Annotated in this window: 55 protein-coding genes and 2 pseudogenes; 47 read left to right on the forward strand and 10 right to left on the reverse strand. The window is 32.9% G+C overall.

Annotated features, from left to right (window positions below; genetic code table 11):
* The first annotated feature begins 272 nt into the window (after nucleotides 1–272).
* The gene (locus COC46_RS18455; RefSeq protein WP_098811381.1) at nucleotides 273–467 is read left to right on the forward strand and encodes a hypothetical protein; all 195 of its coding nucleotides are present in this window, start codon (nucleotides 273–275) and stop codon (nucleotides 465–467) included.
* 87 nt (nucleotides 468–554) lie between these two features.
* Nucleotides 555–1,121, forward strand: a complete 567-nt coding sequence (locus tag COC46_RS18460; protein ID WP_255294968.1) for a transposase — start codon at nucleotides 555–557, stop codon at nucleotides 1,119–1,121.
* Nucleotides 1,122–1,146: 25 nt separating this feature from the next.
* Here the strand turns inward: COC46_RS18460 and COC46_RS22365 are convergent, their stop codons facing one another.
* Nucleotides 1,147–1,323 carry a hypothetical protein gene (locus COC46_RS22365; RefSeq protein ID WP_167555277.1) on the reverse strand — a complete coding sequence of 59 codons (177 nt, stop codon included), beginning with the start codon at nucleotides 1,321–1,323 and terminating at the stop codon, nucleotides 1,147–1,149.
* A 483-nt stretch (nucleotides 1,324–1,806) separates the two neighbouring features.
* Nucleotides 1,807–2,412 (reverse strand): hypothetical protein, encoded by a 606-nt coding sequence (locus tag COC46_RS18465; protein ID WP_098811382.1) that lies wholly within the window; start codon nucleotides 2,410–2,412, stop codon nucleotides 1,807–1,809.
* 638 nt (nucleotides 2,413–3,050) lie between these two features.
* On the opposite strand from COC46_RS18465, the pseudogene COC46_RS21990 reads away from it, so the two are divergent.
* Nucleotides 3,051–3,236: pseudogene (locus tag COC46_RS21990) on the forward strand (DUF3916 domain-containing protein); the annotation flags it as partial.
* Nucleotides 3,237–3,453: 217 nt separating this feature from the next.
* Here the strand turns inward: COC46_RS21990 and COC46_RS18475 are convergent.
* Nucleotides 3,454–3,972: a cysteine hydrolase family protein gene (locus tag COC46_RS18475; protein WP_098811384.1), complete on the reverse strand. Its 519-nt coding sequence runs from the start codon at nucleotides 3,970–3,972 to the stop codon at nucleotides 3,454–3,456.
* Nucleotides 3,973–4,214: 242 nt separating this feature from the next.
* Between COC46_RS18475 and COC46_RS18480 the strand changes: the two genes are divergently transcribed.
* Nucleotides 4,215–4,583 carry a DUF4180 domain-containing protein gene (locus COC46_RS18480; protein WP_098811385.1) on the forward strand — a complete coding sequence of 123 codons (369 nt, stop codon included), beginning with the start codon at nucleotides 4,215–4,217 and terminating at the stop codon, nucleotides 4,581–4,583.
* A 37-nt stretch (nucleotides 4,584–4,620) separates the two neighbouring features.
* Here COC46_RS18480 and COC46_RS18485 read toward each other — a convergent pair whose 3' ends face one another.
* Together COC46_RS18485 and COC46_RS18495 are read right to left on the reverse strand one after the other, a co-directional pair.
* Nucleotides 4,621–5,157, reverse strand: coding sequence for a helicase (locus tag COC46_RS18485; protein WP_176545218.1), 537 nt, complete (start codon nucleotides 5,155–5,157; stop codon nucleotides 4,621–4,623).
* Nucleotides 5,158–5,708: 551 nt separating this feature from the next.
* Nucleotides 5,709–5,891: a hypothetical protein gene (locus COC46_RS18495; protein ID WP_098811387.1), complete on the reverse strand. Its 183-nt coding sequence runs from the start codon at nucleotides 5,889–5,891 to the stop codon at nucleotides 5,709–5,711.
* A gap of 450 nt (nucleotides 5,892–6,341) precedes the next feature.
* Here COC46_RS18495 and COC46_RS21995 point away from each other — a divergent pair, with 450 nt between their 5' ends.
* The 3 genes from COC46_RS21995 to megL all read left to right on the forward strand — a co-directional run bounded on the left by COC46_RS21995 (nucleotide 6,342) and on the right by megL (nucleotide 8,874).
* Nucleotides 6,342–6,482, forward strand: a complete 141-nt coding sequence (locus COC46_RS21995; RefSeq protein WP_141550939.1) for an anti-repressor SinI family protein — start codon at nucleotides 6,342–6,344, stop codon at nucleotides 6,480–6,482.
* An 835-nt stretch (nucleotides 6,483–7,317) separates the two neighbouring features.
* A complete protein-coding gene (locus COC46_RS22875; protein ID WP_255294969.1) occupies nucleotides 7,318–7,449 on the forward strand; it encodes a hypothetical protein in 132 nt (43 codons plus the stop codon).
* A 228-nt stretch (nucleotides 7,450–7,677) separates the two neighbouring features.
* Nucleotides 7,678–8,874, forward strand: coding sequence for a methionine gamma-lyase (gene megL, locus COC46_RS18500; protein WP_098811388.1), 1,197 nt, complete (start codon nucleotides 7,678–7,680; stop codon nucleotides 8,872–8,874).
* Between the two features lie 709 nt (nucleotides 8,875–9,583).
* Here the strand turns inward: megL and COC46_RS18505 are convergent.
* Nucleotides 9,584–10,372 carry an HAD family hydrolase gene (locus COC46_RS18505; RefSeq protein ID WP_098811389.1) on the reverse strand — a complete coding sequence of 263 codons (789 nt, stop codon included), beginning with the start codon at nucleotides 10,370–10,372 and terminating at the stop codon, nucleotides 9,584–9,586.
* Nucleotides 10,373–10,590: 218 nt separating this feature from the next.
* Here COC46_RS18505 and COC46_RS18510 point away from each other — a divergent pair, with 218 nt between their 5' ends.
* The 4 genes from COC46_RS18510 to COC46_RS18530 all read left to right on the forward strand — a co-directional run bounded on the left by COC46_RS18510 (nucleotide 10,591) and on the right by COC46_RS18530 (nucleotide 13,366).
* Nucleotides 10,591–11,163 (forward strand): DUF1643 domain-containing protein, encoded by a 573-nt coding sequence (locus COC46_RS18510; RefSeq protein ID WP_098811390.1) that lies wholly within the window; start codon nucleotides 10,591–10,593, stop codon nucleotides 11,161–11,163.
* A 290-nt stretch (nucleotides 11,164–11,453) separates the two neighbouring features.
* Nucleotides 11,454–12,641, forward strand: a complete 1,188-nt coding sequence (locus tag COC46_RS18520; protein ID WP_098811392.1) for a helix-turn-helix domain-containing protein — start codon at nucleotides 11,454–11,456, stop codon at nucleotides 12,639–12,641.
* 150 nt (nucleotides 12,642–12,791) lie between these two features.
* Nucleotides 12,792–13,079, forward strand: coding sequence for a DUF4359 domain-containing protein (locus COC46_RS18525; RefSeq protein ID WP_098811393.1), 288 nt, complete (start codon nucleotides 12,792–12,794; stop codon nucleotides 13,077–13,079).
* 74 nt (nucleotides 13,080–13,153) lie between these two features.
* Nucleotides 13,154–13,366, forward strand: coding sequence for a hypothetical protein (locus tag COC46_RS18530; protein WP_098811394.1), 213 nt, complete (start codon nucleotides 13,154–13,156; stop codon nucleotides 13,364–13,366).
* A gap of 7 nt (nucleotides 13,367–13,373) precedes the next feature.
* Here the strand turns inward: COC46_RS18530 and COC46_RS18535 are convergent, their stop codons facing one another.
* Nucleotides 13,374–14,318: a hypothetical protein gene (locus COC46_RS18535; protein ID WP_098811395.1), complete on the reverse strand. Its 945-nt coding sequence runs from the start codon at nucleotides 14,316–14,318 to the stop codon at nucleotides 13,374–13,376.
* 188 nt (nucleotides 14,319–14,506) lie between these two features.
* On the reverse strand, nucleotides 14,507–15,421 hold the full coding sequence (locus COC46_RS18540; protein WP_255294970.1) for an alpha/beta hydrolase: 915 nt from the start codon (nucleotides 15,419–15,421) through the stop codon (nucleotides 14,507–14,509).
* Between the two features lie 192 nt (nucleotides 15,422–15,613).
* Between COC46_RS18540 and nagZ the strand changes: the two genes are divergently transcribed.
* The 7 genes and pseudogenes from nagZ to COC46_RS18575 all read left to right on the forward strand — a co-directional run bounded on the left by nagZ (nucleotide 15,614) and on the right by COC46_RS18575 (nucleotide 20,292).
* Entirely contained in the window at nucleotides 15,614–17,248 is a 1,635-nt protein-coding gene (gene nagZ / locus COC46_RS18545; protein ID WP_141550940.1) for a beta-N-acetylhexosaminidase, read from the forward strand.
* An 88-nt stretch (nucleotides 17,249–17,336) separates the two neighbouring features.
* Nucleotides 17,337–17,579, forward strand: coding sequence for a hypothetical protein (locus COC46_RS18550; protein ID WP_098811397.1), 243 nt, complete (start codon nucleotides 17,337–17,339; stop codon nucleotides 17,577–17,579).
* Nucleotides 17,580–17,648: 69 nt separating this feature from the next.
* Entirely contained in the window at nucleotides 17,649–17,831 is a 183-nt protein-coding gene (locus COC46_RS18555) for a hypothetical protein (protein WP_098811398.1), read from the forward strand.
* A 210-nt stretch (nucleotides 17,832–18,041) separates the two neighbouring features.
* Nucleotides 18,042–18,668, forward strand: coding sequence for a sporulation-specific diadenylate cyclase CdaS (cdaS, locus tag COC46_RS18560; RefSeq protein ID WP_098811399.1), 627 nt, complete (start codon nucleotides 18,042–18,044; stop codon nucleotides 18,666–18,668).
* Between the two features lie 268 nt (nucleotides 18,669–18,936).
* A complete protein-coding gene (locus tag COC46_RS18565) occupies nucleotides 18,937–19,365 on the forward strand; it encodes a DUF4395 domain-containing protein (protein WP_098811400.1) in 429 nt (142 codons plus the stop codon).
* Nucleotides 19,366–19,555: 190 nt separating this feature from the next.
* A pseudogene (locus COC46_RS18570) lies at nucleotides 19,556–19,840 on the forward strand (MerR family transcriptional regulator); the annotation flags it as partial.
* Nucleotides 19,837–20,292 (forward strand): SRPBCC family protein, encoded by a 456-nt coding sequence (locus COC46_RS18575; protein ID WP_098811401.1) that lies wholly within the window; start codon nucleotides 19,837–19,839, stop codon nucleotides 20,290–20,292. The pseudogene COC46_RS18570 and the gene COC46_RS18575, both read left to right, overlap by 4 nt.
* A gap of 40 nt (nucleotides 20,293–20,332) precedes the next feature.
* On the opposite strand, the gene COC46_RS18580 is transcribed toward COC46_RS18575, so the two are convergent.
* Nucleotides 20,333–21,370, reverse strand: a complete 1,038-nt coding sequence (locus tag COC46_RS18580) for an LLM class flavin-dependent oxidoreductase (protein ID WP_098811402.1) — start codon at nucleotides 21,368–21,370, stop codon at nucleotides 20,333–20,335.
* A gap of 298 nt (nucleotides 21,371–21,668) precedes the next feature.
* Here COC46_RS18580 and COC46_RS18585 point away from each other — a divergent pair, with 298 nt between their 5' ends.
* From COC46_RS18585 to COC46_RS18640, 12 genes are all read left to right on the forward strand, one after another.
* Nucleotides 21,669–21,872, forward strand: coding sequence for an alpha/beta-type small acid-soluble spore protein (locus COC46_RS18585; RefSeq protein ID WP_098811403.1), 204 nt, complete (start codon nucleotides 21,669–21,671; stop codon nucleotides 21,870–21,872).
* A gap of 161 nt (nucleotides 21,873–22,033) precedes the next feature.
* The gene (locus tag COC46_RS18590) at nucleotides 22,034–22,483 is read left to right on the forward strand and encodes an RrF2 family transcriptional regulator (protein ID WP_098811404.1); all 450 of its coding nucleotides are present in this window, start codon (nucleotides 22,034–22,036) and stop codon (nucleotides 22,481–22,483) included.
* Nucleotides 22,484–23,413: 930 nt separating this feature from the next.
* Complete coding sequence (locus COC46_RS18595; RefSeq protein ID WP_098811405.1) at nucleotides 23,414–23,773, forward strand: DoxX family protein; 360 nt, start codon at nucleotides 23,414–23,416, stop codon at nucleotides 23,771–23,773.
* Nucleotides 23,770–24,624, forward strand: a complete 855-nt coding sequence (locus COC46_RS18600) for a VOC family protein (protein ID WP_098811406.1) — start codon at nucleotides 23,770–23,772, stop codon at nucleotides 24,622–24,624. Before COC46_RS18595 ends, COC46_RS18600 begins: the two co-directional genes overlap by 4 nt.
* 164 nt (nucleotides 24,625–24,788) lie before the next feature.
* Nucleotides 24,789–25,616: an electron transfer flavoprotein subunit beta/FixA family protein gene (locus tag COC46_RS18605; protein ID WP_098811407.1), complete on the forward strand. Its 828-nt coding sequence runs from the start codon at nucleotides 24,789–24,791 to the stop codon at nucleotides 25,614–25,616.
* The gene (locus COC46_RS18610) at nucleotides 25,617–26,657 is read left to right on the forward strand and encodes an electron transfer flavoprotein subunit alpha/FixB family protein (RefSeq protein WP_098811408.1); all 1,041 of its coding nucleotides are present in this window, start codon (nucleotides 25,617–25,619) and stop codon (nucleotides 26,655–26,657) included.
* Nucleotides 26,641–27,936 carry an FAD-dependent oxidoreductase gene (locus COC46_RS18615; protein WP_098811409.1) on the forward strand — a complete coding sequence of 432 codons (1,296 nt, stop codon included), beginning with the start codon at nucleotides 26,641–26,643 and terminating at the stop codon, nucleotides 27,934–27,936. Before COC46_RS18610 ends, COC46_RS18615 begins: the two co-directional genes overlap by 17 nt.
* Complete coding sequence (locus COC46_RS18620) at nucleotides 27,937–28,233, forward strand: ferredoxin family protein (RefSeq protein WP_025568180.1); 297 nt, start codon at nucleotides 27,937–27,939, stop codon at nucleotides 28,231–28,233.
* 5 nt (nucleotides 28,234–28,238) lie between these two features.
* On the forward strand, nucleotides 28,239–28,418 hold the full coding sequence (locus tag COC46_RS18625) for a tudor domain-containing protein (protein ID WP_098811410.1): 180 nt from the start codon (nucleotides 28,239–28,241) through the stop codon (nucleotides 28,416–28,418).
* A 271-nt stretch (nucleotides 28,419–28,689) separates the two neighbouring features.
* Complete coding sequence (locus tag COC46_RS18630; protein ID WP_098811411.1) at nucleotides 28,690–29,544, forward strand: SAM hydrolase/SAM-dependent halogenase family protein; 855 nt, start codon at nucleotides 28,690–28,692, stop codon at nucleotides 29,542–29,544.
* Nucleotides 29,545–29,918: 374 nt separating this feature from the next.
* Nucleotides 29,919–30,632 (forward strand): WxL domain-containing protein, encoded by a 714-nt coding sequence (locus COC46_RS18635; RefSeq protein ID WP_098811412.1) that lies wholly within the window; start codon nucleotides 29,919–29,921, stop codon nucleotides 30,630–30,632.
* A gap of 170 nt (nucleotides 30,633–30,802) precedes the next feature.
* Complete coding sequence (locus COC46_RS18640) at nucleotides 30,803–31,270, forward strand: RDD family protein (protein WP_098811413.1); 468 nt, start codon at nucleotides 30,803–30,805, stop codon at nucleotides 31,268–31,270.
* Between the two features lie 461 nt (nucleotides 31,271–31,731).
* On the opposite strand, the gene COC46_RS18645 is transcribed toward COC46_RS18640, so the two are convergent.
* Complete coding sequence (locus tag COC46_RS18645; protein WP_098811414.1) at nucleotides 31,732–32,043, reverse strand: hypothetical protein; 312 nt, start codon at nucleotides 32,041–32,043, stop codon at nucleotides 31,732–31,734.
* Nucleotides 32,044–32,214: 171 nt separating this feature from the next.
* Between COC46_RS18645 and COC46_RS18650 the strand changes: the two genes are divergently transcribed.
* The 17 genes from COC46_RS18650 to COC46_RS18735 all read left to right on the forward strand — a co-directional run bounded on the left by COC46_RS18650 (nucleotide 32,215) and on the right by COC46_RS18735 (nucleotide 46,375).
* Nucleotides 32,215–32,826: a sterol desaturase family protein gene (locus COC46_RS18650; protein ID WP_098811415.1), complete on the forward strand. Its 612-nt coding sequence runs from the start codon at nucleotides 32,215–32,217 to the stop codon at nucleotides 32,824–32,826.
* 292 nt (nucleotides 32,827–33,118) lie between these two features.
* Nucleotides 33,119–34,333, forward strand: coding sequence for an SLC45 family MFS transporter (locus COC46_RS18655; RefSeq protein WP_098811416.1), 1,215 nt, complete (start codon nucleotides 33,119–33,121; stop codon nucleotides 34,331–34,333).
* A gap of 150 nt (nucleotides 34,334–34,483) precedes the next feature.
* A complete protein-coding gene (deoC, locus tag COC46_RS18660; protein WP_098811417.1) occupies nucleotides 34,484–35,155 on the forward strand; it encodes a deoxyribose-phosphate aldolase in 672 nt (223 codons plus the stop codon).
* A gap of 162 nt (nucleotides 35,156–35,317) precedes the next feature.
* Nucleotides 35,318–35,491 carry a 30S ribosomal protein S21 gene (gene rpsU / locus COC46_RS18665; RefSeq protein WP_003152957.1) on the forward strand — a complete coding sequence of 58 codons (174 nt, stop codon included), beginning with the start codon at nucleotides 35,318–35,320 and terminating at the stop codon, nucleotides 35,489–35,491.
* A 14-nt stretch (nucleotides 35,492–35,505) separates the two neighbouring features.
* Nucleotides 35,506–35,955 carry a GatB/YqeY domain-containing protein gene (locus COC46_RS18670; RefSeq protein ID WP_069034181.1) on the forward strand — a complete coding sequence of 150 codons (450 nt, stop codon included), beginning with the start codon at nucleotides 35,506–35,508 and terminating at the stop codon, nucleotides 35,953–35,955.
* Between the two features lie 834 nt (nucleotides 35,956–36,789).
* On the forward strand, nucleotides 36,790–37,038 hold the full coding sequence (gene yqfC / locus COC46_RS18675) for a sporulation protein YqfC (RefSeq protein WP_088011443.1): 249 nt from the start codon (nucleotides 36,790–36,792) through the stop codon (nucleotides 37,036–37,038).
* A gap of 48 nt (nucleotides 37,039–37,086) precedes the next feature.
* Nucleotides 37,087–38,274 carry a sporulation protein YqfD gene (gene yqfD / locus COC46_RS18680; RefSeq protein WP_098811418.1) on the forward strand — a complete coding sequence of 396 codons (1,188 nt, stop codon included), beginning with the start codon at nucleotides 37,087–37,089 and terminating at the stop codon, nucleotides 38,272–38,274.
* 3 nt (nucleotides 38,275–38,277) lie between these two features.
* Nucleotides 38,278–39,240 (forward strand): PhoH family protein, encoded by a 963-nt coding sequence (locus COC46_RS18685; protein WP_098811419.1) that lies wholly within the window; start codon nucleotides 38,278–38,280, stop codon nucleotides 39,238–39,240.
* Between the two features lie 75 nt (nucleotides 39,241–39,315).
* Nucleotides 39,316–41,418 carry an HD family phosphohydrolase gene (locus COC46_RS18690; RefSeq protein WP_098811420.1) on the forward strand — a complete coding sequence of 701 codons (2,103 nt, stop codon included), beginning with the start codon at nucleotides 39,316–39,318 and terminating at the stop codon, nucleotides 41,416–41,418.
* 9 nt (nucleotides 41,419–41,427) lie between these two features.
* A complete protein-coding gene (ybeY, locus tag COC46_RS18695) occupies nucleotides 41,428–41,904 on the forward strand; it encodes an rRNA maturation RNase YbeY (RefSeq protein ID WP_098811421.1) in 477 nt (158 codons plus the stop codon).
* A complete protein-coding gene (locus COC46_RS18700) occupies nucleotides 41,885–42,268 on the forward strand; it encodes a diacylglycerol kinase family protein (RefSeq protein WP_098811422.1) in 384 nt (127 codons plus the stop codon). Before ybeY ends, COC46_RS18700 begins: the two co-directional genes overlap by 20 nt.
* A gap of 24 nt (nucleotides 42,269–42,292) precedes the next feature.
* Complete coding sequence (locus tag COC46_RS18705; protein ID WP_098811423.1) at nucleotides 42,293–42,691, forward strand: cytidine deaminase; 399 nt, start codon at nucleotides 42,293–42,295, stop codon at nucleotides 42,689–42,691.
* Nucleotides 42,684–43,592, forward strand: coding sequence for a GTPase Era (gene era / locus COC46_RS18710; RefSeq protein WP_098811424.1), 909 nt, complete (start codon nucleotides 42,684–42,686; stop codon nucleotides 43,590–43,592). The genes COC46_RS18705 and era overlap by 8 nt, the downstream gene beginning before the upstream one ends.
* A 257-nt stretch (nucleotides 43,593–43,849) precedes the next feature.
* Nucleotides 43,850–43,993 carry a YqzL family protein gene (locus COC46_RS18720; RefSeq protein ID WP_098811426.1) on the forward strand — a complete coding sequence of 48 codons (144 nt, stop codon included), beginning with the start codon at nucleotides 43,850–43,852 and terminating at the stop codon, nucleotides 43,991–43,993.
* 27 nt (nucleotides 43,994–44,020) lie between these two features.
* On the forward strand, nucleotides 44,021–44,806 hold the full coding sequence (gene recO, locus COC46_RS18725; protein ID WP_098811427.1) for a DNA repair protein RecO: 786 nt from the start codon (nucleotides 44,021–44,023) through the stop codon (nucleotides 44,804–44,806).
* Between the two features lie 97 nt (nucleotides 44,807–44,903).
* Complete coding sequence (gene ccpN / locus COC46_RS18730; protein WP_098811428.1) at nucleotides 44,904–45,542, forward strand: transcriptional regulator CcpN; 639 nt, start codon at nucleotides 44,904–44,906, stop codon at nucleotides 45,540–45,542.
* 20 nt (nucleotides 45,543–45,562) lie between these two features.
* The gene (locus COC46_RS18735; protein ID WP_098811429.1) at nucleotides 45,563–46,375 is read left to right on the forward strand and encodes a pyruvate, water dikinase regulatory protein; all 813 of its coding nucleotides are present in this window, start codon (nucleotides 45,563–45,565) and stop codon (nucleotides 46,373–46,375) included.
* Nucleotides 46,376–46,538: the final 163 nt, after the last annotated feature.

Consider the following 46,538-nt stretch of genomic DNA (forward strand, 5'->3'; position numbering starts at 1 on the left):
AAATACTATATATAAGCATGTGATAGTTGAAGATCAAGAGCTGCTGATTGCGGCTTTTTTTATTAAAGTAAAACATGCTTTAGTTGAACAACATGATCGGCTGTATAGTCGATTTTTTTCGGAATGGCAGTATAGTTTAACAAGAGAAATGACTCTTTTATTAACCTTCAGTTTGTACAATCGCTCCTTCATTTCGAGCATATATTTGAATAGGAGTGAATGTAAATGAAAAAGCGAAAATGTAAATGCTCTTGTGAAAATGAGGTGGGAAAATGTCATTGTTTTTTAGTTTTATAGGTATATATCTAATGCCTATAATTTGTATAGTCTTTATCTTAAGTATTATTGGTATTGTTAAACTAGTGATTAAGGGGAAGGAAGTAAGAACTGAGTTAACTGTTATCGTTGTTATTACATTTACACTTATGGTCTATACTCCTATTTATTTACTAGTTAATAGTTTGTAAATTGGATACAAATTATTAGTTAAAGCTTGGATTTAAGATTAATTATTGAACTAACGCATGCGTGTGCGGCCGAGCCTAGATGGTACATTGAAGAAGAAAAAAGAAGAACTTAAATTGGCACTTCAAGGTCATATTCATTCACACCAACGCTTAATGTTAAAAACAATATTAACCCATATTGATTTCCTAACTGAGCAAATTGAAATGTTAGATCAGGAGGTAGCAGAGCGAACAAGCTCTTATCAAGAAGATATAGAGCGACTCGATTCAATTCCTGGAATCGCTAAAAGAGCGGCTGAACAAATCCTAGCTGAAATTGGTACGGATGTTGAAAAGCAATTCTCCTCCGCACCACGTCTATGTTCGTGGGCATCCTTAGTTCGTGGACATAATGAGAGTGTAGGTAAAAGGGAATCTAGCAAGTCTAAAAAGGGAAATAAATATTTAAAATCAGGATTAACTGAAGCAGCTCATTCGGTAAGAGGGTCCAAAAACTATCTAGGTGCGCTATATAGGAGGACAGCTGGACGAAAAGGAAAGAAAAAGGCTGTAATCGTAGTCGCTCATGCGATGTTGAGAATCGCATATTACCTTCTTACCCGAAAAGAAATGTATGTTGACCTAGATGGATTGTGTCCGGGTAGTTACGAGTAGAGGGCTATAAGATAAAAAAGCATCCTTACTGGATGCTCTTGATTTGTGTCACAATTTCGTTGTGTTCGGTGATTAATCTTTTCAACTGTTCTTCGAGATGAGGGTCGTGTTTCTTCGCTAAGATGATCTTGACGATGTCGATCGCTTCGCGCGTCTTCATTAATTCTTTTTGCAATTTTTCGACTGCATTCAATTTTCCCATGTTTTACCCACTTCTTTATTCAGTTTAGTGGATCTGGTCCATAACTGTCCGTTAAGCATACCAAATAAAACGGATAAATGCACACTTTAATAGTCATTAGTTATTAATTCGAAAAAAAAAGTATCGAACGATGGTTAGAATAACTGGAATGAAGATGATCCAGCCAATGGATCCGTTGATACCAGCTCTTACATTGGATTTATGCCTTACTAAAAAGCAAGACTATTCCAAGATATAGCTTGAAAACTTTATCAAACTATTAGCTGGTTTAGTTAAAAGTTGAGAGGTTTTTAAGATTGCTTAGGCTGACTGGTTTATCCTCAATCCATCTCTTCAAAGAAACAATAGTGGTACTTGGGTCATCCGTGAACTGAGTAACGAAAGAGAAGCCATTTCTTAAGCGGACACTCGATTGATCCGCGAGAAGGGGTTTAACAATGCTAAAACATCTTAGAACCAAACCCGTCATCTCATCACTCTTTTTTATATTTGTTTCAATTGTTTGAGCATGGTTATCCAGATTCTCAGACCTGTCAACCATAGTGTCAAAGCAGAGCCGAAACCGATAAAAGTAGACGTCGCAATTAGAGTTACATTGCTAACGGTGACATTCGTTGGTAATAAGAAAGTAATAACGCCTAAAATGCAGAGCACTCCACCTGTACCATAATAAAAATTTTCTCGAAACAATTTAGCTAAAGGAAAAAAATGAATACCGACAATAATAGCCATAATAGGGAAAAAGACTTCAAAATGGTTGATTATGTTACAAATCACACTTGTAATAAAAATCGCAAGACCTTCTAGACCGAAGATCAAACCAAATTTTCGATTTATTTTTTTCCAATGTTCACTCACTTTCGGTATAAAAGCATTGTTCATGTTACGAGCTTTACCAAAAAGCGATATGGCTCCGATGAGTAAGATTAATGTCACAACAACCGAAAGAACAAGTAACCATGGAGCTCCAAGTCCATGTGAACCAATAATACCAATGGAAGCCCAAAGCGCTCCAAAAAAAGTCATGAACATCACGCCGTTTGCAGCTCCAAAGACAGCAGTTTTCGGCAATTTTACTAAATCAGTCATAAGTAACCATGCTCCTAAAATCCAAATTTTTTATCTACTAATATATAATCACCCATTCTCCTTTTTAGTCTAGCTTATTTAACAAATGCTATGATAAGTGCGTCTGCAAGAGTGATTGCTGGACCTGGCTTAGCAGGATATTGAATCTCCTTATACAACTAACTGGCGCGATAGTTGAGGATCACGAGTCACGAAAATGGCTCGTTTATTATTGAACAAACTGGCAGGATAGTTAAACAAGAATTAGTAAAGTTTTTTAATTAAAATCCGAAAGATATAGTAAGTTTATTTCATATTAAATGACAATATCGAATTTCTTGTTAAGGGGAAAAAGGGGGAAACCATGAATAAATTAAAGACTATACTAGCAGTCGAATGGAAACGCATAGGAATTATTATACTATTTACTATAGTGTTAGTTTCAAAATGGTCAGAACATGATTACGATTTTTACTTTTGGTTGATTATAAGCTCGTTATTTATTTCTATATTTGTAGCAATTTTCAATACTATAGAAATATATAAAAGAACAGATCTGTAAGGATTTCTTATGCAACTAAACGCATGCTTTAGTAGAATAAAATATGATAAAACAAAACGAAATATAGAACCTAAGAAACTACGAATGGCAGGGAATTATGAGAGGAAAAAAGATTAGAGGACTAAAAAGAAAAACAAATAAGTTAATACACCGAATTAAAGAAAACACAACAACATTTCCAAGTGATTTCCATAATGGGTATTGGCACTTGCATTTACCTGTATCACAAACCTTTATATCTTCAAAAAAGACTCAAATAAGTATTAAACGTCTATGTATTCAACTTTGCAGTTACTCATGAAGGAGAGCTTTGGTTTATTGGGGAATTAGAATAAAATTATAACCATTCCTATTCAACAAACGAATGCTTTAGTTGAATAAGAAAAAGCAAAGACCACAATTTTTTGTGGTCTTATTTTTTAAATCAAAAATTAATAATTTACTCTAACTGAGTCTAATTATTAAATAAAAAAACCCCTATTTTAAACTATAAATCTACCTTAAAAATTGATTTCATCCGCTGTTTTTATATTAGCCATCCAGCGTAAAGTCTGATTATGATGATGAATGATTTGCTCCGCAGTAAGTCCTTCTGAATTCCAAGTACTATGTGCATCTGTTATTAAAGTAACTTCATACCCTTTGCCAAATGCACTCCGAGTTGTCGTATCTACACACATTTCTGTCTGTATACCTGCCATGACTAAATGACAGATATCGAGCTTGTTAAGTTCATCTAATAAATTTGTCTTAAAAAATGAATCAGGAGTTTCTTTATGAATAATGATATCTTTTTCAGAAGGGGCAATATCAGCCTGAATTTCCCAACCAGGAGTACCATACTCAAGTGGAGACCCTTCTTCAGAATGTTGAATATAAAAGATTGGAGTATTTGTAGCTCTAGCTTTAGTGATTAATTGATTGATATTATGTAATAATTTATCTCCGTTATATACTGGATTAGATTCCGAGAACATAAAAGCCTGAACATCAATTATTAAAAGAGCTGTTTTTTTCATTTTTTCTTCACTCCTTGGAAAATTCTGTTTACACCTTATAGAGAAAAATATATCATTATTAAAATTAGAGGAAAAGAACTATTTCAGAAAGTTTTTGTAAAGAACTATTTACATGGAAATTAAGTAATATTTGTAAAAGGACTCTCATATTATATTTATTTTAACTGTCTTATTCATCTAAACCGCCACTACTTTGTATTAAAATAGTAAAATATCTAAATTTTTAAAAAGGAGAAGTGTAAATGAACATAAAAACGACAGAAGCAAACGGACACGAGATAGCGATCGTTCTTGCAGATTCAGTCATACTGATTGATGAACAAAGTACTTTAGATATGATTATGACGATTACATATGACCATAACAGTAACCGTATAGCAATAAACAAAGAAGCAATTTCAGAAGATTTTTTCATTCTTAGTACTAAACTCGCAGGAGCAGTACTTCAAAAGTTCATTAACTACAATATTAAATTTGCGGTTATAGGTGACTTTTCGGGTTATACAAGTAAAGCACTAAAGGATTTCATCTATGAATGCAACAAGGGGGACAATATATTTTTTGTTTCATCAGAACAAGAGGCAATTGATAGATTGTCAAATGCAAAATAAGAATTAGAACGGGCCATTACGTTATCATTCTTCCTGCTCAATTTTTTTTGCAAAAAATAAAATGATCATCTCCGTTCCAAACATGGAGGTGATCCGCACGGTATCCACGAAGCCATAAAACGTCGTTAATTCGTCTAATGTAAAAACCCTTCGGAAAATCCTCTTCTTCGGATAGTATTTCAGATGCAATTGTAATAGAACCAGATGGAGCTTGATGTAGTTTTATAGGATTTTCTGAAACAACTTCTGGTTGGTCTAGATATGCTAGTCTAAGATAAGGTCCTAGTTCAATAGGACACAATTCCAAACCAAGTTCCGTCGCTTTTTTATAAATCTGAGGTGTAGTAGCTCCATCAAAAAAACCAAGATCGCCGACCGATAGTTCAACAGTTTCAAAACTATATTCTGAAGTAGAAGTAATAAATTTTTCATCATTTATTAGTTTCTCGCCATATTCATTCATCGAGATAGAGTATTGTTGTAATTTCTCAATCAGCTGAGATTTCGTAAGTCCGCCAACCCCTACTATTCTAGTAATGAATGGACAATTAGGGTATATTTTTTTATTTTCCATTTTTATTTGTGACTCCTTTTCCATTGAATTAAGATTATCAAATAAAAAAGTCCATATCATATACTCCTATGTTTAATATTGCCTCGGATATAAGTAAACTGTTATTCGTTCCTAATACTAATCAGCTCTTATGTATTGGATATGAGTTGCTTTGTTACACGGTCACAAGATGACTTCAATCCGAAATGTGCATTTTTGAACGAGAATCTTATTTTAACGACCTCCAATGATCAATGGGTGAGATTTTGGAAACTAGATAAAGATATAGAATTAGTAGGGGAGTACTATATACCTGGAAACTGCTATAGCTTTTCTTGGGATGGAAATGGCAAATTCGCCTTTGCAGACAGTAAAGGGAAAATTCATTTTGTAAGACACTTAAATGAGCTGCAAGAACAGTAGAAGCTTGTACGTTAAGAGAAAATTGGATTAAACGTATTTAAATGAAAAGAAACTTATTAACCCTCTCCTCCTATGGATTCAGGTTAATAAGTTTCTTTTAAATTATGTATAACCTTAATAGAATAAATCACGATATGTTAATTACTGATTTATAAAAGTGATTCTAATACTTTGATTCGTGCTTCGATAAAAACAATTTTTAGTGCCATTTCACTGCGGTGTTCCTTTTGCTCTTGGAAAATTCGTTCCACTACTTCTAATTCTTGTTTCAAAACATCTATGTGAGAACAATTAGAAATACGATTTTTAAAGATTTCGGATAATTCCTCCAACGGTCATCCCCCTTATAACAATTGAATTAAGACTAACATATTGAATGATCAAAAAGTTAATTATTAAATAGCCCACATTGCCCCATTTTAACCAATTTTATCCCATACACCCAATTTTGTCTATGGACGAAAAAACTATGAGGAAATACCTATAAAGCCATTTTAGAACTAAATTTCTTTTATTGAGGCATCATTTACGATCTATTTAATTTCAATAAAAGCGCCATTAGATAATAGGTTGAAAATATTCCGATTTTCTTACATTCCTATCCAGTAAAATAGTTGGATCGTGTTAAAGGTGTTTTATAAAGTTTGTAGAATTATTAATTAAAAGTTTATTAAAATGTATTTATAAAGTAAGGTAGTATTCAACAGAGTGGGTGTAGTTTTAATCTACTATTCAGGCATAGAAGGGTAAATAAATAGATCCTATTTTTGGAGGCAATAGCTATGCAAGCAAATATAGAAAAAAATACTGTGGAATTAAATTGGGTGGACTTGTTATTAGAATGTATTGAATTAGGAATTAGTCCTGAGGAAGTCAGGTCATTTCTAAATGGAAGTAGAATGAAAGACTTACGCCGCAACTAAGAGTAATGAGATGAAAAAACAACCATAATGACCGAATCTTTCTGGAATAGATGCTACAAAAAATAATGAACGATTTACCTACGACGAAAATTGTAATTTTAATTACATTTGATGATCAAGAATAAATTTATCAAGGAATTCGAGCAGGAGATATTGGATTTTTATTAAATGATGCGGAAGTCGAAGAAATGCTTGATGCTATTCGCTTTGTCTAAAAGTTTGTTGTGAAGACCGAACTCAAGTTGTCGTAACAGCACTTATGAATGGAATGGTGAAGAGAGAAAGGCCATTATATTAATATCCAATAAAAAGTAGATGGTATTTCTTTTTGAAATAACACCTACTTTATTGAACCGAAGTCTATATAGATGAAACTTTCGTAATGGCTTGTATTACTTTTAAAATCAATTCGGAAGAGAAAGTGGAAGGGGAGTCTAGGAGTAGAAGTCACGAATTGAAAGGTACTTATCGTTGTATCGAACTTAGAAATAGAAGGAAGAATTATACGGATGATTTTATATTCAGTAATAAACTGTTGTAGAAAATCTTCGTTACATAGACTCGGTATGAAATATGATCATAAATTACTACTAATTAAATACATATAATAGTAAATGGTTTTAGGAAAGGCTTTGTGCTAGACGATGAACTATTTTGTAACGAATTGTACAAGATTTTTTATAATAAAAAAGAGGAAAAAATAAAAATACCGCGAACTATTATTGATAATTCATTTTGTTGATCGAAAGTACTTCTTTTATTGAATATGTATTTTATCAAGAAAGTTAGTTAACAATACAAAAATTAAATAAAATTTACTAAAGAGGTGTAATCAATGAGCGTCCATGACCCAAACGAATTTGATGAATTGATAAAAACTGATACCGATTTAAATTTTATTAAGAAGTTTCCAGAAGTTGAAGAAGCAATTGGAATTGATGAAATTCTAAAGTGGCTTGAAGATTAATGAAATAAAATAAACTTTTAAGACAAGTACTTTCTACTAAGGTAGAGAGTACTTTATTTTATTTTCATTGTCTAGTCAGTCCGTTGTTCATTAAATTTTTTTAAAGGAATTGCACTTTTATATCTAGAAGTAGTTTAAGAGATATTTTGTAAGGGCTTTCATTTTTAAGTTTAAGCTTTAATGATCGTTTCATCTCTTTTAGATACTTTATTAAGGAGGCAGTTAGAAATGAAGATTAATCAGTTTGATACAAAATTAATTCACGAAGGGTACAAAACTAGTGAGTACCACGGGAGCTTAACCCCTCCATTATTTCATACGTCAACATACACATTTCCAACCGCTCAGCATGGAGAACAGTCTTTTGCAGGAGAGAGAGAGGATTTTATTTACTCTAGATTAGGAAATCCAACCGTTCAAATTTTAGAGGAACGAATGGCTGCATTGGAAGAAGGAGAAGCAGCATTAGCATTCGGGTCAGGAATGGCTGCGGTTTCTGCTACCATTTTCTCTTTAATTAGCACAGGAGACCATATCCTATGTTCGAAAGGTATATACGGATGTACATATGGCTTTTTAGAAATGCTAGAGAGCAAATTTGGAATTCAGCATAACTTTTGTGAAATGGATACAGAAGAAGAAATTCAAGACTTAATTCAAGAAAATACGAAAGTTATCTTTATTGAAACGCCAATAAATCCTACTATGAAAGTCATCGATATTGAAATGGTTGTCGAAGTTGCAAAGAAAAATAATATTATCGTGGTAGTTGATAATACATTTTGTTCACCTTATTTACAAAAGCCATTAACACTAGGCTGTGATATTGTACTACATAGTGCAACTAAATATATCAGTGGGCATGGTGATGTAGTTGCAGGAATCGTTGTTTGCAAAACAAAAGAGTTAGCCGAACGTATGGCTCCTATTCGAAAAGATATCGGAGCGATTATGTCTCCGTTTGATGCTTGGCTATTACTGAGAGGATTAAAAACATTAGCGGTACGAATGGACCGTCAATGTGAAAACGCTGAAAAGGTAGTTTCATTTTTACAAACTCATCCAATGGTAAAGGATGTATTTTACCCTGGTGATTCTAAAAATCCAAACCACTTTATTGCAGCTAAGCAAATGAAAAAAGGTGGAGGCGTCTTTGCCTTCACAATTCATGGAACGAAGCATGAAACACAGGAACTGATTAACCATTTAAATATGGTAAAAATAGCAGTAAGTTTAGGGGATACAGAAACATTAATCCAGCATCCGGCAACGATGACACATGCAGTCGTTCCAAAGGAATTGCAGCAAAAAATGGGTATTACTGAAAATATGCTACGAATGTCAGTTGGACTAGAAGCATGGGAAGATATCGTAGGTGACTTAAAGCAAGCTTTAGCTAATTCTATCACTAATAAGGTTTATTGATTGTGAAATAAAAAGTACTTTCTAATTTAATTTAGAGAGTACTTTTTTTATGATCTAGTAGATCAATGTTTCTAACAGGGGAAGATTTTTAAGAAAAGTATCATAATTAGGGGTATATCTAGGCAATTTCGTAATATTAATATAAAAAATTAAAGTGAAAATCTGAAATTACATCTAATTGATGTGTTGATCTTACTTTATTGGAAAGGAATAAAAATAAACGCATAAAAGAGCGCTGTTTTATAGTGAATAGCAGCTTGACATACCTATAGTGGTACAGGTATTTATCTAATTTAATTGCGATTTTCATACTTTTAATTGTGATTTTCAGAATTTAATTGCAGATTTGCCGTTTTTATTAGCGATTATGAGATTTTAATTGCACTTGCTTTATTAATTGCGATTCCCCAAAGAAATTTGAGGACTAATCATGTTTAATTGCGGTGGGCATGGGGGATTTAGCGATTATGAGATCTTAAATGCACTTGCTTTATTAATTGCGATTCTCCCAAGAAATTTGCGGGCTAATCACGTTTAATTGCATCGGCCAGGGGATATTAGCGATTATGGGATTTTAAAAGCACTTCCATTATTAATTGTGATATCCAAGGGTTAACCACACAACCTAGATATTAAATTCATAAATCGATTCCCAAATCAAAAAAATCCAGTAAATCTAAAATAGGACCACCAGATTTTTCAACACGAATCACTTATTCAAATCATCAATAATCGTAAAAAGCTCCTCTAAATGAGTAATTTCAAACGTAGGTATAACTTCATTTCGAACTTTGTCATGCCTATTAATCCATACGTTTTTCATACCAATTCGACTTGAGCCAAGTATATCCGTCATGAGATTATCTCCAACCATTAATACCTCATCTTTTGTAAGCTCCATTAATGATAAGGCATGATCAAAAATACTTGGATCAGGTTTTCCTTTTCCAAAGTCTCCAGATATTAATATTTGATCAAAATATTCTTTAATCTTTGGTGTAATTGAAAGTTTAGTATGTTGCAAATCAGGAGAACCGTTTGTAAGTAAGAGTAATTTATACTGTCCATTTAATCGATCAAGTACATCAAATGTTTCATCATATACAAAAGGGTTTGCTTTACGTTCTTTTGGGAATGTTTCAGCTAATAAATGACCAAATTCAGGGTCATCTATTCCAAGGGCTTTTAAACCAAGCGTCCATGCATTTTTTCGATAGGTAGGTGAGTTTGCTCTCATTTTTGGGAATTGATCATGATCTTCTAAAAAATTTCCCCATAGTCCTTCAAATGGATTAATACCAATTAATTTAGTGAATTCGTATGTATCATATGATTCATAAAGCTTTCTAGCTGAATCACGGACGTTTTTTTCAAAATGAACTGAATTAATGCCGTATTTTTCTGTAGCTAGTTTACATGTATTTGCAAATGCAACTTCAACACTTTTTTGATCCCATAGTAATGTATCGTCCAAATCAAAAATAATTCCTTTAATCATAAAATAGCCCCTTCCTAATATGTAATGTATAAATTATCCATAATCGTACATGGAAAATATGAATTAGTAAATAGGTAGTCTACTAAAATTTTAAATTTTTTAATAGTAACTTTGTAATGATTATCTATTTTAGATTAATAATATAGTACAAATGACGAGTCAACGGAATATAATACTTTGTTGATTTTGTTTTTATTAATGAAGAAAAGAGTGAGTATATGTCATTTGAGGATTTTGTAAACTGTCATTCAATGCAAATTAATTCGAAGGCGGTCTTTGATAAACAAAATAAATTAATGCGATATTCGCTTACGAGAACATGGGATGAATCAAAAAAGAAGGCTACTCTTGTATTACTTAATCCTTGCCGTGCAAATCATTTAAAGAGTGATTATCTATTGGCAAGATGTCTTAATTTTTTTATAGATTATAAGAAAGGTAGCTTTGGATCGCTTGAACTAGTAAATATTTTTGCATTAATGGAACCGGATTCAACAAAGCTAAAAGGAAAAGAATGCGAAGTTGGCCCACATAATGATGAAGCGATAAAATTAGCAATAAATAACGCAGATATTATTATTGTAGGTTGGGGTTCAAGTAAACGGTTTAAATGGAGAATAAAAGAAGTTCTAGAGCTGCTAGAACCTTATAAAGATAAATTATTTAATTTTTGTGACGATTCAAACAGGAAGGAAATATTGATTCACCCATGTATTTTAAAGGAACGACATTGGTTAGAAAAACTAAATTTTGAAGCTCTATATGATTGGGCTTCAAAAGATTATTCGTAATCATTCATACTCCTTATGACAACTCCTATTGGGTTGTTTTTTTTTTTTTTTTGCTTGAAAATACCAATACCAGAATTTTTTAAAAAATTGTTATAATAAATTGAGCATTCAGTTACATAAAAAACTTGATACGGTTTTTTAAATAAACTACTAAACTTACTAAAATAGCCTAATGTTCTTACATTCAATTATTACTTGAGTCCACTTTTCATCAATTCAAGTAGCGCTTGATTTTAACAATTTAACTTACAAGATACAATTAAATTAACTTTTAAGAAGAGGTGAAATAAATGTTTGATATGAAAAAAGTAGGCAGACAAATTGCACAATTAAGAAAAACAAACAAGATTACACAAATGAAGCTAGCTGATCAATTAGGTGTAAGTTTCCAAGCAATTAGTAACTGGGAACGTGGAGAAACGATGCCTGATATTTCTAAGTTACCTGAGCTTGCTCAGATCTTTCATGTAAGTATTGATGAAATTTTAGGAAACGAAAAGGGGATTAAGTTAATTAACAATTTAATCGAAAAAGACAATGATGATTCTGTAAATGAACTGGAAGTAGAAAAAGAAGAATTTTTACATGTGGCACCAATACTTAAAATCGATCAAGCGGATTTATTATTTAAAAATGTTGAGAATGAGCTTACCATTATAGATACATCAGATATTGCACCATTTATTAGTGAAGAAATAATCGATGAATGTGCGAAGAAAGAGTTTGACTCGAATGGTATTAAAGATTTAGCTCGGATTGCACCTTATATTAGTAACGAAGTGATTGATGTATGTGCGAAGAAAGCGTTTGATTCAAAGGGGATAGGAGAATTAATCCAAATTGCACCGTTTATCAGTAAAGAATTAATTGACGAATTTGCTAAGCTAGCGTTTGTAACAAATGGTATGAAAGAATTATCGATCATGGCACCATTTATCAGCGAGGAAATAATCGATGAATGTGCGAAGAAAGAATTCGAGTTAAATGGTATGAAAGGATTAACGACAATTGCACCATTTATTAGCAGTGAGGTCATTGATGAATGTGCCAAGAATGAATTTGAATTGAATGGCATAAAAGAATTATTGACAATGGCGCCGTTTATTAGTAACGAAATAATCGATGAATGTGCAAGAAAAGAATTTGAATTGAATGGAATAAAGGAATTAACGACAATGGCGCCGTTTATTAGCGACGAAATCGTAAATGAATGTGCCAAGAAAGAATATGAGTTGAATGGAATAAAAGGATTAGCAGCAATGGCACCGTTTATTAGTAAAGAAATAATTGAGGAATGTGCTAGAAAAAGTTATGAACAAAATGGGATCAAGTCATTAACTCCAATCTGTCCATTTATTGAAAGTAACATTTTGAATGAACTTGCTTTAGATGCTATCTCAAAGAATGGTATTAATGAAATTATTACAGTTATTCCATTTTTAGATTCAAACATTGTTAAGAATGCAGTCATTAAATAAGTGTTTTTGTTAAAATCACTGAAGGGTCGGTCGGTATGATGACCCTTTTTAGTTTTTTCTAGAAAAAAAGCTTAAAAAGAGATATCTTTTGGACAATTTGTTAATATCCTTTATCATAAGTAAGAGTAAAAACAATGAAAAGGTGACTGTATGAAAAAATTAATGATTATTGGGGCTTTAGCAATTGGTCTTATTATTTCTGCTCAAACAAATCCTTCAAAGGGAGAGTTTGTTACTTGGGCAAAGGATCAGCTGAAGTCTGAATCAAAAAATAAGTATGTAGATTTTGGAATCGATCTATTAGGTGAAAAATTAATTAGCTCGGTTACAACTAAACAAGATTATGTATTCTTTTCAGTCTACGAAGTTAAGGCATTAGATAAGCAAATTAAAGTAGTAGGCGTATTTAATCACTTTATCCCAATTTCAAAAAAATAAATAGTTGTGTGTATGTGGAAAATTTTGATAACAAGTATATAATAGAAGGATAAAATTAAATGAGGTGGAAAAGAATGAGTAAATCAAGAGCGAAAAAATTGCGAGAGAAATTAGTTAGGGAAGGGAACCGCAATCCTGAATTAAGTAGAAGTCCATTTTCGATGTTGGATTTAAATACGCGTAGAACGAAGTCGAAACTAGAAAAATTAAATCAAGTAAAACATAAAAAACAGTCCTTTGGAAATGATGATTTTCAAACAAAGGACTGTTTTTATTTATATTTTTAAAAAGATATTACTTTTTTACTTTGTTAGCAAATTTTACAGTTAGATTTGCTTTATATGTGTTTAAATCAATCTCAAATTGATTATATGAATCATTGAAATTTTTATAAGCGGCAGTAGACTTTACAAGAGCAGTTTTAGCTTTTGCAACATCCCTTTTCTCGATTGCAGTATATAAGCTATAGTTGTCACCTTCTTCTAAATCATCAATATCTCCGAAGTTACCAGTATATAATTTTTCAAACATGTTAGTGATGTCTGTTTCGATTTGACGATGTGTTGGGTAATCCATATCAAGAACCTCATAAGCATAGCTTATAATTTCAGATTCTTTACTCGATAATCCATATAAATGCTGCATTCCCAGTGTTGATTCTGTTTCAAAGTTTTTATATTCAACTGGTAATTGTTTGCGAATATAAATTTCATTTTCTGTATAAATTTGATCCTCGATTTCGTATGTATACTCCTCGATGTTATTATAAGTATGATTTTGGTAATTTCGAATTGCCGTCAATTTATTTTTTTGTGTAGTGTAGTATGTTTTAGCATTCTTTGAATCTACTTTTTTGATATATGTATTAAACTGTGCTTTTATTTTTTTCATATCAACAGCTGCATTATCTTTACGTGCTTTATCAATTCTTGTTTTGAATCCAGTAGTTTTTTTTACTAGTTCATCTTTTCCTGAATAACTGTACTTATTAAATAATGTTATGTCTGATTGTAGCTCTTTGTAATAGTCATACACGTCATAATCAGTATAAGCGATTTCACTTTTTAAATTTGTCAGTACTTTGATGTATGAGCTTACTTGTTTTTTTAAGTCGTTTTGAGCTTGGACAACTTTCGTGTTAGTTGCTGCTTGAGTTTCAGTTGGTAGCAGGCCTAATAGAATACCTGCAGATAAAGTTGTTGCAGTTGCTATTGTTGTGAATTTCTTTAATTTACTCATTGTAGTCTCCTAGTAATGTAATATTAAAACTTTTCTTACTTTTAGTATAGTACATGTTACAAAAATGTTAAATATATATTAATAGAATTAAATTTATTTTAAATTACCTTTAAATGAAGTTACACTACACCACTTCACTTAAAGGTAAATAAAATAAGTGTTACAATCATAAACTAGTAAAGGTAATTTTAGTCTCGGGAGGCATTTAAAATTAACTGTGCCATTCTTCTTGGATATATTTTTGCAGTTGACATATGATCGCCACTTCCTTGAATAAGACGATAAACACCTAATCTACTAGCCATATGTGGGTACCAACCAGAGTTTTCTCCAGCAGGTACAGCTGTATCTTCTTGTAAATTAATAAAGCTTCTTGGAGTAGATAATTGAAAAAATGACTTTAAATCTAGCTTTTCAACAAGTGGAGTTGCTGGTTCAGGTGTTGTTGCATTATAAATGTCCTTTGCTGTTTGTAAATCTGCCAAGTTAACAAATACATCTCGGAAATATTGGAATGGTAGATTGATAGTATGATCGGTAGATTGTTGTGCTAAGCCTAAAAGGAATTCTTGTGCCTGTTTTGGAAATTGATCAGCCAAACTTTCACCGTCATTTAAAACAAAAGCATTCCAAAAAACTAATCGTTTAATTCGGTCATGAAGCTGTTCAGCGACTTTTTGAATGACAGTTCCACCAAAGCTATGGCCAACCAAAATAATATTATTAAGCTTATTAGAAGTTATATAATGAACAACTTGTTTTGTAATCATTTCATGATTTACGTGTTTATCTTTATCCGTACCATGCCCAGGTAATTGAGGGGTGTGAACAATATGTCCCATTTTTTGCAGTTCTCGATTAATTCCGTGCCAGAAGAATGGATCAACCCAAGAACCGTGAACTAAAACGAATGTATACTGAGCATGCTGACGATAAAAAATGTCAGATTGATCAATTAAATGCTGCTGTTGATTAGGATATGATTGATATTCGTTATACCAATTATGGGGATAATAATAATAAGGATTATTCTGATTAGGATTCATATTTCGATTTCTATAGTTTAAAGATTGAATCATTTCATGGGATTTTTTACTGGTCATGCTAAATAGTCCCTCCTCGTTAATCTTTCTCATCGTATGCACCTATTCGTTAGAAGGTGCCCACCTGGATTAATGAACATGAAAACTAACGTCATAAGAGGGAAAATAATAGGTTAGGAGGAGAATATTATCAAAAAAGCTGTGTTTTTATTAATCGTATTGTTAATTGTTTGTACTAGTGTTTACTTTGCATTGAAAGATAAAGTTTTCCAAGAAGCAAAAACTTCAAATCATCAAACGAAACCGGAAAATAATCATAACAGTCATCTTTCAACCGAAGAAATTTTAAATCGTATTATTTTAAGTGCTAAACAAGGTGAAATTCCGAGTCAGAAGAAAATAGAGGTAGGAAAGACTAATTTAAAAGATATAACCGAGCAGTTTGGAGAACCAACTGGAAAAGATGAGATTGCTAATGGAACTTACTTAACCTATCAGTCACAAAAATTTGCTGTTGGATACAATCACAATCATCAAATTTATGAAGTAAGATCCTACGATTCTAATTTACAAAAAATTCACTATGACGATATTATAGGTCAACTAAATAAGCCAAGTAAGGTTAAATATTATAAAGATCAAAACGTTGATCAAATTATTTTAGTGTATGAACTTCCTAATAAGATTGAACTGAAATTTATATTACCAAGGCCAACAAATGAAAATAATAATCCACCGGTTGATCATACATCAGTATCAATTATTGACGAGCTTATTCCTAACAATGGGACAAGTGTTGATCAACTTCTAAATGAAATGACACTTCAAGAAAAAATTGGTCAAATGATAATCTCGGGATTTTATGGACCGAATTACTCAAATAGTTTAAAAGAACTAGTTGAACGGTATCATATAGGTGGATTTATTTTTTACAATGAAAATTTAACAAGTAACAGTCAAACAGTTAAGCTTGTTAATTCAATAAAAGGTTCTAATCAAACTAATCATTTGCCAATCTTATTCGGAGTCGATCAAGAAGGTGGAAGGGTATCACGTTTACCAGGAAATCTTGGTCACATACCGACAAATCAGCAAATTGGAAAGAAAAATAATGGAGAATTCTCTTTTGAAATAGGTCAGATTCTTGGTGAGGAGCTGCAAGCTTTTGGTTTAAATATGGATTTTGCACCTGTTTTAGATGTAAACAGTAATCCTAAAAATCCAGTAATTGGAGATCGCTCATTTAGCAATAACCCAGCCACTGTAAGTAAATTAGGAATCCAGACGATGAAAGGGATACAATCCGAAAATATTATTCCAGTTGTAAAGCATTTTCCAGGGCATGGTGATACTTCAGTTGATTCACATTTAGAATTACCTGTTGTAAACAAATCGTATACGGATTTAAAATCGCTGGAACTAATTCCATTTGAAGACGCGATCAATCAAAATGCAGATGCTGTCATGATTGCACATATTTTATTACCAAAAATCGATCCTAAATACCCAGCTTCATTGTCAAAAATGGTTATTACTTCAATGTTAAGAAACGACCTGAAATATGATGGTGTGGTTATGACTGATGATATGACGATGGCAGCGATTGAAAAAAACTATCATTTAGAAAAAGCAGCGGTTACTTCGATATTAGCGGGAAGTGACATTATTATGGTTGCTCATGATCCGAACAAAGTAAAAGCGGTCTATAAAGAAATTGAAGCAGCTGTAAAAAACAAAACAATTTCTGAGGAACGTATTAACGAGAGTGTAAAAAGAATCATTTTACTAAAACAAAAATATAAATTAGACAATAATCAAGTAAAACTAACAGACACTCAAAAGCTAGTTGAGAAAACAAATAAATTAGTAAATCAGTTGAAAAATTAATAAAAAAAGGAAAAAACTACCTTTTGTCGAATAAATAGTCTGAAAGGTGGTGTTTTTTCTGTCTAGTAAGATTTCAGATGCAGGTTTAATGCTTCTAGCTATATTTAAAGAACTACAAGAAAAAGAACCAAACTTTGATAAAGGACTTCATAATGAAGTAGGTGTAGCTATGGATGATGTTGAACCTGCATTAATTGAACTAGAAACGCAAGGGTTTATCAACGGTTTAATTTGGATCAAGAGTGATGTAGATCAAAAAGAAATTGCTTCGTTATTTAAAATTTCAATAACTCCAACGGGCTTAGCAAGAGTAATAGAATTATTAAGATAATATACATATAAGCAACCTCAAATGATTAAACCATTTGAGGTTTTTTGAAAGAATAAAGGGGGGAGAAAAATGAAAATTAATAAAGTAAACCCTGAAGCTATTGCTGCACCTGTTGGCCAATATAGTCATGTGACAATCGTCCCAAGACATGCAGAACTTGTCGTATTATCAGGGCAAGTCGGGAACGACAAAAATGGAGTCTTTCCTAGTGATATCGAAAAGCCAATTTGTATTATGCACTGGAGAATATAAAAAGCATCCTTGAAAGTGAGAAAGTAGAAAACCAATCTATTAAGATTGAAGTTGAGGCTTGGGCAGCAAGATAAACAATTCCCCAAAATTTACTGACAATAAATAAACTTTTGTACAAATACTAATCGTGGAAAAGAATGGTATAACTTAATGCCCTTTGGGAAAGTTAAGTGGAGGTAATTCAGTTTGAAAGAGAGATGAAAAATTGAAATGGATGAATTCGAGTCTCAATTAGATCCTGTTATAAGGAAAAATATAACTGAAACACTTTCACAACTTAATTTAAGAATAGCAGGTATGATTGGTAGAATTGAAAATAAAGGATGTGGCATTTTAACTGAATTTGAGAATATTCATCGCGTTTTTAATAATCTGCAAATGGATGCAGCCTCATTTTATTTAAATTCCTATCTTTCACCTTATACAGATATCTTCAATGAGCTGACCATCTCTGTTCAAAACCTTTCAAAACGTAAGCATGGCGGATTGATCGTTGTAAAAAGAGATGACTCACTCGAGGAATTAATGAGTTCTGGAATCCACGTCGGTGCACAATTATCTCCAGCATTATTAGAATCGATTTTTTATCCAGGTAGCCCATTACATGACGGTGCAGTACTGATTGAAAATAATATGATCATTTCCGCTGGGAATGTACTTCCACTTTCTAAAACTACATATGATAATAAAAAACTTGGGACAAGGCATCGAGCTGCAATTGGAATATCAGAGCAAAGTGATGCACTTGCTCTAGTTGTATCAGAAGAAACAGGAAATATTTCCTTTGCTTATAAAGGAAGTTTATATCCTGTTCAATATGGTGCGCCAATTAATTAAAAAACGATCCATTGATCGTTTCAGACTGTTGACAAACGCTCGCTTTCTTCGTTGCTTCGCCTGCTGAGCGGTGCTCATTACCGATTAGGGTAACTCCGCTCCTCATCANNAATCAGTCTGAAAATCAAATTTTTTGGACTTTGTCTACACACTGAAACGATCCATTGATCGTTTTTTTTTATTTTTTCAGCTTTTATGGATTGTATTGTCTTTCGAATCATATTATGATTATACTTAATTATTCCGATACGAAAGGTTGGTTTTTGGTATGTCGAATCCAAAGATAAATACAATTCCATTGCCTTTAGTTCGTACAAATCAATGGACGATTTTTATTTCTGTTATTTTAACTTGGATTACTGGTCAGTACTGGTTATTACTGATTCCTTTAATTAGCGGGCTTAGTGGATTACTTTTTGATTTCCATCCAATGATAAAATTTGCTAAACGCTTTTTAAAAAAGAAAGCGTCAAGCTATCCACAAGAGGATAAAGATCAACAAAATTTTAATCAAACAATTGCAGTATCATGCTTGTCTCTTGCATTTATTGGTGCATTACTTGGTTGGAACGTATTATTTTATGTGTTTTCAATAATGGTCGCTTTGGCATCTCTTATCGCAATCAATGGATTTTGTATTGGATGCTATATTCATTTTCAATGGAATCAATATAAATATCGAAAAAGCTTAAGATAGTAGTAGGGTCTTCTCATTAAATGGGAGGGCTTTTTTTTATGATTTAAATTCAGAATTCGGTATACTAGTGGAAAATAGTATTTGACATTGTGGTGTACCCCACGGTTTATCATAAAGGTGGGAGGTAATGATGTATAAAGTAAGTGAATTCGTTAAACTAACAGGTTTAAGTTAAGAGACGCTACGATATTATGCAGAAGTTAAATTACTTGAGCCAGCATATATTGATCCAAAAAATAATTACCGATATTACGATGATGGTAGCTATTTTCTAGCATTGCTTTTAGGGAAATTAAGAAGATTTGGTTTTACAATTCAAGAAATGATTTCTGTAATGGAAGATGAGTCTTTTGCAAATATAGAGGAATTATTGGACAGTAAACGAAAAAAAATTAAATCGGAAATAGAGGATTTAACCTTAAAATTAAGTGAAATAGATGAATTTATTGCATCAGGAAGGGATAATGGAAAATGATTCAATGGAAGGAAGACATAATAATTAATACAAACATCGAAAAAGTGTGGAGTTTATTTTTAGATAAAAATATTAAAAAAATAATGCCAAAAGTTGATGAGCATAAATTAATTGAAAAGAACGAAAACGAAGTGGGTGCAAAGCATCAGCAGACTTATCGTGAAGGAAAAAGAGTTGAAACTTATCTTGTAGAAACTTTAGCATATGAAGATACCGAATCATACAAAAAAAAGCAAATCCATTTTGTTTTAGCAAAAGCATTCGCAACAAATTTGACATTTACACTAGAAAAAATTGACGATTCGCATACAAAATTTATTTATGAAGGCACAAATGCTGGAGTTAATTTTATCGGACGAGCAATGTTAAAGCTAGGCAATCCAAAGGGGAATAATTTAAAGGCTGTATATGAATTCTTACAAAGAGTAGAGCAAGAGGCTTTAAAAGTATAGTTTTAAAAATGAAGGGAGAGGTTAGTCCTCTCCTTTCAGATTATTTATTTGAAACTTTACTCAATAATTCATAAGAGTATAAGCGTGCTGCGTGATCAAAAACAGAGCCATTTACCATAATTTCATCTGCTTTAGTCATATTTAAAACTGCTTGCAGCTGTTTGGTAACTGTTTCGACCGTACCGATTGCAGATAGTCTCATTTGATTTTCAAGTGTTTGTTTCTCATACGGACTCCAAATCTCATCCATATCGTCAACAGGTGGTTTTAATAAAGATGGTTTACCACCTCGAACTAAGTTTAAAAATGATTGCTGCTGTGTTGTAAAAAGTCTTTTTGCTTCCTTGTCAGTATCAGCAACAACAACATTTAATCCAATCATTGCATACGGTTTATCTAATACTTCAGATGGTTTAAAGTGATTATGATACATTTGCATTGCTTGAACTGTATAGTCTGGTGCAAAATGTGCTGCAAATGCAAATGGTAATCCTAATTCAGCAGCTAGCTGAGCACTAAAGCCACTTGATCCCAATAACCAAATTGGTATATTTAATCCTTCTCCAGGTACAGCTTGAACCGTTAAGCTACCTAATCCACCAGGGGGATGAAAGTAATTTTGTAATTCTTCTAATTGAGCAGGGAAGTCTTCGTGACTTCGTAAATCTCTACGTAATGCTCTTGTCGTTGACATGTCACTACCAGGTGCACGACCTAATCCGAGATCTATACGCCCAGGGTACAGTGATTCTAAAGTACCAAATTGTTCTGCTATGACTAAAGGAGCATGATTTGGTAGCATAATTCCTCCAGAACCAACTCGAATTGTTGATGTTCCACTGGCAATATGTCCAATTACAACTGATGTAGCAGAACTTGCCACTGCTGGCATATTATGATGTTCGGCAAACCAGTAACGGTGATATCCCCATTTTTCGGCATGCTGTGCTAAATCAAGGCTATTTTTAAAAGCATCAGCAGGAGTGCTTCCTTCAACAACAGGAGCTAAGTCTAACACAGATAAAGGTATTTCATTTAAATTCTTAGCAACTTTATCTTGGAAACGATTATTCATCATAAAATTTTCCTCCTAAAAAACATATTTTATAATATGGAAATTTCGAGATTTTTTATACTTGAAAAACTGTATTTAAAATATATACAGTATTCTAAGATTATAGAAAAACTTAGGACATAATACAAGTTATTGAACTTGAAACTATTTATACAATAAAACCTACATTTGGAAACAAGAAGTACTTTTGGTAAAAAGAAAAAAATTTGTAAATAAATGTATAGAATAAAATTTTGGAATCATACTATCTTTAATCTGATAAACAACATCAGAGCATCCAAAAGACAAAGGAGTCGACAACATGGCAAACAGAAGATCTTCAAATCAATATGCTTCACAAAATGCAAATTCAGCAATTGAGCAAATGAAGTTCGAAATAGCTTCTGAATTTGGAGTGCACTTAGGACCAGACACAACTTCACGCGCTAACGGTTCAGTTGGTGGTGAAATTACTAAGCGTCTAGTTCAAATGGCAGAACAAAGCCTAGGCGGATATGCTCGTTAAATAAAAAATGAGGATGGAAAGTAAACTTTCTATCCTTTTTTTATTGCATAACAATCCAACAAACGTATTAACTCCTACTATTAAAACGAGACAGAAACTACTATATACTTGCAAGGTATAGATAAACAGGAGATAATAATGTCACTGGATGGTGATAAAAAATGTCAAGCTGTAAAAATTCCGTAACACCTAAGTGGTTCGGATTTGCTATTCAGGCATTAGTTTTACTAGCAACAACAGAAGGGGTTACACCAAGTAAAGCAATCGCAAAACATATTCGATCAGGTGTTTCATTTATGAGAAGAATAATGGCTCCTCTCGTAAAAGAAAAAATTGTAGAAGCAAGAGAAGGTCGAGATGGCGGCTATTTATTAGTTAAGTCACCTGAGGAAATCACCCTAAAACAGGTCTATATTGCACTACAAATGACAGAACCTCTATCAAGTGCACTAATAGAATCCACATCTGACTGTACTAGTGGACGTGTAATGAACAATGTATTTTCAGATTTTGCAATTGAAGCAGAAGAACACTTACTTGGTTTTTTATGTAACTATACTTTGGCTGATTTTGTAAGACGTGCCAATCATAAAACAATCGAATCACTTTAAAAATATCGTACATGAGGATGTACGGTATTTTTATTTAATTGGGTGTGAAGGGACTGTAGAGATCACAATGGCCATCGCCATCGCAATTAAAATCGAGAAATCGCAATTAATAGTGTTCATCGCAAATAAAATAGTCGAATCACAAAAAAATAAGGATATCGCAATTAAATTTGACGTATCGCAATTAAAATATGGGTATCGCAATTAAATTTGACGTATCGCAATTAAAATTTGATAATAGCAATTAAAATTGTGCAATCGCAATTACATATTGAGAATAGCAAATAAAAATTGCAAAATCGCAAATAAAGGATGAAAAGACAAGAAATTGTTAGAAAACATTATATTTTTTTATTGGTAGAAAAGGTTTTGATCTGATCAATTGAAAAAGTAGGTGAAAAGCGTTCATTTTTGATAAAAAAGCTTCTTTTTTTGATTGTTTAATTGGTACTCTCATTAGTGAGTAGGGGGACGTGTAAATAAAATAGCCAAATCTGCAATTAGAACAACTGATTCAAATAATAGCCATTCGACATAACAAACTTATAAAAAATCACTAGAATTTCAACTAAACTACTAATTACTTTATAAACCACTTCAACTCATTATTATCTCCAATAAAATAGACCAATTTAACCAACTAAAAAATGAAAATAAACAAAATCAAAAAATGCACTTGTAATAAGAACAGTTATCGAATATACTGTACTTAAATAAGTGACTTACAAAAAGTAACCAACGAATATCACACTATTTTTTTAAACATTATAGTTTTTAAGTTAACAGTTAATCTATACTGGTTGTTTTTATTTCAGTCATTATTTCTAAATTTAACTGTTCTCTTACTAAGTTCAGTCATGGAATTTAAGTTTAACTGCGCTCAAATTAAGTTCAGTAAAATGAAAGTATCAAAAAAGGAGAGATTTTTAAATGAAATGGTTTACCCGAATTATTCAAGGAGTCTTAATTATTGCATTCGCAATGTCTGGGTTTGTGAAATTAAGTGGAAATACTCAGATGTTGCATGATTTTAAAGAGGTTTATGGTTATTCAAAAGGTATGATGTTTACGATTGGTACATTTGAGGTGTTAGGTGCGATTGGTTTATTAGTTGGTTATTGGAAGACGTTTGTAGGTAAGCTTGCTTCTGTTGGATTAGTCATTATTATGGTAGGTGCCGTATTTACTCATTTACATGCAGGTCAAGGCATGAGTGTTGCAATGGCTCCATTAATTCTGTTAGTGTTAACATTAATTGTACTATTTTCAAGAGGAGGTAAATTAAAATGAATTTTCATCAAAAGCCACAAGTTTATGCTCCTACGGTTGAATTGAAAGTTGCAAACTTAGAACGTTCGTTAGCATTTTATCAAGATGTCATTGGTTTAAAAGTATTGGAGCATTCAACAACATCTGCTAGTTTAACAGCTGATGGTGTAAATGTTTTAATTAAATTAGAGCAGCCAGATAATGTTACGCCAAGAAATGAACGAAATACTGGATTGTATCATTTTGCTTTATTAGTACCTACTAGAAAGGATTTAGGTATTGTTCTTAAGCATCTTATTGAAACTAGAAATCCACTACAGGGAGGTTCAGATCATTTAGTAAGTGAAGCGATCTATTTAGCGGACCCAGATATGAATGGTATAGAGATTTATTCTGACCGTCCATCAGATAATTGGCAATGGCATAATGAGTATGTCGTTATGGATAGTAAACGTTTAGATGTAGAGGGATTATTAGCTCTAGCTGAGAATGAGTCTTTTACAGGATTGCCAAAAGGAACAATTATGGGGCATATCCATTTACAAGTTTCTGATTTAGTTAATACAGAGAAGTTTTATTGTGAAGGGCTAGGGTTTGATGTTGTAACGAAATACGGTAGCCAAGCATTATTTATAGCTACTGGACGTTATCATCATCACATCGGTTTAAATACTTGGCATAGTGCAGGTGGTTCTGCGGCAAGTGAAAGCAGTGCAGGATTAAAGAATTTTACACTGTTATATCCAAGCGAAGAAGAAAAATTGAAGGTAGTCAAACGATTAAAGGATATGGGAGCAACAGTATTTATCGAAAATGGAACTACGTTTACAAAGGATCCTTCAGGTATAACAATTCAACTATTAGTTGGTTAAGGAATTAATCATTTAATTGAGAGGCATTTTCAACAGTTTATCTGTTGTGAATGTCTCTTTTTTTCGTTTCTTTCTATCATATTTTTTCGATAAAAATAATATATTTGAACAACATGTACATTTACTAACTATGGGTGATGGGAAGAAAAAAGGAGAGTGAAACAGTGTTACATATCGTGGTTTGTATAAAACAAGTGCCAGATACGAAGATCATTAAGATGAATCCTAAAACAAATACGATGGACCGTGCAAGTGCACCGGCAATTTTAAATCCATACGATGCTCATGCTGTAGAGGAAGCTGTTCGAATTAAGCATAAATATGGAGGAACAGTTTCGGTTATTACGATGGGACCACCACCTGCTGTAAAAGCCATTCGAAAATGTATTGAAATAGGTGCTGATGAAGGGTATATGATTTCAGATCGTGCATTTGCTGGAGCAGACACTTTAGCAACAAGCTATGCATTAACAAAAGCGATTGAGAAAATAGGACAAATTCAAGCGGTTGATTTAATCATTTGTGGAAAGATGACAATTGACGGTGATACTGGACAAGTTGGACCAGGGATAGCTCGTCGATTAGATATTCCGCCATTAACCTCCGTTAAGAAGGTTGATGAAATTAATAAAGATGACGGGTATGCAATTGTACATCGAAAAATTGAAGATGGACATGAAGTGATAAAAACGACTTTACCTTGTTTATTTGCAGTTGAAAAAGAAATAAATGAAGTTCCTTATTCATCACTTCCAAATTTGATAAAGGCTGCAAGGTATAATCCAACTATTTGGGCAGTGAAGGATTTAGAAAATATTGATATTAAGCAATTAGGTTTAAAAGGTTCCCCGACTATTGTATCCAAAGTATGGGCACCTCCAAAAGCTAAAGGTGGTACGCTCTTCGAAGGAACTTCACTAGAAAAAGTAAACGAACTGATGAAAATTTTAAATGAGAAGAAAGAATTATTCACAGTGAAAGGAGGGGTATAAGTGGATTTCTCGGAGTATAAAGGTATTTGGGTATTTATTGAAGAGAACGATAAAGTCATAGCTCCAGTATCGCTTGAACTGCTTGGTGCTGGAAAAGAATTAGCGGAAAAACGTGGATGCGAACTAGCAGGATTATTAATTGGTGAAAATGTGAAATCATTGGCTCCTACTTTATTTGAATACGGTGCTGATATCGTTTATGTATATGATGATCCAATTTTTAAGGATTATCGAACAGAATCCTTTATGAAAGCGGTACTTGAATGCTGTAATAAATATAAGCCCGAAATCTTATTATATGGTGCAACTTCGAAAGGAAAGGATTTAGCTAGTGCGGTAGCAACCGACTTACCTACTGGTTTAACTGCGGATACAACCGTATTAGATGTTGAAGAAGATACTGGACTATTATTAGCAAGTCGACCTGCATTTGGTGGAAATATTATGGCAACGATTCTGTGTAAGAAATATAGACCTCAAATGGCTACAGTTCGTCCGAAGGTAATGAAAGCGCTCACCCCCACTCCTTTAGCTGAAGGAGTTGTAATCGAAGAGGAAATTGATTTAAGAGAAGAAGATATTCGAACAAAAGTATTAGAAATTGTACGTGCAACAACTAAGAAAGTTCGCATTGACGAAGCAGATATTATCGTGGCGGGCGGTAAAGGGTTGGGTAGTAAAGAGGGGTTTCAATTGATCCATATGTTTGCAGAGTCAATTGGAGCGGCTGTTGGTGCAAGTCGTGATGTAGTAGAAGCTGGCTGGGTTGAGCATCACCATCAAGTAGGTCAAACAGGTTTGACGGTTACACCTAAAATTTATTTTGCAATTGGGATATCTGGCGCAATACAACATATAGTTGGAATGCAAAACTCAGGTCTCATTATTGCGATAAATAAAGATCCGAATGCGGCAATTTTTCAATCTTGTCATTACGGCATCGTAGGAGACGCATTTGAAATTGTACCAATGCTGATTAACCAATTCCAAGAAAGTTTTTCTTTAAAGGAGGAAAATCACGATCATGCCGGAAAAATTTGATGTAATTGTCGTTGGAGCAGGCCCAGCAGGAATTTCATGTGCATATGAGCTCGCAAAAAATGGTGTTAATGTTGTCCTTATTGAAAGAGGAGAGTATCCTGGCTCAAAAAATGTTATGGGTGGCGTATTGTATCGTAAAATGATGGAGGACGTTATACCTGAGTTTTGGAAGGATGCTCCAATTGAGCGAGTAATTGTAGAACAACGAGTTATGATGCTTGATAAACAATCGGCTACAACCATTGGTTATAAAGGACTTGAATTTGCTGAAGAACCTTATAATAATTTTACTGTTCTTCGCTCAAAGTTTGATCAATGGTTCGCTCAAAAAGCAGTTGAACAAGGTGCACTATTAATCAATGAAACTGTAGTACTTGAATGTATTGTTGAAAACGATGTTGTAGTAGGTGTAAGGACGGATCGACCAGATGGTGATTTATATGCCGATGTAGTTGTATTGGCTGATGGGGTAAATTCACTTTTAGGAAAATCTTTAGGTTTCCATAAAGAATGGAGACCAGATGAGGTCGCTTTAGCTACAATGGAAATTTTAAAGCTAGATAGTAAAATTATTCAAGATCGTTTTGGGCTTGAAGGTAATCAAGGTGTAGCAATCGAGCTATTCGGGGACGCGACTAAAGGCATAGTTGGTACAGGATTTTTATATACAAATAAAGATTCTCTTAGTATTGGGGTCGGTACGTTATTATCAGGAATGATTGAAAATAAACTAAAACCATATGATTTACTTGAATATGTTAAAAATCACCCAATGATTAGACCGTATATTCAAGGGAGTGAGCCACAAGAATATCTTGCACATTTAATTCCTGAAGGTGGTTACAAATCGATTCCAAAATTAGTAGGAAATGGAGTTTTGGTAGTTGGTGATGCAGCGCAACTAGTAAATGCAATTCATCGCGAAGGTTCAAATATGGCAATGACTTCTGGACGACTTGCAGCGGAAACGATTATCGAAGCAAAAGCACTAGATAACTATTCTGATGTCGTTTTAAAATCGTATGCTGATAAATTACTAAATAGTTTCGTAGGACAGGATTTGAAAAAATATAAAGATGCAACTCACCATTTTGAAAAATTCCCTCAATATTTCGAGCAATATATTCCACTATTAAACAAGTCTGCAAGCCAAATGTTTACTGTTGATGGCAAATCTAAATGGGAAAAACAAAAGAATATTATGAGCAATATAGGAGGAGCTAAAGCTAAGCTGAAGCTTGCGAAAGATGTATATAAAGCATGGAAGGTGATGAAATAAATGAGTGAGACAAAAAAAGAAAGTACAATCGAAGAAAAACAATATCTCGTTCGCTTTAATGCTGATACAAAATCGCACTTAACTGTACTAGATTCCGATATTTGTATGACAAAATGTCCAGATAAAATCTGTACAATTTTCTGTCCGGCAGAGGTTTACAAGTGGGAAAATATTCGAATGCATGTTGGATACGAAGGATGTCACGAATGTGGAAGCTGTAGAATAGGCTGTCCTCATCAGAATATTAAATGGGAATATCCGAAAGGTGGGCACGGAATTATCTTCAGATTGGGGTGAAACGAATGTTCTCGATAGGCAACTATGTTATATTTAGCTTAGATGGTGCTGTGGGAACGGTTATGGAAACGAAAGACAACCAATGCTTAGTAGTTTGGGAGGATCGAGTTTGCAGTTGGGCGAGTTTCGACCTTCTAAAGAAAATTAGTTGCGCAGAGTTAATTCAAATTTTCACTCCAAAATGATTTACCTTAATTGAATGAATCGATCGTAAAAATAAAAAAACGTATAAAATATGTAAGACTATTAAAAGATATAGTATCTAAAAACTATATCTTTTTTATTTTGAAGTGAAAGAATTTGAATTTACTAAAAACCTACAATCCAAACATAATGATTGGAGAAAAGTAAACGTATAAATAAGTACAATATATAAAATTAGAATAATATTATTGACTAAAGAATAGATTGAATTTATATTTAATTTTAAATATTCAATTAATTAGGGGTGTTTAGATGGGGAATGCATTAGTGTTTCAGTCAGATTTTGGATTACTAGATGGAGCAGTTAGCGCTATGTATGGTGTTTCTTGTAGCGTAAATCAAGATATAAAGATTTACGACTTGACCCATGATATACCTCAATACAATATTTGGGAAGCTTCTTACCGACTTGTGCAAACAATGAATTACTGGCCAATCGGAACAGTATTTGTTTCAGTTGTAGATCCAGGCGTTGGCTCAGATCGTAGAAGTATTGTGGCCCGTACAAACACGAACCACTTCATTATTACACCAGATAATGGAACATTAACACATGTTGGCAAAATATATGGAATTAACCAAATAAGAGTGATTGATGAAGAAATTAATAGACTACCAAATTCAAGTGAATCTTATACTTTCCATGGAAGGGATATATTTGCCTTTACAGGTGCAAGATTGGCTTCTGGTAAAATTGATTTCGAAAATATAGGACCAGAGGTAGATTCAAATTCTTACATACAACTACCAAATAAAGAATGCTATAGCGAAAACAATTCGATAACTGGAACAATTGACATACTTGATGTTCGTTACGGTAGCATTTGGACGAATATTGGTCGTACAGATTTTCTTAAACAAGGCATTTCACATGGGGACTTAGTAGAAGTACAGATCACGCAACAAGGAAGAAAAGTTTACAAAGAAGCTGTAAAATATGGAAAATCATTTGCTGATGTAGCAATTGGTGAACCAATTCTATATGTAAACAGTCTGGATCAAATGGCTGTTGCAGTAAATCAGGGGTCATTTACAAATGAATATGGAATTGATACAGGTTTAGAATGGGAAATAAAGCTTAAGAGCTTAGGTGCAGGGAAAGAGTAAAAGTTGAAAATGTCGTTTTTTGTTCCATACTTTTTTAGTAATTTTAAATAAAATTTTAACTTAGGAGTTTACTTATATTAAAGTGGACTTCTTTTTTTGTGTTGAAAATAACTCCTTAAATGAATGCGTTTGAACTAATAATTGAATTTATTAGTATAGTATTTCACGAAAAATTCACTTTTAGCTCTGTAAATTCTACTGATTTAAGGGGATTTGTAAAATGAAAAGTAAAATTTTAGTGAATGTTTTCACAATCTATTCACAGACAATCGTAATTTTGTTTACTATAATTGTCTTTAACTTCAAGAAAGATGCCTAGTTCTTTTTAGTGACATCTTTTTTATGAAGAATTTTTTAAAAGGGGCTTAGATTAAATGAAGGTTTCAAAAATTGTAGCTGTTGGAGTTTTAAGTATCGCATCATTTGTCGGAGCAGCAAACTCAGCACTTGCAGCTGTTACGTCTCAAGCAGATTCAAAAGTAGGTGTAAATTTTACACCTGGTTCTGGTCCGGTAACACCGGTAGATCCTACTGATCCACAAAATCCACTTGAGCCAACAGGACCTACAGATCCAACAGATCCACCAACAGGTGAGACAGGTCCATTAACTTTAGACTATGTTTCTTCAGTTCAGTTTGGTTCGCAAGAGATTTCAAGTACCGATCAAATTTATGCATCTATATCTAAAAAGCCATTTATACAAGTGTCAGATCGGCGAGGTACTGGTGGTGGCTGGAAAGTAACAGCAAAAGCTAGTAAGTTTAATAACGGTGAAAGTGAATCGCTACTGGGCGCAGTTGTTACGTTTAAAAATGGATCAGTCGTGACACCAGGTGGGGGGACCAATCCAACACCAATTCAAACAATAACGTTAAATACAGATGGAACAACTGAATCAGCAGTTGTCACAGCAGAAAATGGATCAGGACTTGGAACTTGGATAACAAGATGGTTAGGCCCAACTCCAGATGTTGATGATGGTGAATTAAATAATAATGTAACGTTAAAAATTCCTGGTGGGTCAGCAACAGTTGGTAATCATGAAGCAACAATTACTTGGACGCTTGTTGATGCACCTGGAGCATAATTAAATCTACATTTAGTTGATGACTATTAGCCTGGTAGAAGTATATTAAAAAATCTACTTTTTATCAGGCTTTTTTCTATTTTCTAATTATAAATTAATGAATTAATCTATAAGTTTGTTTAAAAATTCCGTATAATTTATCATTATAGAAAAATAAAGGTGGAGATTTATTGGAATCATATTCTGCATTAGCAAGTAGATCAAGTAGGTTTTTAGCTTTTTTAGTTGATGGATTTATTAGTTTTCTAGCTATATTTGCCATTTCCTTAATTTCTGGAATTGCAAAGTTTTCAACATATTTTGATCCCAATAGAGTTAACGATTTTGATATGGGGTCATCTACAATATCAATTATTTGCGTAATTATTTTTTATATTTTGATTCCTACATATGTTTGGAAAGGACAAACGATTGGTAAGCGTTGGCTAAAAATTGCAGTCATTAAGACCGATGATCAAGAAGTAAATTTAATAACAATGTTTATTAGAGAAATTATTGCACTTTTAGGATACATAAAAATACCATTCCTTTATTATATTGTAGGATTTGTTGCACTTGCTGATCCATTTTTTATTTTTTCAGCAACACGTAGAACATTACATGATCGAATGGCTAAAACAAAAGTAATTGATGTCTAATGTGAAAAGGAAGCTCCAAAGAGCTTTCTTTTTTTATGTGTTAAATAGAAAGCAGTCTATAGTAAAAACTTAGTCCAAGTGCACATAATTGGTTATTGAAGATAAGGTTGGAATTTTTGATGATCTATTAATAATTTTAGGATTTTAGTTCTTAATTGGTGTTAAGCTATGTAATAAATTGTTGATTAACTCTAGTAAAGGTTATTAAAATAAGTTTTTATTTTATACCTTTTTTATTGATTAAGTTGATTGTAATGGAAGGGTCCTCGACTCCTATGGGAAATGCGGGAAGGCTCAATACCCCGCAGGAACGAGGAGGCTTAGGTCTCGTCCCATGGAAAGTGAGCATCCTGTAATGGAAATCAACCTCATAGGGCTCCTTTACGAAAATTTGATTATTAATTAACAAGATTATTTTTCGCCAACGTAATAAAAAAGAAAGCTACGATGAGCTTTCATTTTTATTTTAATATTTTCATTTGACGTATATGTGAACGAGTTTCCTCAGTCCCTAATTCATAAATCATTGCATACGCTTGTTTTAAAAAATAGTCATAACCATCGTTGTTTTCTTGGCTCCAGTTTGTAATCGGAATGATGAACGCTGTCTGAATAGCTGTTGCTTCATCGTAACTGTCAATTTGATGGAAAATTCTTTCAAGTCTATGTTTTTCATCAATCGTTGCATCGATTTCTAACTCATATGGTGCGTCCCCTTGATTTGGAACAATCGTTTTTGCTTGAACTGATACATAATATCTCCTTTTTTCCATAAAAAATCTCCCTTTTTCAAATTTTTGGTTATCGTTTTTATTATCTTCAGTGACCAGTGCTTTATTCAAAATTAATATTAGGTACGAATGTAAGCGAAGAGGAATTTCATAAATAATATTGAATTATAAATTTGATATTACGATAATGTGTTATTGATAAAGGGGGATTTTATGAAAGGGCTATATCGAGATTTTTTTCTGCATTTTGATATTATTGTGATGGGAGTACTTTTTTTAGTTGGAATTATTTATAGTATAGGTTTTCATTTTTTATGGTTAACTTGTTTAATTTTCATTATAGGTTTAATCTTTTTTATGTTTAGTGAATATGTAACTCATCGTTTTATTTTCCATATAAAGGCACCAAAAAATAAACTTTTTCTTAAATTTATGAAAAGAATACATTATGATCATCATACTTATCCAGATGATTTGAAGTTATTATTTTTACCAATCTGGTATAGTATTCCGAATCTAGGAACACTTTGTATTATTTTCTTTTTGATAACAAGAGATTTAATTCAAACAATCGCTTTTGGTTCAGGGTTAGTATTGATGTTACTTGTGTACGAATGGAAGCATTATGTAGCTCATCGACCGATAAAACCAAAAACGAAAATCGGACAAGAAATTAAAAAGCTTCATATATTACATCATTTTAAAAATGAGAACTATTGGTATGGTGTATCAACGCCTATTTTTGATGGTATTTTTGGTACGTTGAAAGACGAGAAAGAAGTAGTAACTAGTAAAACGGCGAAGGCTTTAGAAGAACGAATGTAAAATGTTAGTAATATCTTATTTGAATCATTGTGTTGGCATTATAGCCGTGTGAACGATTTTATGTTAAAAAAAGATAAAAGAAAATGCCTAGTTAACGCTAGGTTTTTTTATGTCCATTTCTGTTTTTTTTAATGGGTTTACTCAATAAATTAATATTTTATAAAAATTGAAAAAAGGGTAAATATTTGATTAATCCGGCTACTATACTGTGAATAAGGGGGGATGATTTTGTCATTGAATCGAACTCATATAAAGTATGTCTGTAGTTGGATTGTAGAATCGAGTAATTTAAATGGATAAACTTAATTACAAAAAAATTATGCTACTTGGCTTTGGTTTTTTTGCGATTAGTCTAACATGGTCTGTTTATAATGCATTTATGCCAAAACTTTTAAGTGATTATTTAAAGTCATCTGCGTTAATAGGATTTATTATGACATTTGATAATTATTTTGCATTATTTTTACAACCAGCCGTTGGAATGTATAGTGATCGTTTAAACACGCGTTTTGGTAGAAGAATGCCATTTTTAATGATCGGTATGCCTCTTGCAGCATTATTTACATTTTTAATTCCACTGCATCAAACGCTATTCATGTTAATCTTCTTTATCGTCTTTATGAATTTAAGTATGAGTGTATTCCGATCGCCAGTTATCGCACTAATGCCCGATTTAACAAGAGTTGAACAAAGAAGTAAAGCGAATAGTATAATTAATTTTATGGGCGGTATTGGTGCTTTAATTGCTTTTTTTATTGGATCAATTCTGTGGGATATAAATAAGGGATTTCCTTTTTACTTAGCTGGATTACTAATGTTAGTAAGTTTTTTAATTCTCTTTTATTTCATTAAAGAAAAACGAGATGTACTAAATTACGAGCAAGCTGAAGAAAAGGTTCAACTAAGAGAGGGATTCCGTTCTGCCATTCAGAATAAAAGTGCATTATTTCTATTGTTAGCAATTCTTAGCTGGTTTATCGGCTTTAATGGAATTGAAACTTTTTTTACCCGTTATGGAGAAGTTTACTTAGGTGTAAAAGTTAGTGCAGCAGCGTTTTCATTTGCATTTATTTCATTGGCATTTTTAATATTTGCAATTCCTGCAGGGTTTATCGGTACAAAAATTGGAAAGAAACGTAGCATTTTAATCGGTATTTCAGGCATAATAATCGGATTTATTGTTTTATTTTTCTTGAAGGATTTATTTGCTATACGAATGGTCTTTTTGATAATGGGATGCTTATGGGCATTAGTAAATATTAATTCATATCCATTTTTAGCTGAGATGGCACCTATTGGGTTTATTGGAACATATACAGGACTATATTATTTATTTTCTTCGATAGCCAATATCATTTCTCCACCATTATTAGGAGTAATTATCGATTTAATCGGATTTAAGTATATGTTCTTATATGGTTTTTTCTTTATCACAGTTTCTTTTTTCATGATGCTTAAAGTAAATGATCATCATACAGTCGAAAAAAATTCAAATGCATCAATTTAATATGATGCTTTGAATTTTTTTTTGATCGTTAGTAATTTTACTCTTAAGATTCTATTTCACATAAATAAAAATGAAATAACAAATACTAATAAAAGCTGATATTTCAGTGACTTTTAAGATGAAATAAACTTTAGTTAGGAGCATTACAAAATGACAACTAATATCAATAAATTGATTGATCATACAGTACTAAAGCCTGAAACAACTAAATCTCAAATTGAAAAATTATGTCAAGAAGCAAAGAATCATAATTTTGCTTCGGTTTGTGTGAATCCAACTTGGGTAAGTCATTGTGCAAGTTTGTTAAAAGGTACAGAAGTCTTAGTTTGTACAGTTATTGGATTTCCTTTAGGAGCTAATACAAAAGAAACGAAAGCTTTTGAAACAAAGAATGCAATCGATAATGGAGCCGGGGAAGTTGATATGGTAATCAATATCGGAGCTTTAAAAGATAAGGATTATGATACAGTAGAGCAAGATATTGCAGCAGTTGTTGATGCCGCAAATGGCAAAGCATTAGTTAAAGTAATTATTGAAACAAGTCTTTTGTCTAATGAAGAAAAAGAAATGGCTTCAAAGCTTTCTGTTAAAGCAGGAGCAGATTTTGTAAAAACATCGACAGGATTTTCAACTGGTGGTGCTACAGTAGAAGACGTAGCATTAATGAGAAAAACGGTTGGTCCTGATATTGGGGTGAAAGCTTCAGGTGGTGTGCGTGATATCGCAAGCGTAAATGAAATGGTTAAAGCAGGGGCAACTCGAATTGGTACAAGTAATGGAATTACGATTGTCCAAGGAAATGTAGCAACTGAAGGCTATTGATTCTTCTTTAAGACTAAAGGGTGTTAAGTTTCAAACTTGACATTTACCTGTTGACCTATCAATAGTTTATGTATTATAATCGTAAAAGACATGTGGAAAAGTGTTCTTTTTTGCAGTGTTTTATTGATTGTAAGTGGTAGCTTGGAGGGAGGGAAAAGTAAGATGTCTAAAACAGTCGTTCGTAAAAACGAATCTTTAGAAGATGCTCTTCGTCGTTTTAAACGTTCAGTTTCTAAAACTGGTACGCTTCAAGAAGCAAGAAAACGCGAATTTTATGAAAAGCCAAGTGTAAAACGTAAGAAAAAATCAGAGGCAGCGAGAAAACGTAAATTCTAAGAGAGGGTGTTACTATGAGTCTTCTCGAACGTTTGAATTCAGATATGAAACAAGCGATGAAGGAAAAAAACAAAGACAAGTTAGCCGTTATCCGAATGGTGAAAGCATCATTACAAAATGAAGTAATTAGCTTAGGGAATAATGTGACATTGTCAGCTGATCAAGAGTTAACAATTTTAACTCGTGAAGTGAAACAACGTAAAGACTCCCTCCTGGAATTCGAAAAAGCTGGTCGTCAAGACCTTGTGGATAAATTAAAGCAAGAGTTACTGATTCTAAAAGAATACTTGCCTCAACAATTATCTGAAGAGGAACTTCTTGAAATTGTACGTGTTACAATTTCAGAAGTCGGTGCTACATCAAAAGCTGACATGGGGAAAGTAATGAGTGCAGTTATGCCTAAAGTAAAAGGACAAGCTGATGGCTCTTCTGTGAATAAGGCTGTAGCAAGTCTGTTAAAATAAACGTCTATTTTAGACGTTTATTTTTTTTGTGGAACCGTTTTAAGTTCAGGTGATGGGGGATTGTGAGAATTGGAAATAAAATTAGAGAATCTCAAATAAAATTCAGGTTCGCAATTAAATTTTGTAAATCACAAATAAAATCTGATAATCGCAATTAAAAATGGTGAATCGCAATTAAAAATCCAGAATCGCAAATAAAATCTGATAATCACAATTAAAAATGATGAATCGCAAATAAAATTCTAGAATCACAATTAATATAGATGAAATCGCAAATAAAGTTAAGAAAATATAATTTATTGCTTCGTTTCATCATGATTTAAAGTTATATGAGCTGAAAAACGGATCGTTTCTTTGTAAAATTGAGCAATATTAGTAAAAATTGGCTCGATTAATGGTTAGACGTGCATAGATTGAGCTCTTGATACAAGTAAACTAGTATAGAGCGCAAATATTCCAATTGAAGCTGCAAATAAACTTACAAGTGCTAATAACTCGCTCATTACCCACGATATTCCCCAACACCTCGTATACTTAATTAGCTATTTTCCTTTAAATAAAGATTAATCAAGCTTCAAACCGAATTCTAAAGTCCCCAAATCGTGAGTATACTTCTACGACATTAGGCAACGCCCGTGTTTTCCGTCCTATCTAATGCTCAGATTGCATGATCCTATTTCATAGAGCCACTCAATTTCATTTCGAAATTATTCATCTTAAATTTCCATTACCTTTTTCTTTTTGTATCATACCTTCTCAAAATCCATCATAAATATGATATGAAAGGGGGAGGAGTCTATCTTGAAAAGATTAGCGCATAATTTAAAAACATGGATGTCAAGTAAGATGGACTTACCACCAGATGTACTTTTAGAATTGCCGCGTATTACGATGTTAGGTCAACTACATATTTATATTGAAAACCATAGAGGGTTACTTGTGTATTCGGACAATGAATTGCGTTTGTTGATGAAGCAGGGGCAGTTGTTGATAAAGGGTAAGGACTTTGTATTGAAGACGATGTTGCCAGAAGAGATTTTGTTAGAAGGCGAAATTGAGCATGTGTATTTTATTAATGAATAACATCTAGAGCTTACACCATGATCAGTCTAATGAACATGGGGGATTAGGATGAAAAACCAATGGACTTCAAATCTTACTGGGATGGTTCAAGTAAAAGTGATGGGGCTTGGACCAGAACGTTTTTTAAATGATTGTATTCGAAAAGGGATTCCACTGCGAGATGTGAAAAAAACTGGAACAAATTCGATTACTTTTACGATTGAGTTAAAAGATTATAAACGGATCAAGAGTATTCCTCGGAAAAAGGAATATAGGGTTTTTTTTATTGGAAGGAAGGGTCTGCCTTTTGAAGTTAAACGAGCATGGAAGTATTTTGGGTTTGTTGTTGGTGTTGTTGGATTTTTAGTCGTTTTATTTTTACTTTCAAATATGGTTTGGAGAATTGATATAAAGGGTGCCTCTCCAGAAGTTGAGTATAAACTCCGGAAGGATTTAACTACGATGGGAGTAAAGACTGGCGCGTCTCAGTTTACGTTACCAAAAATGCAAACGATCCAGAAAAAGCTTCAAGATGAGAATCCTACGTTGACATGGGTTGGAGTGCAGTTAAATGGGACTACCTTTCATTTTGAGGTAGTTGAGAAACATTTGCCGAAGCCTGAGAAGTTGTTAAGACCAAGACATATTATTGCTAGAGAAGAAGCTGTTATTTCAAGTATGTTTGTAGAGAAGGGAAAACCTCTTGTAGTAAAGAATGACTTCGTCCGAAAAGGACAAATATTAGTTTCAGGGATAATTGGAACAGAAGAGCATCCTATTTTAGTTCCAGCGGTAGGGAAAATTATGGGTGAAGTTTGGAGAGAGGAAATCGTTAGTGTTCCTTTAAATACTTCATTTACTGTGCTTACGGGTGAAAAGAAAACAAGATTTTATATTGGTTCAAAGGAAAATAAAATAAAATTTTGGGGATTTGATAAAAATAAATATAAATCTTTTGAAAATGAAAGTAGTTCGTATCAATTTAAATTTTTAAAATGGAAATTGCCGATATTTTTCACTAAAAAAACTATATTGGAAAGTGAAAATGTTGTTAGGACATACTCTAAAGAGCAGGCTGCTGAGCTTGGTAAGGAAATTGGAAAGAAGGAGTTAATGAAAAAGTTAAGTCCGAATGCCAAGATTTTACAAGAAAAAGTTTTGCACGAGTCATTAGACAATGGTAAAGTTAATTTAAGAATGTATTATAAAGTTTTGGAAGATATTACAAAAACGAAAACTATTGTTCAAGGGGACTGAGTAATGCCAGATCAACTACTAACGATTAATCAACAACTAGAGGATCCAAACGAAGCAATTGCCTTATTTGGTACAAACGATAAACATCTAGAAATAATTGAAAATTTGCTTGATGTTAAGATTGTGTCACGTGGACAGTCTGTACAAGTTTCAGGTACGAATGAAAATGTGAAAATTGTTGAGCAAATTATTGACTCTCTTTTAGAGGTTATTCGAAATGGAGTGAGTATTACATCTCGGGATGTGACATACTCAATTCAGATGGCTAATGAAGGACGGCTATCATCATTTGCTAGGTTGTATGACGAAGAAATTATTAAAAATTCAAAAGGAAAACCGATTCGGGTAAAGACTTTTGGACAAAGACATTATCTTCGTGCTATTCAATCAAATGATTTAGTATTTGGAATTGGACCTGCTGGTACAGGTAAAACATATCTGGCAGTAGTCATGGCTGTTCAAGCATTAAAAAATAATAAAGTAAGCAAAATTATTTTAACAAGGCCTGCTGTGGAAGCTGGAGAAAGTTTAGGATTTTTACCTGGTGATTTAAAAGAAAAGGTTGACCCATATTTAAGACCGCTTTATGATGCTCTACACGATGTTTTAGGTCAAGAACATACTGTTCGTCTAATTGAAAGAGGAACGATTGAAATTGCACCTTTAGCTTATATGAGGGGACGTACTTTAGAAGATGCTTTTGTCATTTTGGATGAAGCCCAAAATACGACGATGGCTCAAATGAAGATGTTTTTAACCCGTTTAGGATTCGGTTCTAAAATGGTTATAACAGGTGACCCTTCTCAGATTGATTTACCTAAAGGAGTAAAGTCTGGATTAGTATCAGCTCAACATACACTAAAAGGTGTTGAGGGCATTGGTATGACGATCTTAGAACAAACCGATGTAGTCCGTCATCCATTAGTACAAAAGATTATTCAAGCTTACGATTTAGTAAAAGAATGATTCGTAGTGACCCTACAATAAGATAGGGTCATTTCGTATTTATATGATGAGGTGCATTTCTAGAAAGGGGAAACAATGAATAGTTTGCAAGCTTTAATTCAACGCTTTAAGAATCAAACTCTTGTCATATTACTATGTACCATTGCATTAGGCTTAATAAGTTTTCTTCTTCTAATTAGTCATGTTAGACCGGTAAAATACGACATTCAGCTGTTATCAATCGCTAATGATAATATTTATTCTCCAATCACGATTGAGGATAAAGGTGCAACCGCTAAGAAACGACAAGAGGCTGAAGCAAGAGTAGAGGATGTATATAAATATGAAGTGGGTTATACACAAATTCGAATTGATGTAGTCAATTCAATATTTGATATTGTTGCAGAAGTAAAAAGCAAATATGCAAAAAATGATGATCTAACTGAACAAGAATTAATTGATAAAGAGGTTAGTGAAGTTAAGAAGAAACTGCCTGAGGATGTTCGCAAAAATTTTGATGACGTCGTATTTCGCGCTTTAATAAAATCTTCAGAAGAACAAATAAATATCTCAAAAGCTTCGTTAAATACGGCCATTAATAATGTGATGTCTGAGGAAATTACAAATAATCAGATTGAGGAATCTCGTGGGAAGTTAAGAAATGAATTATCATATGTAAGCGTTAATTCTTCACTAAAGGATGCGATGATCTCAATTGGCGAATTTGCAATCATTCCAAACTACTTTTTTGATGCAGAAGAGACAAAAGAGAGAAAGCGTTTAGAAAGTGAAAGTGTTGACAGCGTTTATATTTTACAAGGACAAGTACTAGTAAAGGCTGGAGAAACAATTACCAAGGAAAAATACGATCAATTAAAAATGGTTGGTTTAATAAAAAATAAAATATCAATTCAACCATATATTGGGTTAGTTTTATTAATTGGTGTATTGACTTTCTTTTTATTGAAACAAACTGCCACTTTAAAAGAAAAAGGAAATGTTCATATTGTGGCATATTATAGTATTGTTATTTTTACGATTTTAATTTTAAAGATTGTAAGCTTGTTTCAAAAAGTTGAGTTCTCAGGCCTTGTATATGTTGCGCCAGTTGCAATAGGAACTTTATTAATTAAGTTTTTATTAGGTAATCGATATTTGATGGTTTCATCAATTATTTTCTCTATTTGCGGAAGTCTAATGTTTAATGAAGATGTAAACGGAGCAATAAACTATTCGACTGGTATATATATTTTATTTAGCTCTATCGCTGTTTTATTTTTAGATGAAGTTAAAAATAAGCGTTCTATGATACTTCATGCTGGGTTTTTGATTTCAATTGTTAATATTGCAACCTTATTTTCATTGATTTTAATTCGAAATGGTCAATATTCATCAGTTGAAATAGGGATCTATTTATTAATGGGTCTAACTTCGGGAGTTTTATCAAGTGTCATTACTATGGGAATTTTACCTTTTGTTGAAGATTCGTTTGGTATGGTGTCTTCGTTTAAACTTGTTGAGTTAGGAAGTCCAAATCATCCTTTATTAAGAAAGATTTTATTAGAGGCTCCAGGTACATATCATCATAGTATTATGGTTGCGAACTTAGCTGAAGGTGCATGTGAAGCAATCGGAGCAAATGGCTTACTTGCAAGAGTAGGTGCATATTATCATGATATCGGTAAAACAAGTAATCCGGGGTTCTTTATTGAAAATCAAATGGGTGGGCATAATCCACATGATCGTATTAAACCGATTCAAAGTAAAGATATTATTTTAAGGCATGTAAGTGATGGAGTAAAAATACTAAAAAAATATAATATGCCAAAAGATATAATTGATATTGCAGCGGAACATCATGGGACAACTTTATTAAAGTTTTTTTATTACAAAGAAAAAGAAACGAATCCTGATCTAAAGGAAAGTGACTTTAGATATCCAGGTCCTAAAGCACATTCGAAGGAATCTGCAATTGTAGGAATTGCTGATAGTGTCGAGGCAGCAGTTCGCTCATTAAAAGACCCTGATATGGAAAAAATCGAGGTATTAGTTTCTTCAATCATGCATGATCGTTTGAATGATGGTCAATTTTCAATGTGTGAATTAAATTTAAAAGAATTATACATTGTTGAGAAATCATTGTGTGAGACTTTAAAAGGGACTTTTCATTCAAGAATACAGTATCCAGACGAAAGATAAGGTGATTTAATGGTTCAATTAGAAATTGATTTTATAGATGAAACAAATGAAGTAACTGAGGAACAACAATCTGATTTAAAAGGTTTACTAGAGTGTGCACTTGAATATGAAGGTGTAACGGGTGAGGTTGAAATAGCTATTTCATTTGTAGATGATGAAAGAATTCATGAAATTAATAAAGAGTACCGTGATAAAGATCGTGCTACTGATGTTATTTCTTTTCCTATGGAAGAATTAGGTGAGGGTGAAATTGAAATCGTTGGAGTTGACTTACCACGTACTTTAGGGGATATTGTTATTTCAATCCCTACTACTAAAATTCAAGCAAAAGAGTATGGTCACTCCTTCCGTCGTGAATTAGGATTTTTAGCGGTTCACGGATGCTTACATTTACTAGGTTATGACCATATGAATGAAGCCGATGAGAAAGTAATGTTTACAAAACAAAAGGAAATATTAGAAAAATATGGCCTTGAAAGACTCTAAAAAAAGAGCGCCATTAGTTAATTCTTTTGGTTTTGCATTTAGTGGAATTTTTAAAGTCATAAAAGAAGAAAGGAATATAAAAATCCACTTATTTGCTGCACTGATTTCAATCGGCCTTGCATTTTATTTACATATTAGTCGAATTGATTGGCTAATACTTTTGCTTATAATCACATTTGTCATTTCTCTTGAGCTTGTAAATTCTTCAATTGAAGCAGTTGTAGACTTAGCATCACCTAGTAAACATCCCTTAGCAAAAAGAGCTAAGGATGTAGCAGCAGGTGCAGTATTAGTCGCAGCGATTGCATCAATCATTATTGGTGCTTTGCTATTTTTTCCGTATTTTACTATACTACGTAAATAAGACCCATATTAGGAGGCTGCATATATGGATAAACAAGAACTGATAAATCAAGCAATAGAAGCTAGAGTAAATGCCTATGTACCATATTCGAAATTTCAAGTAGGTGCAGCATTGCTTTCAAAGGATGGTCAAGTTATTCGTGGTTGTAACATCGAAAATGCATCATATGGTCTTACGAATTGTGCAGAGCGAACTGCAGTATTTAAAGCATATTCAGACGGTATTACGGAGTTTACAGCAGTAGCAGTTGTCGCTGATACGGATGGACCAGTTGCACCTTGTGGAGCTTGTCGTCAAGTTTTATTTGAACTTTGTGGTCCAAATACAGTAGTATATTTATCGAATTTAAATGGAGCAATCCAAGAAACAACAGTAAAAGAATTATTGCCAGGAGCATTTACATCGGAGGATTTGAATGAATAAAGAAAGTTATAAATCAGGTTTTGTCTCAATTATAGGTAGACCAAATGTAGGGAAAAGTACATTTCTTAATCGTGTTATTGGTCAAAAAATCGCTATAATGAGTGATAAGCCTCAAACAACTCGTAATAAAATTCAAGGCGTTTTTACAGAAGATGATGCACAAATTATCTTTATTGATACGCCGGGTATCCATAAGCCAAAACACAAACTTGGTGATTTCATGGTAAAGGTAGCTCAAGATTCAATTAAAGATGTTGATGCTACATTATTTATGGTAAATGCCAACGAAGGATTTGGTCGTGGAGATGAATTTATTATTGAGAAGCTGCAAGGAAGTCGCAGCCCAGTCATTTTAGTCATTAATAAAATTGATACAATTCATCCTGATGAGTTATTCGATTTAATTAATAAATATAAAGACTTATACCATTTCGCTGAAATTGTACCAATCTCAGCATTGCAAGGGAATAATGTCGACCGATTATTAAAAGTTATAAAAACTTATTTACCAGAAGGTCCACAATATTATCCAGCCAATCAAGTAACAGATCATCCTGAAAGATTTATCATTTCAGAATTGGTTAGAGAAAAAGTATTGCATTTAACTAGAGAAGAGGTTCCGCATTCAATTGCAGTAATTATTGAGCAAATTGAAAGACGACCAGAAGGAAATGCAATCTATGTAAACGCAACGATTGTCGTAGAAAGATCATCACAAAAAGGAATCATTATCGGTAAACAAGGAAGCATGTTAAAAGAGGTTGGCAAACGTGCTAGGTTAGATATAGAGAACTTACTTGATACTAAGGTATTCCTAGAATTATGGGTCAAGGTTCAAAAAGATTGGCGAAACCGCATGTCTCAATTAAGAGATTTAGGTTTCCGTGAGGATGAATATTAAGACTGAAAGATTAATGTGTGTCATGATTTTGAAACAATGGCCAAGAACTGCCTTGCATTTTAATCTTCATTTAGCAGCGATTAAAAAAGATTTAAAACATATTTTTTTTGATTTTGCAAGCTTTTTATTTCTAATTTTTATAAATTTTATACACATGAAAACCGGGAGAGAAGGTCACATTATAAGTAAGCAGGGAAAGTAATTGGCTATAGGTAATGAGCAATGAGTTGTAGCTATTCTTGAAAGGTGGTTTCTCAATGTTGAATTTTACCTGGGATGTCTTTTCTAAAACTGGAAATGTTGAGACATATTTATTGTTTAAGAAGCTTGAACAAGAACATACGGATCAGAAAAGTTACATTGATGAAGAAATAGCTGATATTGATTCCCTACATACTTAACCTTCATCCAATTGGATGGTGAGTTAATTGTTACAGCGTGTAGAAGGAATTGTATTAAGGGCAAACGCTTATGGAGAATCAAATGTTATCATTACTCTCTTAACAAGAGAATTAGGTAAGATAGGAGTTGTGGCAAGGGGGGCAAAGAAGACAAATAGTCGACTTGCCTCTGTGACACAACTCTTTACATATGGGTCGTTTTTAATTCAAAAAGGATCTGGTTTAGGTACATTAAGTCAAGGAGAACTCATTGATTCATTTCGTGAATTAAGAGGAGATTTAGTTGCAACTGCGTATGCTTCGATTGTTGTAGAGCTGACAGATAAAGCGGTGGATGAGAAAAAGAATAATCCATACTTGTTTGAATTGGTTCTCCAATTGCTACAGCATATGAATGAGGGAGCAGATGCTGAAGTTTTGACTTATTTATTTATGACGAAAATGATTCCTGTTTTAGGATATCACCCGTTCTTTGATCAATGTGTAAATTGTAGATGTAGTGCAAATGAAAATATATTTGTTGCCTTTTCTGTAAAAGATGGTGGCTTTTTATGCCAACGTTGTAAGCATACTGATCCGTATGCGTTTTCTGTTACTGAAAAGTCGGTAAAATTAATGAGGTTATTTTATCACTTTGATGTAAATCGACTTGGCAAAATTGAAGTTAGTGAAGCTACGAAGAAAATCTTACAACAAATTTTATTTTCTTATTATGATGAATATAGTGGTATCTATTTAAAGTCACGAAAATTTTTAGAGCAATTAAAAGTTATGGATAATTTTCTGAAAACAAATAAAAAATCAGAAACCTGAAGAAGGAAATAGGCTACCTATTTCCTTCTTTCTTTTTTAAATTGTAAAAATAGTATATAATATTTATTAGAGAGTATAACATATTGGATAGTTAGGGGTGAGGGAAATCGAACTGACAAAAAGACAAACTCAAATACTTGAAATTGTTAAAATCAATGGACCAATTACAGGTGAACATATTGCTGATAAGCTAGCTCTTACTAGAGCTACGCTTCGCCCGGATTTAGCTATTCTTACAATGACTGGTTTTTTAGAAGCAAGACCACGAGTAGGATATTATTACACAGGAAGAACAAGCGGTGCACAGGTCATTGACAGAATTAAAAAATTGACCGTAAAGGAATTTCAGGCGATTCCTGTAGTAGTAGATCGTAGTTCATCAGTGTACGACGCTATTGTGACGATGTTTCTTGAAGATGTAGGAACATTATTTGTTGTGGACCAAAATTCGGTTTTAACAGGAGTGCTTTCAAGAAAAGATCTACTCCGTGCAAGTATAGGAAATAAAGATTTGCATACATTACCTGTAGATATTATTATGACGAGGATGCCAAACATTACAATTTGCTATAAAGATGATACAATTTATAGTGTAGCTAAGAGTTTAATTGAAAAACAAATTGATGCTGTCCCTGTTGTTCGTGAAAGTGAGCATGGACTTGAGGTAATTGGTCGATTTACAAAAACAAATTTTACTCGTGCGATTGTAGACTTAATGAACAATGATATGTTTTAGTAAAGTTAAGAGGTGAACATATGGGCAATTCAATCGTTTATGTTGTATCAGATTCTGTAGGTGAAACAGCAGAGCATGTCGTAAAGGCGGCTATTAGTCAATTTCATCAAAAATTCGAAATTAGACGTGTACCATACGTTGAAGATAACGCAACATTAATTGAAATCGTTCAAGTAGCAAAAGAAAATAATGGTATTATTGTATTTACGTTAGTTAAACCTGATATGAGGAAGAAATTGTTAAATGAAGCGCAAAGTGCTGGTGTAATCGTTTATGACTTAATTGGTCCATTAATCGATAAAATTTCAACAACTCATAATCTTGAACCTAGAAATGAACCTGGAGTTGTTCGTAAGCTAGATGAAGATTATTTCCAACGTATCGAAGCAATTGAATTTGCAGTTAAATATGATGATGGAAGAGACCCAAGAGGGATTGAAAAGGCAGATATTGTATTGATTGGTGTGTCTAGAACATCAAAGACACCTTTATCACAATACCTTGCTCATAAAGGTTTTAAAGTAGCTAACGTGCCTTTAGTGCCAGAAGTTGATCCACCAGAGCAACTATTTAAAGTTCCTAAAGAAAAGTGCATTGGCTTAATGATTTCTCCTGAAAAATTAAATCATATTCGAAAAGAAAGATTAATTTCGTTAGGACTTCATGATGGTGCTAGTTATGCTAATATTACAAGGATTGAAGAAGAACTAAAGCATTTCAATAATGTTGTTGAACAAATTGGATGTAAAGTTGTGGATGTTTCAAGTAAGGCTGTAGAAGAATCAGCTAATGTTATTTTAAATTTTTATTACCAAAGTAAACAGATTAGATAATTTTTTGTTACTTGAAATGGTAATCGACTAACACATTAGATTAATCTAATGTGTTTTCATCTTTTTTTAAAGAAATTCATTAAAACATTAATTTAGAAAAAGGCTCTGTTAAAAAAGAATGTTGATTTTCCATTCCAGGTACTTCGCTTGAGGCCACTGAAAA

The organism is Bacillus sp. AFS041924, from assembly GCF_002577195.1.
In the GTDB taxonomy this organism is placed as follows: Bacteria; Bacillota; Bacilli; order Bacillales; family Bacillaceae_G; genus Gottfriedia.

Bases quoted from the DNA above. Each gene is read 5' to 3' on its own strand.
- COC46_RS18455 (WP_098811381.1), top strand. From the start codon at position 273: ATGTCATTGTTTTTTAGTTTTATAGGTATATATCTAATGCCTATAATT.
- COC46_RS22365 (WP_167555277.1), bottom strand. From the start codon at position 1,323: ATGGGAAAATTGAATGCAGTCGAAAAATTGCAAAAAGAATTAATGAAG.
- COC46_RS18465 (WP_098811382.1), bottom strand. From the start codon at position 2,412: ATGACTGATTTAGTAAAATTGCCGAAAACTGCTGTCTTTGGAGCTGCA.
- COC46_RS18475 (WP_098811384.1), bottom strand. From the start codon at position 3,972: ATGAAAAAAACAGCTCTTTTAATAATTGATGTTCAGGCTTTTATGTTC.
- COC46_RS18480 (WP_098811385.1), top strand. From the start codon at position 4,215: ATGAACATAAAAACGACAGAAGCAAACGGACACGAGATAGCGATCGTT.
- COC46_RS18485 (WP_176545218.1), bottom strand. From the start codon at position 5,157: ATGGAAAATAAAAAAATATACCCTAATTGTCCATTCATTACTAGAATA.
- COC46_RS21995 (WP_141550939.1), top strand. From the start codon at position 6,342: ATGCAAGCAAATATAGAAAAAAATACTGTGGAATTAAATTGGGTGGAC.
- COC46_RS22875 (WP_255294969.1), top strand. From the start codon at position 7,318: ATGAGCGTCCATGACCCAAACGAATTTGATGAATTGATAAAAACTGAT.
- megL (WP_098811388.1), top strand. From the start codon at position 7,678: ATGAAGATTAATCAGTTTGATACAAAATTAATTCACGAAGGGTACAAA.
- COC46_RS18505 (WP_098811389.1), bottom strand. From the start codon at position 10,372: ATGATTAAAGGAATTATTTTTGATTTGGACGATACATTACTATGGGAT.
- COC46_RS18510 (WP_098811390.1), top strand. From the start codon at position 10,591: ATGTCATTTGAGGATTTTGTAAACTGTCATTCAATGCAAATTAATTCG.
- COC46_RS18520 (WP_098811392.1), top strand. From the start codon at position 11,454: ATGTTTGATATGAAAAAAGTAGGCAGACAAATTGCACAATTAAGAAAA.
- COC46_RS18525 (WP_098811393.1), top strand. From the start codon at position 12,792: ATGAAAAAATTAATGATTATTGGGGCTTTAGCAATTGGTCTTATTATT.
- COC46_RS18530 (WP_098811394.1), top strand. From the start codon at position 13,154: ATGAGTAAATCAAGAGCGAAAAAATTGCGAGAGAAATTAGTTAGGGAA.
- COC46_RS18535 (WP_098811395.1), bottom strand. From the start codon at position 14,318: ATGAGTAAATTAAAGAAATTCACAACAATAGCAACTGCAACAACTTTA.
- COC46_RS18540 (WP_255294970.1), bottom strand. From the start codon at position 15,421: ATGACCAGTAAAAAATCCCATGAAATGATTCAATCTTTAAACTATAGA.
- COC46_RS18550 (WP_098811397.1), top strand. From the start codon at position 17,337: ATGCTTCTAGCTATATTTAAAGAACTACAAGAAAAAGAACCAAACTTT.
- COC46_RS18555 (WP_098811398.1), top strand. From the start codon at position 17,649: ATGAAAATTAATAAAGTAAACCCTGAAGCTATTGCTGCACCTGTTGGC.
- cdaS (WP_098811399.1), top strand. From the start codon at position 18,042: ATGGATGAATTCGAGTCTCAATTAGATCCTGTTATAAGGAAAAATATA.
- COC46_RS18565 (WP_098811400.1), top strand. From the start codon at position 18,937: ATGTCGAATCCAAAGATAAATACAATTCCATTGCCTTTAGTTCGTACA.
- COC46_RS18575 (WP_098811401.1), top strand. From the start codon at position 19,837: ATGATTCAATGGAAGGAAGACATAATAATTAATACAAACATCGAAAAA.
- COC46_RS18580 (WP_098811402.1), bottom strand. From the start codon at position 21,370: ATGATGAATAATCGTTTCCAAGATAAAGTTGCTAAGAATTTAAATGAA.
- COC46_RS18585 (WP_098811403.1), top strand. From the start codon at position 21,669: ATGGCAAACAGAAGATCTTCAAATCAATATGCTTCACAAAATGCAAAT.
- COC46_RS18590 (WP_098811404.1), top strand. From the start codon at position 22,034: ATGTCAAGCTGTAAAAATTCCGTAACACCTAAGTGGTTCGGATTTGCT.
- COC46_RS18595 (WP_098811405.1), top strand. From the start codon at position 23,414: ATGAAATGGTTTACCCGAATTATTCAAGGAGTCTTAATTATTGCATTC.
- COC46_RS18600 (WP_098811406.1), top strand. From the start codon at position 23,770: ATGAATTTTCATCAAAAGCCACAAGTTTATGCTCCTACGGTTGAATTG.
- COC46_RS18615 (WP_098811409.1), top strand. From the start codon at position 26,641: ATGCCGGAAAAATTTGATGTAATTGTCGTTGGAGCAGGCCCAGCAGGA.
- COC46_RS18620 (WP_025568180.1), top strand. From the start codon at position 27,937: ATGAGTGAGACAAAAAAAGAAAGTACAATCGAAGAAAAACAATATCTC.
- COC46_RS18625 (WP_098811410.1), top strand. From the start codon at position 28,239: ATGTTCTCGATAGGCAACTATGTTATATTTAGCTTAGATGGTGCTGTG.
- COC46_RS18630 (WP_098811411.1), top strand. From the start codon at position 28,690: ATGGGGAATGCATTAGTGTTTCAGTCAGATTTTGGATTACTAGATGGA.
- COC46_RS18635 (WP_098811412.1), top strand. From the start codon at position 29,919: ATGAAGGTTTCAAAAATTGTAGCTGTTGGAGTTTTAAGTATCGCATCA.
- COC46_RS18645 (WP_098811414.1), bottom strand. From the start codon at position 32,043: ATGGAAAAAAGGAGATATTATGTATCAGTTCAAGCAAAAACGATTGTT.
- COC46_RS18650 (WP_098811415.1), top strand. From the start codon at position 32,215: ATGAAAGGGCTATATCGAGATTTTTTTCTGCATTTTGATATTATTGTG.
- COC46_RS18655 (WP_098811416.1), top strand. From the start codon at position 33,119: ATGGATAAACTTAATTACAAAAAAATTATGCTACTTGGCTTTGGTTTT.
- deoC (WP_098811417.1), top strand. From the start codon at position 34,484: ATGACAACTAATATCAATAAATTGATTGATCATACAGTACTAAAGCCT.
- rpsU (WP_003152957.1), top strand. From the start codon at position 35,318: ATGTCTAAAACAGTCGTTCGTAAAAACGAATCTTTAGAAGATGCTCTT.
- COC46_RS18670 (WP_069034181.1), top strand. From the start codon at position 35,506: ATGAGTCTTCTCGAACGTTTGAATTCAGATATGAAACAAGCGATGAAG.
- yqfC (WP_088011443.1), top strand. From the start codon at position 36,790: ATGTCAAGTAAGATGGACTTACCACCAGATGTACTTTTAGAATTGCCG.
- yqfD (WP_098811418.1), top strand. From the start codon at position 37,087: ATGAAAAACCAATGGACTTCAAATCTTACTGGGATGGTTCAAGTAAAA.
- COC46_RS18685 (WP_098811419.1), top strand. From the start codon at position 38,278: ATGCCAGATCAACTACTAACGATTAATCAACAACTAGAGGATCCAAAC.
- COC46_RS18690 (WP_098811420.1), top strand. From the start codon at position 39,316: ATGAATAGTTTGCAAGCTTTAATTCAACGCTTTAAGAATCAAACTCTT.
- ybeY (WP_098811421.1), top strand. From the start codon at position 41,428: ATGGTTCAATTAGAAATTGATTTTATAGATGAAACAAATGAAGTAACT.
- COC46_RS18700 (WP_098811422.1), top strand. From the start codon at position 41,885: ATGGCCTTGAAAGACTCTAAAAAAAGAGCGCCATTAGTTAATTCTTTT.
- COC46_RS18705 (WP_098811423.1), top strand. From the start codon at position 42,293: ATGGATAAACAAGAACTGATAAATCAAGCAATAGAAGCTAGAGTAAAT.
- era (WP_098811424.1), top strand. From the start codon at position 42,684: ATGAATAAAGAAAGTTATAAATCAGGTTTTGTCTCAATTATAGGTAGA.
- COC46_RS18720 (WP_098811426.1), top strand. From the start codon at position 43,850: ATGTTGAATTTTACCTGGGATGTCTTTTCTAAAACTGGAAATGTTGAG.
- COC46_RS18735 (WP_098811429.1), top strand. From the start codon at position 45,563: ATGGGCAATTCAATCGTTTATGTTGTATCAGATTCTGTAGGTGAAACA.